The sequence below is a fragment of the Antarctobacter aquimaris genome (genome assembly GCF_900184945.1).
GTDB classification, from domain to species: Bacteria; Pseudomonadota; Alphaproteobacteria; order Rhodobacterales; family Rhodobacteraceae; genus Maliponia; species Maliponia aquimaris.
On the sequence record NZ_FXYF01000008.1, the window covers coordinates 167,403 to 224,811 of the forward strand.

Annotated in this window: 47 protein-coding genes and 2 tRNA genes (2 of these 49 only partly in view); 22 read left to right on the plus strand and 27 right to left on the minus strand. The window is 67.8% G+C overall.

Going from position 1 to position 57,409, the window contains the following annotated elements:
• A protein-coding gene (locus tag MAA8898_RS15515; protein WP_094021940.1) for a M10 family metallopeptidase C-terminal domain-containing protein crosses the window boundary here: on the plus strand, positions 1-890 show its final stretch. Its footprint begins 1,276 nt before the window's first position; only the last 890 of its 2,166 coding nucleotides appear in the window; its start codon lies beyond the left edge, outside the window; it ends in the stop codon at positions 888-890.
• A 13-nt stretch (positions 891-903) separates the two neighbouring features.
• Here the strand turns inward: MAA8898_RS15515 and MAA8898_RS15520 are convergent, their stop codons facing one another.
• From MAA8898_RS15520 to MAA8898_RS15540, 5 genes are all read right to left on the minus strand, one after another.
• Positions 904-1,806: a transglutaminase family protein gene (locus MAA8898_RS15520; RefSeq protein ID WP_094021941.1), complete on the minus strand. Its 903-nt coding sequence runs from the start codon at positions 1,804-1,806 to the stop codon at positions 904-906.
• A 4-nt stretch (positions 1,807-1,810) separates the two neighbouring features.
• Positions 1,811-4,210 carry a circularly permuted type 2 ATP-grasp protein gene (locus MAA8898_RS15525; protein ID WP_094021942.1) on the minus strand — a complete coding sequence of 800 codons (2,400 nt, stop codon included), beginning with the start codon at positions 4,208-4,210 and terminating at the stop codon, positions 1,811-1,813.
• A 2-nt stretch (positions 4,211-4,212) separates the two neighbouring features.
• On the minus strand, positions 4,213-7,614 hold the full coding sequence (locus MAA8898_RS15530; RefSeq protein ID WP_094021943.1) for a transglutaminase family protein: 3,402 nt from the start codon (positions 7,612-7,614) through the stop codon (positions 4,213-4,215).
• Positions 7,615-7,842: 228 nt separating this feature from the next.
• Complete coding sequence (locus MAA8898_RS15535; protein ID WP_094021944.1) at positions 7,843-9,597, minus strand: methyl-accepting chemotaxis protein; 1,755 nt, start codon at positions 9,595-9,597, stop codon at positions 7,843-7,845.
• A gap of 45 nt (positions 9,598-9,642) precedes the next feature.
• Positions 9,643-10,215 carry a cache domain-containing protein gene (locus MAA8898_RS15540; protein WP_094021945.1) on the minus strand — a complete coding sequence of 191 codons (573 nt, stop codon included), beginning with the start codon at positions 10,213-10,215 and terminating at the stop codon, positions 9,643-9,645.
• A 302-nt stretch (positions 10,216-10,517) separates the two neighbouring features.
• On the opposite strand from MAA8898_RS15540, the gene MAA8898_RS15545 reads away from it, so the two are divergent.
• Together MAA8898_RS15545 and MAA8898_RS15550 are read left to right on the plus strand one after the other, a co-directional pair.
• Positions 10,518-12,056, plus strand: a complete 1,539-nt coding sequence (locus MAA8898_RS15545) for a trimethylamine methyltransferase family protein (RefSeq protein ID WP_094021946.1) — start codon at positions 10,518-10,520, stop codon at positions 12,054-12,056.
• A 200-nt stretch (positions 12,057-12,256) separates the two neighbouring features.
• Positions 12,257-12,586, plus strand: coding sequence for an SMR family transporter (locus MAA8898_RS15550; protein ID WP_094021947.1), 330 nt, complete (start codon positions 12,257-12,259; stop codon positions 12,584-12,586).
• 61 nt (positions 12,587-12,647) lie between these two features.
• On the opposite strand, the gene MAA8898_RS15555 is transcribed toward MAA8898_RS15550, so the two are convergent.
• Positions 12,648-13,232, minus strand: a complete 585-nt coding sequence (locus MAA8898_RS15555) for an outer membrane protein (protein ID WP_094021948.1) — start codon at positions 13,230-13,232, stop codon at positions 12,648-12,650.
• A 314-nt stretch (positions 13,233-13,546) separates the two neighbouring features.
• Between MAA8898_RS15555 and typA the strand changes: the two genes are divergently transcribed.
• Positions 13,547-15,367 carry a translational GTPase TypA gene (gene typA / locus MAA8898_RS15560; RefSeq protein WP_094021949.1) on the plus strand — a complete coding sequence of 607 codons (1,821 nt, stop codon included), beginning with the start codon at positions 13,547-13,549 and terminating at the stop codon, positions 15,365-15,367.
• 7 nt (positions 15,368-15,374) lie between these two features.
• Positions 15,375-16,064: a DUF6639 family protein gene (locus MAA8898_RS15565; protein ID WP_094021950.1), complete on the plus strand. Its 690-nt coding sequence runs from the start codon at positions 15,375-15,377 to the stop codon at positions 16,062-16,064.
• Positions 16,065-16,143: 79 nt separating this feature from the next.
• Here the strand turns inward: MAA8898_RS15565 and MAA8898_RS15570 are convergent, their stop codons facing one another.
• The 5 genes from MAA8898_RS15570 to recA form a co-directional block, all read right to left on the minus strand.
• Complete coding sequence (locus tag MAA8898_RS15570; RefSeq protein WP_094021951.1) at positions 16,144-16,413, minus strand: hypothetical protein; 270 nt, start codon at positions 16,411-16,413, stop codon at positions 16,144-16,146.
• A gap of 349 nt (positions 16,414-16,762) precedes the next feature.
• Positions 16,763-17,224: an MOSC domain-containing protein gene (locus tag MAA8898_RS15575; protein WP_094022000.1), complete on the minus strand. Its 462-nt coding sequence runs from the start codon at positions 17,222-17,224 to the stop codon at positions 16,763-16,765.
• A gap of 5 nt (positions 17,225-17,229) precedes the next feature.
• A complete protein-coding gene (locus tag MAA8898_RS15580) occupies positions 17,230-17,517 on the minus strand; it encodes a DUF1330 domain-containing protein (protein ID WP_094021952.1) in 288 nt (95 codons plus the stop codon).
• A gap of 1 nt (position 17,518) precedes the next feature.
• Positions 17,519-20,197, minus strand: coding sequence for an alanine--tRNA ligase (gene alaS, locus MAA8898_RS15585; RefSeq protein ID WP_094021953.1), 2,679 nt, complete (start codon positions 20,195-20,197; stop codon positions 17,519-17,521).
• 172 nt (positions 20,198-20,369) lie between these two features.
• Positions 20,370-21,443: a recombinase RecA gene (recA, locus tag MAA8898_RS15590; RefSeq protein WP_094021954.1), complete on the minus strand. Its 1,074-nt coding sequence runs from the start codon at positions 21,441-21,443 to the stop codon at positions 20,370-20,372.
• A 169-nt stretch (positions 21,444-21,612) separates the two neighbouring features.
• On the opposite strand from recA, the gene MAA8898_RS15595 reads away from it, so the two are divergent.
• On the plus strand, positions 21,613-22,203 hold the full coding sequence (locus MAA8898_RS15595; RefSeq protein WP_094021955.1) for a gamma-glutamyl kinase: 591 nt from the start codon (positions 21,613-21,615) through the stop codon (positions 22,201-22,203).
• 1 nt (position 22,204) lies between these two features.
• Here the strand turns inward: MAA8898_RS15595 and MAA8898_RS15600 are convergent, their stop codons facing one another.
• Together MAA8898_RS15600 and MAA8898_RS15605 are read right to left on the minus strand one after the other, a co-directional pair.
• On the minus strand, positions 22,205-24,457 hold the full coding sequence (locus MAA8898_RS15600; RefSeq protein ID WP_094021956.1) for an ATP-binding protein: 2,253 nt from the start codon (positions 24,455-24,457) through the stop codon (positions 22,205-22,207).
• Between the two features lie 163 nt (positions 24,458-24,620).
• Entirely contained in the window at positions 24,621-25,772 is a 1,152-nt protein-coding gene (locus tag MAA8898_RS15605) for an RsmB/NOP family class I SAM-dependent RNA methyltransferase (protein WP_094021957.1), read from the minus strand.
• A gap of 143 nt (positions 25,773-25,915) precedes the next feature.
• Here MAA8898_RS15605 and MAA8898_RS15610 point away from each other — a divergent pair, with 143 nt between their 5' ends.
• The gene (locus MAA8898_RS15610) at positions 25,916-26,806 is read left to right on the plus strand and encodes an SMP-30/gluconolactonase/LRE family protein (protein WP_094021958.1); all 891 of its coding nucleotides are present in this window, start codon (positions 25,916-25,918) and stop codon (positions 26,804-26,806) included.
• A 358-nt stretch (positions 26,807-27,164) separates the two neighbouring features.
• On the opposite strand, the gene guaB is transcribed toward MAA8898_RS15610, so the two are convergent.
• Positions 27,165-28,613, minus strand: a complete 1,449-nt coding sequence (gene guaB / locus MAA8898_RS15615) for an IMP dehydrogenase (protein WP_094021959.1) — start codon at positions 28,611-28,613, stop codon at positions 27,165-27,167.
• 399 nt (positions 28,614-29,012) lie between these two features.
• On the opposite strand from guaB, the gene MAA8898_RS15620 reads away from it, so the two are divergent.
• Positions 29,013-29,837 carry a class I SAM-dependent methyltransferase gene (locus MAA8898_RS15620; protein ID WP_094021960.1) on the plus strand — a complete coding sequence of 275 codons (825 nt, stop codon included), beginning with the start codon at positions 29,013-29,015 and terminating at the stop codon, positions 29,835-29,837.
• A gap of 68 nt (positions 29,838-29,905) precedes the next feature.
• Here MAA8898_RS15620 and MAA8898_RS15625 read toward each other — a convergent pair whose 3' ends face one another.
• Complete coding sequence (locus MAA8898_RS15625; RefSeq protein WP_094021961.1) at positions 29,906-31,390, minus strand: hypothetical protein; 1,485 nt, start codon at positions 31,388-31,390, stop codon at positions 29,906-29,908.
• A 173-nt stretch (positions 31,391-31,563) separates the two neighbouring features.
• Between MAA8898_RS15625 and speB the strand changes: the two genes are divergently transcribed.
• From speB to MAA8898_RS15640, 3 genes are all read left to right on the plus strand, one after another.
• Positions 31,564-32,520: an agmatinase gene (gene speB / locus MAA8898_RS15630; RefSeq protein ID WP_094021962.1), complete on the plus strand. Its 957-nt coding sequence runs from the start codon at positions 31,564-31,566 to the stop codon at positions 32,518-32,520.
• A gap of 161 nt (positions 32,521-32,681) precedes the next feature.
• Positions 32,682-33,830, plus strand: coding sequence for a CaiB/BaiF CoA transferase family protein (locus MAA8898_RS15635; protein ID WP_094021963.1), 1,149 nt, complete (start codon positions 32,682-32,684; stop codon positions 33,828-33,830).
• 195 nt (positions 33,831-34,025) lie between these two features.
• Positions 34,026-36,062, plus strand: a complete 2,037-nt coding sequence (locus MAA8898_RS15640; RefSeq protein WP_094021964.1) for an ASKHA domain-containing protein — start codon at positions 34,026-34,028, stop codon at positions 36,060-36,062.
• Positions 36,063-36,182: 120 nt separating this feature from the next.
• Here the strand turns inward: MAA8898_RS15640 and MAA8898_RS15645 are convergent, their stop codons facing one another.
• Positions 36,183-37,331: a fumarylacetoacetate hydrolase family protein gene (locus MAA8898_RS15645; protein ID WP_094021965.1), complete on the minus strand. Its 1,149-nt coding sequence runs from the start codon at positions 37,329-37,331 to the stop codon at positions 36,183-36,185.
• Positions 37,332-37,460: 129 nt separating this feature from the next.
• Between MAA8898_RS15645 and MAA8898_RS15650 the strand changes: the two genes are divergently transcribed.
• Positions 37,461-37,534, plus strand: a tRNA-Gly gene (locus tag MAA8898_RS15650).
• 12 nt (positions 37,535-37,546) lie between these two features.
• On the opposite strand, the gene MAA8898_RS15655 is transcribed toward MAA8898_RS15650, so the two are convergent.
• Positions 37,547-38,659 carry an acetoin utilization protein AcuC gene (locus MAA8898_RS15655; protein ID WP_094021966.1) on the minus strand — a complete coding sequence of 371 codons (1,113 nt, stop codon included), beginning with the start codon at positions 38,657-38,659 and terminating at the stop codon, positions 37,547-37,549.
• A gap of 82 nt (positions 38,660-38,741) precedes the next feature.
• Here MAA8898_RS15655 and MAA8898_RS15660 point away from each other — a divergent pair, with 82 nt between their 5' ends.
• Complete coding sequence (locus MAA8898_RS15660) at positions 38,742-39,821, plus strand: AbrB family transcriptional regulator (RefSeq protein ID WP_094021967.1); 1,080 nt, start codon at positions 38,742-38,744, stop codon at positions 39,819-39,821.
• Here the strand turns inward: MAA8898_RS15660 and MAA8898_RS15665 are convergent.
• The 3 genes from MAA8898_RS15665 to MAA8898_RS15675 all read right to left on the minus strand — a co-directional run bounded on the left by MAA8898_RS15665 (position 39,818) and on the right by MAA8898_RS15675 (position 43,050).
• Positions 39,818-41,638: an ABC-F family ATP-binding cassette domain-containing protein gene (locus tag MAA8898_RS15665; RefSeq protein ID WP_094021968.1), complete on the minus strand. Its 1,821-nt coding sequence runs from the start codon at positions 41,636-41,638 to the stop codon at positions 39,818-39,820. The two genes, MAA8898_RS15660 and MAA8898_RS15665, sit on opposite strands and share 4 nt — an antisense overlap.
• A gap of 103 nt (positions 41,639-41,741) precedes the next feature.
• On the minus strand, positions 41,742-42,479 hold the full coding sequence (locus MAA8898_RS15670; protein WP_094021969.1) for a GNAT family N-acetyltransferase: 738 nt from the start codon (positions 42,477-42,479) through the stop codon (positions 41,742-41,744).
• 112 nt (positions 42,480-42,591) lie between these two features.
• The gene (locus MAA8898_RS15675) at positions 42,592-43,050 is read right to left on the minus strand and encodes an outer membrane protein assembly factor BamE (protein ID WP_245853434.1); all 459 of its coding nucleotides are present in this window, start codon (positions 43,048-43,050) and stop codon (positions 42,592-42,594) included.
• An 89-nt stretch (positions 43,051-43,139) separates the two neighbouring features.
• Between MAA8898_RS15675 and MAA8898_RS15680 the strand changes: the two genes are divergently transcribed.
• The 9 genes from MAA8898_RS15680 (at position 43,140) to MAA8898_RS15720 (ending at position 50,200) form a co-directional block, all read left to right on the plus strand.
• Positions 43,140-43,718 (plus strand): YceD family protein, encoded by a 579-nt coding sequence (locus MAA8898_RS15680; protein ID WP_094021970.1) that lies wholly within the window; start codon positions 43,140-43,142, stop codon positions 43,716-43,718.
• A 150-nt stretch (positions 43,719-43,868) separates the two neighbouring features.
• A complete protein-coding gene (gene rpmF, locus MAA8898_RS15685; protein WP_094021971.1) occupies positions 43,869-44,075 on the plus strand; it encodes a 50S ribosomal protein L32 in 207 nt (68 codons plus the stop codon).
• A 23-nt stretch (positions 44,076-44,098) separates the two neighbouring features.
• Complete coding sequence (plsX, locus tag MAA8898_RS15690; RefSeq protein ID WP_094021972.1) at positions 44,099-45,199, plus strand: phosphate acyltransferase PlsX; 1,101 nt, start codon at positions 44,099-44,101, stop codon at positions 45,197-45,199.
• Complete coding sequence (locus MAA8898_RS15695) at positions 45,196-46,167, plus strand: beta-ketoacyl-ACP synthase III (protein WP_094021973.1); 972 nt, start codon at positions 45,196-45,198, stop codon at positions 46,165-46,167. The genes plsX and MAA8898_RS15695 overlap by 4 nt, the downstream gene beginning before the upstream one ends.
• A gap of 151 nt (positions 46,168-46,318) precedes the next feature.
• The gene (gene ihfA / locus MAA8898_RS15700; RefSeq protein WP_094021974.1) at positions 46,319-46,621 is read left to right on the plus strand and encodes an integration host factor subunit alpha; all 303 of its coding nucleotides are present in this window, start codon (positions 46,319-46,321) and stop codon (positions 46,619-46,621) included.
• A 10-nt stretch (positions 46,622-46,631) separates the two neighbouring features.
• Positions 46,632-47,771 carry a MerR family transcriptional regulator gene (locus MAA8898_RS25840; RefSeq protein WP_141194872.1) on the plus strand — a complete coding sequence of 380 codons (1,140 nt, stop codon included), beginning with the start codon at positions 46,632-46,634 and terminating at the stop codon, positions 47,769-47,771.
• 66 nt (positions 47,772-47,837) lie between these two features.
• A tRNA-Pro gene (locus tag MAA8898_RS15710) sits at positions 47,838-47,914 on the plus strand.
• A gap of 323 nt (positions 47,915-48,237) precedes the next feature.
• Positions 48,238-48,552: a hypothetical protein gene (locus MAA8898_RS15715; protein WP_141194873.1), complete on the plus strand. Its 315-nt coding sequence runs from the start codon at positions 48,238-48,240 to the stop codon at positions 48,550-48,552.
• Between the two features lie 568 nt (positions 48,553-49,120).
• A complete protein-coding gene (locus MAA8898_RS15720; protein WP_094021976.1) occupies positions 49,121-50,200 on the plus strand; it encodes a 2'-deoxycytidine 5'-triphosphate deaminase in 1,080 nt (359 codons plus the stop codon).
• 150 nt (positions 50,201-50,350) lie between these two features.
• Here the strand turns inward: MAA8898_RS15720 and MAA8898_RS26295 are convergent, their stop codons facing one another.
• From MAA8898_RS26295 to MAA8898_RS15750, 7 genes are all read right to left on the minus strand, one after another.
• The gene (locus MAA8898_RS26295; protein ID WP_176445186.1) at positions 50,351-50,524 is read right to left on the minus strand and encodes a hypothetical protein; all 174 of its coding nucleotides are present in this window, start codon (positions 50,522-50,524) and stop codon (positions 50,351-50,353) included.
• Positions 50,525-50,587: 63 nt separating this feature from the next.
• On the minus strand, positions 50,588-51,277 hold the full coding sequence (scpB, locus tag MAA8898_RS15725; RefSeq protein WP_094021977.1) for an SMC-Scp complex subunit ScpB: 690 nt from the start codon (positions 51,275-51,277) through the stop codon (positions 50,588-50,590).
• Positions 51,270-52,043: a segregation and condensation protein A gene (locus tag MAA8898_RS15730; RefSeq protein WP_094022002.1), complete on the minus strand. Its 774-nt coding sequence runs from the start codon at positions 52,041-52,043 to the stop codon at positions 51,270-51,272. The genes scpB and MAA8898_RS15730 overlap by 8 nt, the downstream gene beginning before the upstream one ends.
• Positions 52,044-52,063: 20 nt before the next feature.
• Positions 52,064-53,074, minus strand: coding sequence for a glycoside hydrolase family 3 N-terminal domain-containing protein (locus MAA8898_RS15735; RefSeq protein WP_094021978.1), 1,011 nt, complete (start codon positions 53,072-53,074; stop codon positions 52,064-52,066).
• The gene (locus MAA8898_RS15740; protein ID WP_094021979.1) at positions 53,071-54,072 is read right to left on the minus strand and encodes an SPOR domain-containing protein; all 1,002 of its coding nucleotides are present in this window, start codon (positions 54,070-54,072) and stop codon (positions 53,071-53,073) included. The genes MAA8898_RS15735 and MAA8898_RS15740 overlap by 4 nt, the downstream gene beginning before the upstream one ends.
• Positions 54,073-54,155: 83 nt before the next feature.
• Positions 54,156-55,898 carry an arginine--tRNA ligase gene (gene argS, locus MAA8898_RS15745; RefSeq protein WP_094021980.1) on the minus strand — a complete coding sequence of 581 codons (1,743 nt, stop codon included), beginning with the start codon at positions 55,896-55,898 and terminating at the stop codon, positions 54,156-54,158.
• A 75-nt stretch (positions 55,899-55,973) separates the two neighbouring features.
• Positions 55,974-57,409 carry the 3' portion of a cation:proton antiporter gene (locus MAA8898_RS15750; RefSeq protein ID WP_094021981.1) on the minus strand. The gene runs 412 nt beyond the window's last position, so the window shows 1,436 of its 1,848 coding nt (coding positions 413-1,848); its start codon lies beyond the right edge, outside the window; the stop codon is at positions 55,974-55,976.

The following is a 57,409-nucleotide window of genomic DNA, read 5'->3' on the forward strand; positions in this document are numbered from 1 at the left end:
CCAGCTACCTGATCCAGATGGACGTGCTGAACAGCTACGACTGGACCACGATCGAACGCACCTTCGAAAGCGGCCGCTGGGACACGCAGACCAACGTCTATGACAACGGCCGCATTCTGGAGATCGATTTCACCGCCGGGGTGCGCACCTCGGCCACGATGACCGACGGCGCCGACATCTACGCCTGGGAGCACTACACCGACCGCTACGACATGAGCGGCGCGCGGCTGAGCAACGCCACCACCTGGGACGGCGGCAGGACCGTCGAGACCTTCTACACCGATGGCCTGCGCTCCAGCACCCTGGTCACCGACGGTGGCAACGTCTACGCCTGGCACAGCATCGAACGGGTCTACGACACCTCGGGCGTCCTGACCCGGCAGGTCAACCTCTACGACACCGGCACGGTGCAGGAAATCGGCTACACAAACGGCCAGCGCAGCACGATGACCATGTCCGACCTCGGCAACACCGCTACCTGGACCAGCTGCACCGACAGTTTCGACAGCACCGGCGCCCGCACGGGGCGCGAGATGGTCTACGACGACGGGCGCGAGGTGCAGACCACCTACAGCGGCGGACGCATGGTCACCAGCATCCTGATCGACGGCGCGGACGAATTCGTCTGGCACGCGACCACGCGGGGTTGGGACTCCAGCGGCAGGCTGGACTACCAGACCACCTCCTACGACGACGGGCGGCTGCACGAGATCGATTTCGTGAACGGCGTGCGCAATTCCTCGGTGCTGACCGACACTGCCGACGCCTACCTCTGGCAAAGCACGACCGAAACCCACAACAGCGCCGGCACGCTGGTGGAGCGGGTCACGGTCTGGGACAACGGCCATGAAACCGTGGCCACCTTTGCCGGGGACGCCCCGATGATGTGAGGCCTGGACCCGGTCAGCCCTCTTGCGGGCGGCCGGCCGTCTCATCGACGGGGATCATGTCGACGCTGTGAAAGGTGCTGTGCAGCCCCGAGGTGCGCAGCGTGCCCTTGACCGGGGCGACGTCGGAATAGTCCCGCCCCATGGCCACGTCGATGTGATCCGCGCCGACGCGCATGTCGTTGGTGGGGTCGATCTCGATCCAGCCGATCTCCTGCCCGCACCAGGCCCTCACCCAGGCGTGCATGGCGTCGGCCCCGGCCAGCCGCTCCTCTCCCTCGGGCGGTTCGGTGCGCAAAAAGCCCGAGACATAGCCCGCAGGCACGCCGATCCCGCGCAGCGCGGCGATCATGATGTGGCTGATGTCCTGGCAGACCCCGCGGCGGTTCTCGAAGGCGACCGCCGGGTCGGTGGTGACATCGGTCGCCGTGGGATCAAAGGCGATCTCGGCGTGCAGCGCCGCCGACAGCGCCTCAACCGCGGCCAGCACCGGCATGTCGGGGCGGGTCAGGTCCCGCGCAAAACCGGTGATCGCCGGCATCGGCGACACCCGGTCCGACACGCCCAGGAAATGGTGCGGCATGTCCGGGGCAAGCGACATGAGCTCGTTCAACTCGCGCGGCAGTTCGGACAGGGCGCAGGACAGGTCCAGCCCTCGAGGCACCTCCAGCGGCTGGATGCGCCCGGTAAAGCGGAACGCCACCGCGTCGAGCGGGGCCGTATAGGCGATCTCGGACAGCGCGTTGCCGAAGAAATCCAGCCGGTCGCGGCGCAGGTCCGGCACGGGATCGGCCTCCAGCAGGCCCGAGATCAGCCGCTGCGCCGGGTTCGACCCGGGCATCATCCGCAGGTTCATGCGGGCGGCCCCGGCCGGCTGGTCGTAGGCGTAGCGCACCGCGAGGGTCACGTCGTACAGCATCGCCCTACCCCATGTATTCGTCGTGGATGGCATCCGAGACCGACAGCAGGTCCGCCGCGATTTCGGTCAGACCGGCGCTGCCCAGGTCTTCGGGTGTGACCACCGACAGCCGCGTGTTCAGCCGCAGGATGCGCCGTTCCAGCGGGTTCAGCTGGGTCGACCGCCAGCGCCGCGGCAGGGCGGCTGTCTGGTCGCGCAGCATGGCAGCCTGGTAGATCACCGAGCGCGGGTTCTCCGGATCCAGCGCCAGCAGGTCGACCACCGTGTTGCGGTTGGTCTCGACCGAGTAGCGGCGGCGGTGGGTCATCACGCTGTCGCCGATCTCCAGCGCGGCATCCAGGCTGCCGGGTGGTGCTGTGCGGTCGGCCATCTCGGCCAGCAGCTCCGAGATCTGCACGCCGCGTTCCAGCGCCCGCCCGACCGTCAGGAACCGCCAGCCGGAAAAGCGGAACATGTTGTCGTTCACCAGGCCCGCAAACCCGGCCAGTTTGCGCAACAGCTGGCTGAGCGCCCGGGCCGAGGTGTCGCCCGGTTGCAGCGAGGGGGATACCGCGCGGGCAGACTTCTCGAGCTCCTCAAGCGCGTACCAGCCATCGTCGGAAAACCGGTCACGCACCTTGGCGGCGCAGGCGCGCGCGCGCACAAGCAGGTCGATGAAGGGATCGGGCATCGGCTCCGCCAGGTTGAACCCGCGTCCTTCGAGAAAGCCGCGCAGCTTGCCGAAGACCGGAACCGGCGTGACGCCGTGATCCTCCAGCCGCAGGTGGTAGGCGCGCAGCGTGCGGGCGGTGAAATCCGCGCGCTCGACATAGCGGCCCAGCCAGAACAGGTTGTCCGCCGCGCGCGCCGGCAGCCGCCCCGGCATCCGGCGGATGAAGGGGCCATCCTGCGGGCCGCTCAGCGTGTCGGTTTCGACCGGCGTGTCGCTGACCACCCAGACGTCCGCGACCGACCCGCCGTCCTGCATCGCCAGCGCGGTCGGGTCCTCGGTCCGCCCGATGCGGGCATAGCCGCCGGGCATCACGGTCCAGCCGTCGGCGGTGCGCACCGCAAAGACCCGCACCACCATGGGACGTGGCACCAGCCGCCCCTCGAACATCGCCGGGGTGGTCGACAGCGTCACCGCCTCCTGCCCCACCAGCTGCCCACCATTGCGCTGCAACCAGTCCAGCACGGGCGCCTTGGCATTGTCGCGGAACCGGCCCCCCAGCGCGGTGGAACTGTCGATGTCGAACGGCAGATCGGTGGACAGCGCCGGGCCGATCATCATGCGCTCCAGGTTGTCGCCGACATAGGCGCGTTCGCTTTCCTGCCCGCACCACCAGGTGGCGATGTTGGGCAGCTTCAGCGGCTCGCCCAGCAGCGCGTCGGCGATGCGCGGCATGAAGGCCATCAGCGCGCGCGCCTCCAGCACCCCCGAGCCGAGGCAGTTCAGCATCGTCACCGCGCCAGAGCGCAGCGTGCTGACCATGCCCGGCGTGCCGATGGCGGATCTTTCATCCAGTTCCAGCGGGTCGGCAAAGCGCGAATCCAGCCTGCGCCACAGCACGCTGACCGGCTCCAGCCCGCTGATGGTGCGCACCATCAGCTTGCCGTCGACGGCCACCAGATCCTCGGCCTCGAGCAGGAGAAACCCGAGATAACGCGCAATATAGGCGTGTTCGAAATAGGTGTCGGTGTTCTGCCCCGGGGTCAGGATCGCCACCTGCCCTTTTTCCGGCCCGCGCAACTGTGTCAACCGGTCCCGGAAGGTGCGAAAGAAGCCGGCCAGGCGGTGCACGTTGGCATCGGGATAAAGCTCGCTGAACACCCGCAGCGTGGCCATCCGGTTTTCCAGCGCAAAGCCGGATCCCGAGGGCGCCTGCGCCCGATCCCCCAGCACCAGCCAGCTGCCATCCGGCGACCGCCCGATCTCGAAGGCCAGAACATGCAGGAAGTTGCCCGACCGGGGCTTGATGCCGACAATGGGGCGCAGCCACTCGGCATTGCGCGCAATCAATTGCGGCGGCAACAGACCGCGTTTCACGAGGTCGGCCGGACCATAAAGATCGGCCATGACCTTTTCCAGCAGTTCCGCCCTCTGGGTGATGCCCTCGGCCAGGTCCTTCCACTCGGATTCGGCGATCAACACCGGAATATGGCTGAGCGGCCAGTCCCGCATGGTGGATTCGTCACCGGTGTAGTGGCGGTAATAAACCCCCGCGTCCTGCAGGTAGAGGTCGCCGCGTGCAAAATCCTGCGCGGTCTGTTCCGGGCTGCGGGCCGACAGATGGTCGATCAGCGGTTTCCAGACCGGCCGCAGCGTGCCGTCAGGGCGCAGCAGTTCGTCCGCCACGCCCTCGGGCGGTGCGTAGTCCTGCAGCGGTGACGGCCGCGCGGCGGCGTCCGGGTCCGTTTCGGCCATGCTCAGATCCAGGGCGCCCTGCGCAGGTCCAGCGTCATCGGAAACTCCGGGTGCGGGTGTTCGGGGGTGGGCCAGTAGGTGCCCGGAGTATGTCCCCAATTCTCGAACCGCGCCAGCCGCCGGGCATCCGCCTCATTGGTGTTGACGGGGAAGGTGTCGTAGCTGCGCCCGCCCGGGTGCGCCACGTGGTAGGTGCAGCCCCCCAGCGCCCGGCCCGACCAGGTGTCGAAGATGTCGAACACCAGCGGCGCATTGACCGGCAGGACCGGGTGCAGCGCCTCGGCGGGCTGCCAGGCCTTGAAACGCACGCCGCCCACCCGACGGCCGCTGGTGCCGGTGTCGGTCAGCGGCACCGCGCGCTGGTTGCAGCAGACGATGTAGCGCGACGGGTCCGTGGCGGTCAGCTGCACCTGCATCCGTTCGACCGAACTGTCGGTGTAGCGCACCGTGCCGCCGATGGCGCCGCGTTCGCCCATGACGTGCCAGGGCTCCAGCGCCTGCCGGACCTCCAGGCGCACGTCCCCGCAGGTGACCTCTCCGGCAAAGGGAAAGCGGAATTCGCGCTGCGCCTCGTACCAGTCGGGGTTGAGGTCGAACCCATGTTCGCGCAGGTCGCGCAGCACGTCGAGGAAGTCCGCCCAGACGAATTCGGGCAGCATGAAACGGTCGTGCAGCGTGGTGCCCCAGCGCACCGGCTTGCCCTTGACCGGGGCTTTCCACAGCCGCACCAGCAGCGCCCGCAGCAGCACCTGCTGCGCGAGACTCATGCGCGGGTCCGGCGGCATCTCGAAGCCGCGGAACTCCACCAGGCCCAGCCGGCCGGTGGGGCCGTCCGGGGAATAGAGTTTGTCGATGCAGATCTCGGCGCGGTGGGTGTTGCCGGTCACGTCAATCATGATGTTGCGCAGCAGGCGGTCCACCAGCCAGGGCGGCGGGGCAAGCCCCTCATCCGGGTCGGGGATCTGGCTCAGCGCGATTTCCAGCTCGTAGAGCGTGTCGTGCCGCGCCTCGTCGATGCGCGGCGCCTGGCTGGTCGGGCCGATGAACAGGCCCGAGAACAGGTAGCTGAGCGAGGGGTGGCGCTGCATGTAGAGGATGAGCGAGCGCAGCAGGTCCGGCCGCCGCAGGAAGGGCGAATCCAGCGTGGTCGCGCCGCCGACGACGACGTGGTTGCCGCCGCCGGTGCCGGTGTGCTTGCCGTCGATCATGAACTTGTCGGCGCCCAGGCGGCATTGGCGGGCCTCGTCGTAGACGCCGGTGGTGATCGCGACGCAGTCCTCCCAGCTGTGCGCGGGATGCACGTTGACCTCGATCACGCCCGGGTCGGGGGCGACCTTGATCTCGTTCAGGCGCGGGTCACGCGGGGGGGTGTAACCTTCGATATGCAGCGGCAGTCCCAGCGCCGCCGCGGTCTGCTCGGCGGTGGCGATCAGCTCCAAGTAATCCTCCAGCGCCTCGACCGGCGGCATGAAGAGGCACAGCTTGCCATCGCGCGGCTCGATCGCGATGGCGGTGCGCACCTCGCCGCCCTCTGGGGTGACGGTCTGTTCGCGCTGCGTCGCGGCCGCCTCGCCCAGGCGCAGGGCCGACACAGGTTGGTCCCGTCCGGGAGTGACGCCAGGCAGCGTGTCGCGCTCTTCGCGGGCGATGCGGCGCAATTCCTCGTAGAGGGCGCGGCGCGCCTCGTCGATCTCGTTGAAATCGGGCAGATCCTCGACCGGGACGGTGGGATCGGCGGGATAGGTGTACGGGTAGTCCGCCGGCCGCACGTAGGGCAGCGTGCCCAGCGGCAGGCGAAAGCCCACCGGGCTGTCGCCGGGGATCAGGAAGATGTGGCCGCGCCGGGTCTGCCATTTCTCCGACCGCCAGCCGCGGCCAAAGGCCTTCGACTGCCAGCGCTGGATCGGCAGGACAAAGCCCGCCGCCTTGTCCAGCCCGCGTTCGAAAACCCGCGCGATCCGCGCCCGCGCCTCCGGGTCCTTGAGACGCGAATCCTGCGGCGTGACGTTTTCCGGCAGCTCCGCCTCCTTCAGCACCCAAACCGCCGGGTCCTCGAAGGCGGGCAGCACGAATTCGGTGCCGATGTCCAGCGCCTTGGCAAAGCCGGTAAGAAAGCGTTCGGCATCCGCCTCGGTCGCATCCTTCGCGGTCTCACGCGCGACCAGGTCGGGGTTCTGCCAGATCGGCTTGCCGTCACGGCGCCAATACAGCGAGAAGGTCCAGCGCGGCAGAGTCTCGCCGGGGTACCACTTGCCCTGGCCGTAGTGCAGGAAACCGCCGGGCGCGAACCGGTCGCGCAGGCGGCGGATCAGCGTATCGGCCAGCGCGCGTTTCTGCGGGCCGACGGCGGCGGTGTTCCACTCATCGCTTTCGAAGTCGTCGATCGAGACAAAGGTCGGCTCGCCGCCCATGGTCAGGCGCATGTCCTGCGCCGCGATCTCGGCATCGACCTTGCGGCCGAGCGCGTCCAGCGCCTGCCAGGCCTCCTCGGAGAACGGCTTGGTGATGCGCGGATGCTCGGCGATCCGGTGCACCGTCATCTCGAACTCGAACTCGGTCCTGGTGTCCTTGTGCCCGTTGAAGCCGCCGACGATGGGGGCGGCATTGGAGAAATGCGGCGTGGCGGCCAGCGGGATGTGGCTTTCGCCGGTCAGCAGGCCGCTGGTCGGATCGAGGCCGATCCATCCCGCGCCGGGCAGGTAGACCTCGCACCAGGCGTGCAGGTCGGTGAAGTCGTGGTCGGTGCCGGAGGGGCCGTCGAGCGCCTCGAGGTCCGGCTTCAGCTGGATCAGGTAGCCCGAGACAAAACGCGCCGCAAAGCCGAGGTGGCGCAGGATGTTGACCAGCAGCCAGCTGCTGTCGCGGCACGAGCCAGAGCGTTTTTCCAGCGTCTCTTCCGGGCCCTGCACCCCGGGTTCCAGGCGGATCAGGTATTCGGTTTCCTGCTCCAGCCGGCGGTTGAGTTCGACCAGCATGTCCACCGTGACCTCGGCCTTTTTCGGCGCGCTGTCGACCCAGGTCTTGAGCAGCGGGGTCAGCGGCCCGGTCTTGCGGTAGACCTTGAGGTCCTCGGCGATCTCTGCGGGGTAGTCGAAGGGGTAGGCACGCGCGGACTCGTCCACGAAGAAGTCGAAGGGGTTGTAAACCGTCATGTCGGCGACAAGGTCGACATCGATCCGGAATTCGGTCACCGGTTCGGGAAAGACGAAACGCGCCAGCCAGTTGCCGTAGATGTCCTGCTGGTGGTTCACGAAATGCCCGCCCGGGCTGACCTTCAGCGAATGGCTAATGACCCTGGTTCGGCTGTGCGGTGCCGGGCGCAGGCGCACGATCTGCGGTGAAAGCATGACCGGGCGGTCGTACTTGTAGTGCGTGAGATGCCGAATGCTTGCGGTGATCGCCATGACTGTCCCGGATGTCGCCTGTTCCCCCTCACAGAACCCCCGCCGCCGGGCGATGTAAACCCGGCGGCGCTGGCAGAGGGCAATCGGAATCACAATGCCGCTTCGCGGTGACAGCTTTTCGGCAGATCAGCCTGTTTCGGCATCGCTCGGAGCGCGATCCCCTGTCCAGGGGCGCAGGCAGCGGTGTGCGTTGCGCCCCTGGGCATGGATTGCGTCGCTGGACACGGATCAGGCGGCGCGCGCCTTTTTCTGCGGTTTGCCGTCGCCGGCTTTCGCGCTTTCCGCCGCCGGCGTGGTGACAAAGCGCCCGACCGTCTGCGAGAGGGTTCCGGCATGGTTGCGCATCAGGTGGGCGGAGGCGGTCGCCTCTTCGACCATCGCCGCGTTCTGCTGTGTCACGCGGTCGAGGTTGGAGATGCCGACGTTGATCTCCTGCAGGCCCTGTGCCTGTTCACCGGCGCTGTTGGCAATGCCGGACACGGCGTCCGAGACATCCGCGACCTTGGCCAGCACTTCCTGCAGGGCGCCCCCGGCTTCCTCGACCAGCTTCACGCCGGACTGCACCTGTTCGCCCGCGCCGATGATCAGGTCCTTGATCTGCTGGGCGGCGGCGGCGCTGCGCTGTGCCAGACCGCGCACCTCGGTGGCGACCACGGCAAATCCCTTGCCCGACTCCCCGGCGCGCGCGGCCTCGACCCCGGCGTTCAGCGCCAGAAGGTTGGTCTGGAAGGCGATGTCGTCGATGACGCTGGTGATCTCGCTGATCTGTTCCGAGGATTTCTCGATCGCGCCCATGGCTTCGATCGCGGATTTCATCACCTCGCCGTTGCGCCGGGCGATGTCGCGCGTGTCCCGCACCTGCGCATCGGCACGCTGAGCGTTCTCGGCGGCAGCGCTGACGCTGCCCAGCAGTTCCTCCAGCGCGGCGGCGGATTGCTCCAGCGTGGCGGCCTGGGTCTCGGTCCGGCGCGACAGGTCATCCGACGCGGCGGCGATCTGGTTGGCGTTGTCGAGCAGGCTTCCGGCGCTGTCGGCGACCTCGTCGATCACCCGTCGCAGGTGGCTGACGGCCCGGTTGTAGTTGTCGCGCAACGCCTTGTATTCCGGTGGGAACTCGGCCTGGATCTCGCGGTTGAGCACGCCGTCGGCGAGCGTGTCGAGCGCCGCGCCAAGATGCCGGACCATTTCCGCCTGTTGCTGCATGGCCTCGGCGCGGGCTGCTTCGGCGGCGCGGGCCTGGCGCAGCGCGTCGGTCAGCAGGTCCATGTGCCGCCCGATGGTGCCGAATTCGTCCAGGCGCCCCTGCATCCCGTGATCGCTGTCATAGTCCCCCTGCGAGATGACGCGGATCGCCGATGTCACCTGCGCAAGCGGCCGGCCAAGACTGCGTTGCAGCAGCCAGAGGGTCAGCCCGACCATCACCGCGAAGACCAGCGCCGCCGTCAGCACCATGCGCCGCTTGTCCGCCGCGACCCCGGCAAGGGCCGTTTCGGCGCTGAAGCCCATGGCAACCGCGCCGATCACCGGCCCGTCGACACTGGCGAGCACGGGTTCGGCCACCAGCAACCCCTGGCGGGCCACCTGCCTTGCCTGTGCCTGCACCGCGTCGCGGGCCAGGGTTCCGATTTCCTCGATCAGTTCGGGATCATCGCCGAGGCTGGCCAACAGCACACCATCGCCGTCGAGGACCACCATGGCGCGCCCGTTATCACCGGCGGCGGCCATGGCCCCCGCCAGTTCCTCTTCGACCTTGGGCAAGGCCTTGAAGCGGATCGGCTTGACCATGGCATCGGCCGACAGCACCGCGGACTTGGTCGCAAGCTCCACGACCCCCGACACCGCGAGGCTGTCGATCACCCGGCTTGCCTGCACCGACAGAAGGCCGGCCACCACCACCGTGGTGACCGCCATGATCGCGGCGCATCGGACAAACACCGAATGCAGACCTGACCGCCGTCCTGGATTGCCGTCTTTTCTTGCCATCTGCCCGCTCCTTGACCGTTGCTGTGCTGTTTCGAGGCCGCGCCCTTACATCAGGGTTTCGGCATCGATGCCGACGGTCATCGCGCCGATCGGCGCGCCGCTGGCCGGATCGGTGATGGTGACGGAAATCTGCGCCTGGTAGGTCTGGCTCGACTCGTCGAACTCGATCTCGCCGAAGTGCACGGCGCCCGCTCCCTTGGGATAGGTTTCCTGGAACTTGGCCTCGTCGCCCTGCCAGTAATCCGAGGTCGCGCCCGAGGCGGCAACGTTGAGGCCATGCGCGTCCATGATGAAGACCTCGGTGATCATGCCGTCGCTGGCCTCGATCCGGCTGCGCAGGAAATCGGCGGCGGCGTTGATCAGAACGGCGTCGATCATGGCCGAAGACCCGGTTCCGACCTCGGCGCGCCAGGTCAGGTCCAGCGCGTCGATCTGCGCGGCGTCATAGCCCGCGGTCCGCACGTTCTGGGCCCTGATCGCATCGACGATCACGGCGTCCTGCGCCCAGGTCAGGATTTCGCTGTTCACGTAGGCTTGCATCGCGGCATGCGGTTCGACCGCCATGGCATGGGGGGCTGCGGCGATCAGGGCCGCCGAGAGCAGGAAGGCGCGGTTCATCAGATGTCTCCGGTGTTGGAAAAGGATCGCCAGACCCTACGCACGGCGGATTTACACGCGCTTAACAGCCTGTAAAATTGACCCTATTCTTGCCCTGGCGGCAAATGCGACATGGCGTCGTTTTCGGCGCAGACTCGGGGCCCGGGCTGCAACACTGTGCCGCGCATGATCCCGGACCATGTAGCCATCTGCTTGATTCTACACGTCATCGGGGCACGCAGGGGGCGTGCCGCGCGCGGGCGGCCGTAGGCTGCGCAAACGCCGTCCCCTCCCTGATCGACATCCGTACTGGAGCCCACCTCATGACCGCCCCCCTATCCCGCCGCAGTGGCGGCCGCGCTGCCCGTGTCGCCTCGCGCGCGGCCGCCCTCTCCGATGATGTCCGCCCGGTCCGTGCCGGCCTGAGCGGCGGCACCTACCGGCCGCTGTCGGACGCCGACGTGCTGCGCATCCACGAAACCGCCCTGCGCGCGCTGGAGGAGATCGGCCTCGCCGGAGCGCCCGCTTCGGGCGTCGAGATCCTGACCGGCGCCGGAGCGCTGCTGGGCGACGACGGGCGCATCCGCTTTCCCCGCGCGTTGGTCGAGGACATGCTGGCCAAGGCCGCGCGCGACATCACCCTGTTCGGCCGCGATCCGCGCCACGACCTGCACCTGTCCGGCCAGCGCGTGCATTTCGGCACCGCCGGCGCGGCGGTCAACATGGTGGACGTGGACGGGCGCAATTACCGCGACAGCCTGCTACAGGACCTGCACGACGCCGCGCGGATCGCGCATGTGCTGGACAACATCCACTTTCTGCAACGCCCCATGGTGGCGCGCGATGTCACCAACAACCTGGAGATGGACCTCAACACCATCTACGCCTGCTGCGCCGGCACGTCGAAACACGTGGGCACCTCGTTCTCGGACCCCTCGCATGTGGCCGAAGGCTTTGAACTCCTGCACATGATCGCGGGTGGCGAAGACGGCTGGCGTGCACGGCCCTTCGTGTCGAATTCGAACTGCTTTGTTGTGCCGCCGATGCGCTTTGCCACCGAAAGCTGCGAGACGATGGAGTCCTGCATCCGCGCCGGGATGCCGGTCCTGCTGCTGAGCGCCGGCATGGCCGGGGCGACCGCGCCGTCGACCGTGGCGGGCGCCATCGTGCAGGCGGTGGCCGAGTGCCTGGCCGGGATCGTCTACGTCAACGCCATGGTGCCGGGGCATCCGGCGATCTTCGGCACCTGGCCCTTCGGCCTCGACCTGCGCAGCGGGGCGATGACCGTGGGCTCGGGCGAACAGGCGCTGCTCACGGCGGGCTGCGCGCAGATGCACGCCTTTTACGGCCTGCCCGGCGGCGCGGCGGCGGGCGCCTGCGATTCCAAGCTGCCGGACATGCAGGCCGGGTGGGAGCAGATGTGTTCCAACGTCATGGCCGGGCTGTCGGGGCTGAACATGGTCTACGAGGCGGCGGGAATGCATGCCTCGTTGCTCGGCTTCTGCCACGAAAGCCTGATCCTTGGTGACGACCTGATCGGCCAGGCACTGCGCTGCGTGCGCGGCATCGAGGTGGACGACGAGACGATGGCCCTGGAACAGATGCGCGAGGTCTGCCTCGGCGGACCCGGGCATTACCTGGGCACCGACGTCACCCTGGGCCGGATGCAGCGCGACCACGTCTACCCCGCGCTGGGCGACCGTAGTTCGCCCAAGGAATGGGAAGAAAAAGGCAAGCCGGACCTGTTGAAAAAGGCCACCGCGCGCAAGGAGGCGATCCTTGCGACCCGCAGCGCGGCCCGCTTCGACCCGGTGACCGACGCGGCAATCCGCAAGCGGTTCCGCATCCACCTGCCCGCCTAGACCGGTACGGCGCCGCCCCGCCGGTGACCGGCGGGGCCTCCGTCATATCCACGCTTGGCCCCTTCGGGTGCCTGGCGGGACGCCACCACGGGCGCCCAAGCCGCTTCCAAGCGGCTTTTTCCCGCCCGCGCCGCCCTCACGGGCTTGCCGCGCCGCCGCAACCCGCCTACCCCACGTGTCGACCCCGACCGGAGTGCGCCATGCCCTACCTGATCCTTGCCCTGGCCGTGCTGGCCGAAACCATCGGCACCACGGCGCTCCAGGCCAGCCAGCAGTTCACCCGCGCCCTGCCCACGACGATCACGGTCGTCGCCTATGCCGCCGCCTTCTACCTGCTGGGCATCGCGCTGAAGTATTTCCCCGTCGGCATCGCCTATGCCATCTGGTCCGGCCTTGGCATCGTGCTGATCGCCGTGATCGGCCTCACTGTCTTCGGCCAGAGGCTGGACATGCCCGCGGTGCTGGGCATGGCGATGATCCTGGCGGGCATCCTGGTGATCCACCTCTTTTCCAACGCCACGCCGCACTGAACAAAAGAACCCCCGGGAGTGCTCTCCCGAGGGTCCATGCCGTGTTCACGTCAGCCGCAGGTCAGAAGCGGAAGGTCGCCCGCAGCGAATAGGTCTGCGCATCCGCGTCGACGCCCGTGCCGCCGATGTCGTCAAAGCTGTGCGCGAGCGCCTCGCCACCAATCGTGAAGCGGTCGTTGACCTTGTATTCCATGCCGACGCCGCCGACCGGGCCGGTCGCATCGCCCAGCGAGGTGTCGATCCGCGCCGCGCCGGCGGTGCCGTAGATCAGCGTGCGGCCCGCGTCATAGCCCGCGCGCAGCTTCAGCCGGGTCACGTTGTCCACGTCGACGCCGCCGATCGTGAAGTCGTTGCCGGCCTGGTATTCGAGTTCGCCACCCACCACGAGGCGGCCAAAGTCGTAGTCATAGCCGCCGTAGAGGCCATAGACGCCACCGCTTTGCACGGCGTTGCCCGCCTGGGCGTTCAGGTTGCCAAAGCTGAGACCGACATAGGGGCCGGTCCAGTCGCCGGTGACGGGCTGCGCGACCGGCACCACCGGCGCCATCGGAGCCGGCTCGACCGGTGTCGCTTCGTAGTTGCCGGCAAAGGCGGGTGCGGCGCCGAGGCCCGCGATGGCGATCAGGGAAAGAATGCTCGTTTTCATGACTGTCTCCTTGTCGTGACGGTCCCGCGCGCCGATTGGCGTCGCGGTTCTGAGCCGCATGTGGCGACCCGTGACAGGGTTTCAACGGGCCAGCACGCCGCAGGTTCCCCCTGCCCGCCCCTTCCGCAACGGCAGCGGCCAAAGCCTGCTGATCGTCCCTGCCCGACCGGCCATAAGCCGCCGGTTCCCGCCGCACCTCGCTTTGTCGTGATGCGTCCCGGCCTTGCAACGATGGCCGATGCGGTACATTTGCGCTGGTCTTTTGAGCCGGTCCCGGCTAGGTCCGCGCCAACTCCGATCAAAGGAAACATTCCATGGATTTGCGCAACGTCGCGATCATCGCTCACGTTGACCACGGCAAGACGACGCTGGTGGACGAACTGCTGAAACAATCCGGTGCCTTCCGCGCCAACCAGGCCGTGGCGGAACGCGCCATGGACTCCAACGACCTCGAGCGCGAACGCGGGATCACCATCCTGGCCAAGTGTACCTCGGTCGAATGGAAGGGCACGCGGATCAACATCGTCGACACCCCCGGCCACGCCGATTTCGGCGCCGAGGTGGAGCGCATCCTGTCGATGGTCGACGGGGTCGTGCTGCTGGTGGACGCCGCCGAAGGACCGATGCCACAGACCAAATTCGTGACCTCTAAGGCGCTGGCGCTGGGCCTGCGCCCGATCGTCGTGCTGAACAAGGTCGACAAGCCCGACGCCGAGCCGGACCGCGCCCTGAACGAGGTCTTTGACCTGTTCTCGGCACTCGAGGCGGACGACGACCAGCTGGATTTTCCGCATCTCTACGCCTCCGGCCGCTCGGGCTGGTGCGACGCCGAGCTGGACGGCCCGCGCAAGAACCTCGACGCACTGTTCAAGCTGATCATCAACCACGTCCCGCGCCCGAAGCAGATCAAGCACATCAACGAGGATTTCCGGATGCTGGCGACGACGCTGGGCGCCGATCCCTTTGTCGGGCGCATCCTGACCGGCCGGGTGGAATCCGGCCACGTCAAGGTGGGCCAGACGGTGCAGGCGATCAGCCGCATCGGCCAGAAGATCGAACAATTCCGCCTGACCAAGATCACCGCCTTCCGCGGGCTGGCGCCCCAGGACATCGAAGAGGCGCAGGCCGGCGACATCGTCAGCCTGGCCGGCATGTCCAAGGCGACCGTGGCCGACACCATCTGCGCGCTGGCCGTCGACACCCCGATCGAGGCGCAGCCGATCGACCCGCCGACCATCACCGTCACCTTCGGCATCAACGACAGCCCGCTGGCGGGCCGCGACGGAAAGAAGGTCCAGAGCCGGGTGATCCGCGACCGCCTGTACAAGGAGGCCGAAAGCAACGTCGCCATCCGCATCAAGGACACCCCCGGCGGCGATGCCTTCGAGGTCTCCGGCCGCGGCGAACTGCAGATGGGCGTGCTGATCGAGAACATGCGCCGCGAGGGGTTCGAGCTGTCGATCTCGCGCCCGCAGGTGATCATGAAGGAAGACGAGAACGGCAAGATGCTGGAGCCCATCGAGGAAGCCACCATCGACGTCGACGACGATTATTCCGGCGCGGTCATCGAAAAGCTGACCGGCGTGCGCAAGGGCGAGCTGGTGGACATGCGCCCCTCGGGCGCGGGCAAGACGCGGATCATCGCGCATGTGCCGTCGCGCGGGCTGATCGGCTACCACGGCGAATTCCTGACCGACACCCGTGGCACCGGCGTGCTGAACCGCGTGTTCCACGGCTGGGCGCCGCACAAGGGGCCGATCCCGGGCCGCCGTGCCGGCGTGCTGATCTCGATGGAGGACGGCGAAGCGGTGGCCTACGCGTTGTGGAACCTCGAAGAGCGTGGCAAGATGTTCGTCGAACCGCAGGAAAAGGTCTACCAGGGCATGATCATCGGCGAGCATTCGCGCGACAATGACCTTGAAGTGAACCCGCTCAAGGGCAAGAAGCTGACCAACGTACGCGCCTCCGGCACGGACGAGGCGGTGCGCCTGACGCCGATCTCGCGCATGACGCTGGAACAGGCCATCGCCTACATCAACGACGACGAACTGGTCGAGGTCACGCCCAACGCGATCCGGCTGCGCAAGCGCTATCTCGACCCGCACGAGCGCAAGCGCATGTCGCGCGCGGGCTGAGCCCGGCTTGGCGCGGCGTCCGGGCCTCACGGGGGTGACGGCGGGGCTGGTTCTCGCCGCCCTGTGGTGGGGGCCGGGCACCGCGCAACACCCCTGCGACAACGGCCTGGTCACCGTCCGCAGTGAATATCCCAACCTGGTCGGACAGGTCTGCGACGCCGCCGACCGCGCGTTCGACATCTTCGCCGACTGTGGCGCGGGTCTGCCGGACACCGTGGTGGTTCGGACGGAACAAGAGATCCTGGGCAATTGCCTGGGCCTGTTTCACTGTGGCAAGGTGATCGTCGAAGTGCTGACGCCCGAGGCGATCCGCGACACGGTGGAACCTGACGGGCTCTATGGGCACATCGCGCCGGACGAGATGTTCGAAAGCATCGTGATCCACGAACTCACCCACGCGCTATATGACGGCACCCCCTGCACCGCCGAGTTCACCGAGTGTTTCGTGACCAGCGAGTATCTCGCTTACGCGCTTCAGTTCGAGGCGCTTTCCCAGGAGGCCCGGGCGCCCTGGCTGGAACAGTTCGACCCGCAGGTCCCCGTCAGCCGCGACGCGATCTCCCTGGGAATGCTGATGCTCAGGAACGACGATTTCGCCCTCAGTGCCTGGGCCCATCTGACCCAGCGCGAGGACCGCTGCGACTGGATCAATGGCATTCTCGACGGCGATATCGTCTTTACCCGTCCGCAATACTGACAGTGCAAAGCCGGACCGGCGACAATGAAAAAGGCGCGGGGTGGCAGTCCCCGCGCCTTTCTGGTTCTTGGTCAGCAGATCAGTGCTTGCAGGCGGCCTTGCGGGCGACGTAGTAGCCCTCCTTGTCGAGGTGCTTGTCCTCCTTGTAGACGGCCGGGTAGTAGACCTTGACCATCTGGCCATTCTTCCATTCCCACTCGGTATGGGCGGCCATGATCAGCGTCTGCGAGTACTTGTACTTGGCAGGGACCCAAACCTTGTCGTAGCAGGCCACCACTTGGCTTTCCCACGCAAATGCGGGTGCCGCGATGGCGGTTGCAAGGATTGCGCCAGCAAGAATCTTTTTCATGATTTTCTCCCAAGAAATTGAAGGTACTTGAACTTTAGCCAACAAAGTCCGGGCGGCGCGACAGGAATTCCTGACTTGTTGGGGCAAATTTCGGCTAACTCCCCATTTTCCTGCTGGATTCGCAGATTCTGTGGTGGAGGTGCCATAGTTTTGCAACGGTCCAGCACGAAGATGAACCGACCGTATTTTCGTATTCGGAAACTATTCCTGACAACGGAAATTCTGACTGCAAAGTTCGAGATCGCACGCAACTTCGCACGAATCAGTCTGCGGAAAAAGACGGCCTTTCCGGTCCGGCAGGAGCTTGCCCAAACGTCCGGAATGGCGGGCGAAAAGATGCCGAAGGTGATCAGCTTTCCGGCCGAACCGCATCGCCCGGCGAAATCCCGCCGCCGTCAACCACGGTGCAACACCAGCCGCCATGACCGCGCATCGCGGTATAGCCGCCCGGTCCCATCAGCGTCTCCATCCGCGAACAGGGCGCGCAGGGGCCGGTGATGCGCAGCCGCACCTCGCCGATCCGCAGGTCGACCTCGCGCAGCGCCGCCAGGTTGATGCCGGAAATGACAAGGTTGCGGCGCAGGTCCGCGGCGGTGATCCAGTCCGCGCCGGACAGCGCGGCGATCACCGGCAGGTGTTCGGCCTGGATCAGCGTCACGGCCCGCTTGCCGCTGCGGCCATGATCGCCGGTCAGACCCTCGGCCGTGATCTCGGCCCGGTCGACCGACACCAACGGCGCCAGGCGCGCTGGCCGCAGACCGATCCAGTCGAGCCGCCCCGGCCCCGCAAAGGACCGCAGCAGCTCGGCCATCGGGATCACTCGGTGATCTCGACCACCAGCAGTTCGCGCTCGGAGGCGCCGCGCGCATGGCTCAGTGCCGCCTGGTAGGCGTCCGAATTGTAACACTCCACCGCCGCCTCGACCGAGGGAAAGCGCGCGACCACGTTGCGCGGCCGTTCCTTGCCTTCGAGCTGCACGAAGCGCCCGCCGCGGGCGATGAAGGTGCCGCCATGCGCGGCGATGGCCGGGCCGGCCAATTGAGCATACTTGCCATAGGCCTCGGCGTCGGTGACGGTGACGTGGGCGATCCAGAGTGCGGGCATGTCAGTGTCCTCCAATGACGGCTTCGGCGGCCTTGATGGCGGCTTCTGCATTGTCGACAGACGCGCCGCCGCCCTGCGCCATGTCGGGACGGCCACCGCCACCCTTGCCCCCCAGTTCGGCGACCGCGGCCTTGACCAGGTCCACCGCCGACAGCGTGTCTTTCAGATCGTCGGTCACGCCGGCAGCTACCGCCGCCTTGCCGCCCGCATCCGCGATCAGCAGTACCGCGCCCGAGCCGATCCGCCCCTTGTGGTCGTCGATCAGCGGCGGCAGATCCTTGCCGGTCACGCCGGTCAGCACCTGGGCCAGGAACTTCACGCCGTTGATCTCGCGCGTGTCGGCACCGCCGCCCTTGCCCGCGCCGCCGGCCATGGCCAGCTCGCGGCGCAGCTGCGCGACCTCGGATTCCAGCCGCTTGCGCTCGTCCAGCAGTGCGCGCACCCGGGCGGACACGTCCTGCACCCCGGTCTTGAGCACGCCGGCCACTTCGGACAGCCGCTGATCCTGAAGGCTCAGGTGCTCCAGCGCCGCCGCGCCGGTCAGCGCCTCGATCCGGCGCACGCCCGCGCTGGATGCGCTGTCGCCCAGCATGACAAACAGCCCGATGTCGCCGGTCTGGCTGACATGGGTGCCGCCGCACAGCTCGATCGACCAGGTCTGGCCGTCGGTCCCCTTGCCCGAGCCATGCTTGATCCCCATCGAGACCACGCGCACCTCGTCGCCGTATTTCTCACCGAACAGGGCCTGGGCGCCGATGGCGCGGGCGTCGTCCGGCGTCATGATCCGCGTGCTCACCGGCGCGTTCTGGCGGATGAAGGCGTTCACCTCGCGCTCGACCCGCGTCAACTCATCGGACGACAGCGCGTGGCCGTGGCTGAAGTCGAACCGCAGCCGGTCCGGCGCATTGAGCGAACCGCGCTGCGCCACATGATCGCCAAGCGCCTCGCGCAGCGCCTCGTGCAGCAGGTGGGTGGCCGAGTGATTGGCCCGGATCGCCGACCGGCGCCCGTGATCCACCTCCAGTTGCAGCGCGTCCCCCTTGCGCAGGGTGCCGCGGTCCACCTTGACGTTGTGCGCATAGACCCTGCCGCCGGCCATCTTCTGCGTGTCGGTGACGGTGGCGCTCTCGTCCTCGTTCTCGAGACGGCGCAGCCAGCCGGTGTCGCCCACCTGGCCGCCGGCCTCGGCGTAGAACGGCGTCTGGTTCAGCACGACCCAGCCGGTCTGGCCCGCGGCCAGGCTGTCGACCAGCGCGCCAACGGCGACCAGCGCCAACACCTGGCCTTCGGCGGTCTCGGTGTCATAGCCCAGGAAATCGGTTGCGCCATGCTTGTCGGCGATGTCGAACCAGACGGTCGCATCCGCCGCCTCGCCCGACCCGGACCAGGCGGCGCGCGCCCGCGCCTTCTGCTCCGCCATGGCGGCGTTGAAGCCGTCCACGTCCACCGCGCGGCTCTTTTCGCGCAACGCGTCCTGCGTCAGGTCCAGCGGGAAACCAAAGGTGTCATACAGCTTGAAGGCTGCCGCGCCCGGCAGCGGCGCATCCTCGGGCAGGCCGGCCAGTTCCTCGTCCAGCAGCTTCAGCCCGCGGTCCAGCGTCGCCTTGAAACGCGTCTCTTCCGAGCGCAGCGTCTCCTCGATCAGCGCCTTGGCGCGGCTGAGTTCCGGGTAGGCCTGCCCCATCTGGCGCACCAGCGCGGGCACCAGCCGGTGCATCAGCGGATCCTGCGCGCCCAGCAGGTGGGCATGGCGCATGGCGCGGCGCATGATCCGGCGCAACACGTAGCCGCGCCCGTCATTGGAGGGCATGACGCCATCGGCGATCAGGAAGGAGGTCGACCGCAGGTGGTCCGCGATCACCCGGTGGTGCATCTTGCCCGGACCGTCCGGGTCGACGCTGGTGGCGTCGGCGCTGGCCTCGATCAGGCTGCGCATCAGGTCGGTGTCGTAGTTGTCATGTTTGCCCTGCAACAGCGCGCCGATCCGCTCCAGCCCCATGCCAGTGTCGATCGACTGCATGTCGAGCGCCTTCATCGAGCCGTCCTCGAACTGCTCGTTCTGCATGAAGACGACGTTCCAGATCTCGATGAACCGGTCGCCATCTTCCTCGGGCGATCCGGGCGGACCGCCCCAGATGTGGTCGCCGTGGTCGTAGAAGATCTCGGTGCAGGGACCGCAGGGGCCGGTCGGGCCCATCTGCCAGAAGTTGTCCGAGGTGGCGATGCGGATGATCCGGTCCTCCGGCACGCCGACCTTCTTCCAGATCTCGAAGGCCTCGTCGTCGGTGTGGTAGATCGTCGTCATCAGCCTCTTGGGGTCGATTCCGAATTCCCTGGTCACCAGTTCCCAGGCAAAGGGGATCGCTTCTTTCTTGAAATAGTCGCCAAAGGAGAAATTCCCCAGCATTTCAAAGAAGGTGTGGTGGCGCGCGGTATAGCCGACGTTGTCGAGGTCGTTGTGCTTGCCGCCCGCGCGGACGCATTTCTGCGAGGTCGTCGCTCGCACGTAATCGCGCCGTTCGACCCCGGTGAACAGGTTCTTGAACTGCACCATCCCCGAGTTGACGAACATCAGCGTCGGGTCGTTGCGCGGCACCAGCGGCGAGGAGGCCACCACCTGGTGTCCCTGCTTTTCGAAATAGGTGAGAAAGGTCGAGCGGATGTCGTTCAGGCTTGCCATGTCGGGCCTCTTCGCGGGCGAATGATCGGGGCAGATGTATCCGCGCCGCCCGCCGGTGTCCACAGGTCCGCACCATCGCAAGGGCCAGAAGGCACGGCAATTTCCGCCGCCCGGCCCCGGATGCAGAAAGGGCGCCCGTGGGGCGCCCCGTGTCCGTGCCGTGAGGCGCGGCTCAGTCTTCGCTGACGACCGGGTCGTTCTCGTCGTAGGGCATGTCGAATTCCAGCCCGTGGGCGGCGCGGATCTTGTCCTCGATCTCGAGCGCGACGCGGGTGTTCTCGCGCAGGTAGGTCTTGGCGTTCTCGCGCCCCTGGCCGATCCGCTCGTCGCCGTAGCTGAACCAGGCGCCGGACTTGTCGACCACACCGGCCTTGACGCCCAGGTCGAGCAGTTCGCCCATCTTGGAAATGCCCTCGCCGTACATGATGTCGAATTCGACCTGCTTGAATGGCGGCGCCACCTTGTTCTTGACCACCTTGACGCGGGTGGCGTTTCCGACCACCTCGTCGCGGTCCTTGATCGCGCCGATGCGGCGGATGTCGAGCCGGACAGAGCTGTAGAATTTCAGCGCGTTGCCGCCTGTCGTCGTCTCGGGCGAGCCGAACATGACGCCGATCTTCATCCGGATCTGGTTGATGAAGATCACCATGCAATTGGATCGGCTGATCGAGCCGGTCAGCTTGCGCATGGCCTGACTCATCAGGCGGGCATGCACGCCGACGCTGCTGTCGCCCATGTCGCCCTCGAGTTCCGACTTGGGGGTCAGCGCGGCCACGGAGTCCACGACCACCATGCTGACCGCACCGGAGCGCACCAGCGTGTCGGTGATTTCGAGCGCCTGTTCACCGGTGTCGGGCTGCGAGATCAGCAGTTCGTCGAGATTGACGCCCAGTTTGCGCGCGTATTGCGGGTCCAGCGCGTGTTCGGCGTCGACAAAGGCGCAGACGCCGCCCTTTTTCTGCTCTTCGGCGATGCAGTGCAGGGTCAGCGTGGTCTTGCCCGACGATTCGGGCCCGTAGATCTCGATGATCCGCCCTTTCGGCAGACCGCCGATCCCCAGTGCGATGTCGAGGCCCAGAGAGCCGGTCGAGGTTGACTCGATGTCCTTGATCGGGTTGTCACCGCCAAGCTTCATGATCGAGCCCTTGCCGAACTGCCGTTCGATCTGGGCCAGCGCGCTGTCGAGCGCCTTTTGTTTCTCGGCCTTGCGCTTGTCGTCCATGCTCAGAAGGTCTGCCGTTGCCATGCGTTCGTGTCCTTATTCCATATGCCGGGGGGCGCGGCAATCGCTGCTTTTGTTCACCTCTTGTTCCGAACTGTATCGGATCAAACCGTGAACAATTCAAGTCAAATCTTTCCCTTCCCACTCTGCCGAAGGATGGTTAAGGCAAGGTTACCAAAACCGGGGGCAAGGAATGTTGGTGTTCTGGAAAGCGCGGCTGGTCATGCTCGCGGTGCCCAAGACGGGCACCTCGGCCTATGCGCGGGCGCTGGCGCCCTTCGCTTCGATGGTGGTGTCCGATCCGCCGGAACTGAAACACGCGCCGGTCTACCGCTACAACCGTTTCTTTCGCCCGATGTTCGACAAGATGGGCGGCGAGATGGAGTTGCTGGCGGTGATCCGGGAACCCGTCGACTGGCTGGGATCCTGGTATCGCTACCGCCAGCGCGATTTCCTGGACGGCAAGCCCACATCGACCCGCGATATGAGCTTCGACGATTTCTGCATGGCCTATGCGCAGGAGGACCGGCCGCCCTTTGCCAATGTCGGCAGCCAGGCGAAATTCGTCGAGCCGCGGCCGAACGGGACCGCAGTGAGCCATCTGTTCCGTTACGAGAACCAGTCCGGGCTGATCGGCTTTCTCGAAGACCGGCTCCAGGTGCGCATCGACCTGCCGCGCGAAAACGTCTCGCCCAGTGCGCAGACCACCCTGTCCGCCTCCACGCTGGCGCGGCTGCACGAGACCTGCGCCGAGGATTTCGAGGTCTGGGAGCGCGCGCGCTGAGTCAGGTCAGCTGGCGGTGCACGGTTTCGGTCAGGTCCGAGAGCGAGAACGGCTTGGGCAGGAAGACCGAGTTCGGGATCACTTCGCTGCCCTCGCCAAAGGCATCCTCGGCATAGCCCGAGACAAAGACGACGCGGGTGTCGGGGCGGGTTTCGCGTGCCTTGCGCACCCAGGTCGGACCGTCCATGCCGGGCATCACCACGTCCGTGACGAAGACATCCACCGCCAGGTCCTCGTCCTCGAGCGTGCGCAACGCGTCCTCGGCGGTCTCTGCCTCGATCACGGTGTAGCCGCGCAGACGCAGTGCGCGGGCGGCAAAGGCTCGCACGGGGGCTTCGTCCTCGACCAGCAGGACCACGCCGGAGCCCTGTTCGGGCAGTTTCTGCTCGACCGGCTTCGGCGCGGGCCGGGCTTCGACCTGCACCGTCTCGTAGGCCGGGAACAGCAGCGTGAAACAGGTGCCCTGCCCCACGACGCTGTCGACAAAGATGTAGCCGCCGGTCTGCTTGACGATGCCGTAGACGGTGGACAGGCCAAGCCCGGTGCCTTCGCCCGTGCGCTTGGTGGTGAAGAACGGCTCGAAGACCTTTTGCAGCTTGTCCTGCGGGATGCCGATGCCCTCGTCGGTGACCCGAACCGAAACATAAGTTCCCGGCGCCACGACCGCGCGGTCGCGCGACATCGGTTCGGCAAGAACGCGGCGCTCGGTCTCGACGACGATCTCGCCGCCTTCGGGCATGGCGTCGCGGGCGTTCACCACCAGGTTCATCATCACCTGTTCCAGTTGCCGGCGATCGCCCCGCACGGGCGGCAACTGCGGATCGTGGCGCAGGGTCAGCCGGACCTTTTCCCCCACGAGCCGGTTCAGCAGGTGGGCGAGGTCCGACAGGGTGTCGCGCAAATCCATGATCTCGGGCTGCATGGTCTGCTTGCGCGAGAAGGCCAGCAACTGGCCGACCAGCGCCGCCGCGCGGTTGGCGTTCTGGTTGATCTGCACCAGGTCGCCATAGTCCGGGTCGCCCTGGTCGTGTCGCAGGAGCAGAAGGTCACAGTGCCCGGAAATGGCGGTCAACAGGTTGTTGAAGTCATGCGCGACGCCGCCAGCCAGCTGGCCGATGGCCTGCATCTTCTGGCTCTGGACGAACTGCGCCTCGAGCGTCTTGAGCTCGGTCGCATCGTTCAGCACGGCGATCAGAGCGGTCTCGCCCTCGTCGATCACCCGGTTCAGCGTGACCTGGACAAAGACCTCGCGGTCGGCGCGGGTGAGCCGCAGAAACTCCGAGCGATGCAGGCCGCGCCCGTCCGCCGCCTCTTGCAGCCAGTCGCGGATCGCGCGCCCGAGGCCTTCCATGTGCTCGGCGATGTGGCCCGGGTCGCCCTGGCCGAGATTCAGCAAGCGCCGCGCCTCGGGGTTGGCGCGCTGCACCTGCCCGTCGGGCGCGACCTTGAGCAGCGGCACCGGCAGGCCGTCGAAGCTGCCCATGATGTCGCGCCGGCCGCTGTCCTCGGCGATCGGGGACAGGACCAGTTCCAGCCGCCCGCCGCCGATGTCGGCGCTGTTCACCAGAACACTCTGCCCGGCGTGCGCGCCTTTCAGGTAATGCACGCCGCCTGGTCGCAACGGCAGGTCGGCAAAGATGTCGTCCAGCCGCTTGACCCGTTGGCCGACCAGGTCGCGCGCCACCGGGTTCATGTAGAGCACCGCGCCGTTCCGCCCCAGCGAGATCACCGCGAGATCGGCGCGCGAGCGCCCGCCCGCACGCTGGGATTCGTTCTCCAGCCGCCAGAGCATCAGGTCGGACCGGAAGCTGCGCACGTAGATCCGGTAGCCCTCGGAATGGCTTGTGACGTCCTCGACGGCGGCACCGTCACGCAGCGCCTTTTGCTGAAGCCGGTACACGATGCCTTCGGAACTGGCGAAGACTTCACGCAGTAGGGCGGGAAGCTGCGGTTCGGTGGCGGATGGGAAACGGTCACGCGCGGCGCCGTTTTCGCGCAGGACCTGCCCTTCGCCATCGGTCAGGAAGCAATACGCAGGCTCGCTCTCGATGAAATCCGCCAGCTGTTCGATCCGCCGCCTGTGCCGCCCGCCGGTCACCCGGTCCAGCACCAGCCAGAGCAGAGCGAGACAGCCAAAGGCGCCGGTCGCCGCCAGCGCAACCACCTCGACAGAACGGATATCGGACAGTTGCGCGATCAGCAGGGACAGGGTGGCCAGCACGAACAGCGCCGCCGCACCGTAAACCGGTGTCATGGCATGGGCGCGCCTGTTCGCACTGTTGACAGTTGCCTGCACTCAGTCCCCCGGCTGTTCGATTCGCATCCCGACATAATGGCCGCCCAGGGTGTTAAAACTGCGTTAACCGTTTGGGACTTCCGAAAGAGCCATGCCAAATCATTGCACGCCAAGAGCGAATTCAACAACCCATAATTGCAGCGAAAAACCCGTCGCCCCCTTCGGCGGGCAGGAATTGACGTTGCGACAGGACCCGCCATTGCGGCCGACGCCTGACAAAACCCGCGATCTGCGCGGCGTTCTCTCCTTGCAGAACGGAACAGGTGGCGTAGGCCAGCGTGCCGCCCGGCGCCACGAGGGCCGCGGCGTCGTCGAGGATCCGCGCCTGGAGCGCCTGCACCTCGGCGAGGCGCGCCTCGGTCAGCCGCCATTTGCCCTCCGGGGCGCGCCGCCAGGCCCCGCTGCCCGAACAGGGCACGTCACACAGGACGAGCTCATAGGGACCGCGTGGGGAAGACAGCGTGCGGATCGCGGCCCCGGCCCGCGCCGCGCGTGCCGTCAGATCCGCCATTCGTTTGGGCGCGGCGTCATGCGCATCGACCCGGCCCGTTCCCATCCGCGCCGCCATGGCAAGCGCCTTGCCGCCGCCGCCGGCGCAATAGTCGAGCACGCGCAGCCCGGACGACAGCGGCAGCATGTCCACCACGGCCTGGCTGGCGGCGTCCTGCAAGTCCACCAGCCCCTCCGCGTAGGCCGCGCTGCGCGCGATGGCGCGGGCACCGCCGGTCACCCGCAGCGCGGTCGGCGACAGCGGGTGCGGCTCGGTCTCGATGCCCTCGTCGGCCAGCCGCGCTCGCGCCTCGGCCAGCGTCGCCTTCAGCGTGTTGACCCGCAGGAACACGTCCGCGCGTGCACGCAGCGCCAGCGCGGTGGCTTCGGCCGCCGGACCCAGGCTGTCGCGGAACTGCGCCGCCAGCCAGTCCGGCAGGTCCCAGGCCTCGGCGCCCTCGGAGGCATGGCCGGCCGCCTGCTCGGCCTCGGTCAGCGAGGCCGGGCCGTGCCCCTCGCCCGAGAACAGCGCCGCGGTGTCCTGGCCCTGCAACCGGAGCAGGCCCAGCATCCGCGCCCGCCCGCTCTCTCCGCCACCCATGGCCGCCGCGCTGCGCCAGCATCGCAGCGCATCGAACACGTGATCGCGGACCGCGGCGCGGTCCTTGGACCCGGCATAGCGGGCGGTCCTGCCCCAGGTCGTCAGCAGCTGTTCGGCCGGATGCCCCGCGGCGATGCCGTCGAGGATCCGGATGGCGGCCTCTACGCGGGCGGCTGGGGTCATGGGTGTCACTCCGGTCTGAAGGCTTGTCCTGCGGTCGGCTCTGACTAGCGCAGGCGGGCGACCTTGGCGAGGCCCGCACAGGGCATGGCAGAGCGGCACGGTTGCGGCTAGTCTGGCGCCGGACATCAAGGGAGGAGCCCCGCATGGGCATCGAGATCGACTGCATTCTGGACAGCCGCAGCGTCGTCGGCGAAGGGATCGTCTGGGACGTGGAGACGCAGCGGCTGTGGTGGGTCGATATTCCGCCCGGCCTTGTCCATTGCACCGATCCCGCGACCGGGCTGACCCAGACGCGCGGGATGGGCGAACCCGTGGGCTGCCTGGCGCTGCGCGCGGGGGGCGGACTGGTGCTGGCGACGAAGTCGGGCTTCAAGCTGCTGGATTGGGAAAGCGGCGCGGTGACCCCGATCACGGACCCGGAAGCGCACCTGCCGCACAACCGCTTCAACGACGGCAACACCGATCCCGCGGGGCGGTTCTGGGCCGGCTCCATGCGCGACCCGCGCGACCTGACGCAGCCGCCGACGGGCACCTTCTACCGGCTGGATCCCGACCATTCGGTCACACCCGGGCCAACCGAGCTCTACACTGCCAACGGGCTGGCCTTCTCGCCCGACGGAAGCCGCATGTATTACTCGGACAGCGCGCCGAACGTGCGCACGATCTGGGTCTGCGACTACGACCTGGAAACCGGGACGCCCGGCGCGCCGCGGGTCCTCTTCGACACCCGCGCGGTGACGGGTCGGCCGGATGGCGGCACGGTGGATGCCGACGGGTGCTACTGGATGGCCGGGGTCTCGGGCTGGCAGCTCTATCGGATCACGCCGGAGGGCAAGCTCGACCGGACGATCGACCTGCCGATCGAGAAACCCTCGCGCCCGATGTTCGGCGGTCCGAACCTGGACGTGCTCTACCTGACCAGCATCGGCGGCGAGGACATCGCCGAGCCGAAACGCCAGCCACGGGCGGGTGGCCTGTTCGCGCTCACGGGCCTTGGGGTGCAGGGCGTTCCGCAGGCACGGTTCAAGGGTTAATGGCCAAATGACTCGGCGGGGCGCTCTCCGCTCTTGCCGGAGGGGCCACACCGGGGCGGCCGCCACAGGCGGCGCGGTGGAACGCCCGAAGGTCCTGTCAGGACCGTCGGTATGGGAGCAAAGCGGCTTCGAAGCCACTTTTCTGCGCATTCGTCAGGGTTGAGCACACACGCCCGGCGGCGCGCAGACGCATGCGGTGCCGGCCCGGCGGCATGAAGACCACATCGGCCAAGAGCGCCAAAGCGGCTTCGAAGCCGCTTTTACCGCCCCTGCCGCCGCATCGCGCGGTCTTCGCGCCGCGCCAGTCCACCGCCTCGCAGACAGATACCACACGCGGCCGACCGGCGGACCATCCCCGTCACCCGATCCGGTAGTTCGGGCTTTCGCGGGTGATCTGCACGTCGTGCACGTGGCTTTCCTTGAGCCCCGCGCCGGTGATCTTCACGAATTGGCAGTTGCGCCGCATCTCTTCGACCGTGGCGTTGCCGGTATAGCCCATCGCCGCGCGCAATCCGCCCACCAGCTGGTGGATCACCGCGCCCGCCGACCCCTTGTAGGGCACCTGCCCCTCGATGCCTTCCGGCACCAGCTTGTCACTGGCGGCGTCCTTCTGAAAATAGCGGTCGGCCGAGCCGCGCGCCATGGCGCCGATCGAGCCCATGCCGCGGTAGGCCTTGAAGCTGCGGCCCTGGTACAGGATCACCTCGCCCGGGCTTTCGTCGGTCCCGGCAATCATGCTGCCCACCATCGCGCAGGAAGCGCCGGCCGCGATCGCCTTGGCGAAATCGCCCGAGAACTTGATGCCGCCATCGGCGATCACCGGCACGTCACCGGCGGCCTGCGCGCAATCCATGATCGCGGTCAGCTGCGGCACGCCGACGCCCGCCACCATCCGCGTCGTGCAGATCGAGCCCGGCCCGATCCCCACCTTGACCGCGTCGGCACCGGCATCGATCAGCGCGCGCGTCGCCTCGGCGGTGGCAACGTTGCCGGCGATCACCTGCACCTCGTTCGACAGCAGCTTGGCCTGCTCGACAGCCTTCAGCACCCCGGCGGAATGGCCATGCGCGGTGTCGATCACCAGGATGTCGACCTGCGCGTCCACCAGCGCCTCGGACCGCTCGCGCCCGGCATCACCCACGCCGGTCGCCGCGGCTACGCGCAGGCGGCCCAGCCCGTCCTTGCAGGCGGTCGGGTTCAGCACGGCCTGCTCGGTGTCCTTCAGCGTCAGGAGACCGGTCAGCTTGCCCTTGCTGTCGGTCACCAGCAGCTTTTCGATGCGCCGTTTCTTCATCAGGTCGATCGCTTCGTCGCGGTCGGCCGGTTCGGTCAGGATGGCCAGGTTGTCGCGGGTCATCATGGCGTGGACGGGCGTCGCGTCGTGCTGGGCAAAGCGCATGTCGCGGTTGGTCACGATGCCCACCACGCGGTGCTGTTCGTCGACCACCGGAAAGCCGGTGAACCCATACCGCTCGGTCAGCATCCGCGCGTCGCCCAGGGTCTGGTCGGGGCGCAGGGTGACCGGGTTGTAGACGATGCCGGATTCGAACCGCTTCACCCGCCGCACCTCGCGCGCCTGCTCATCGACGGTCAGGTTCTTGTGAATCACGCCTATCCCGCCGGCCTGGGCCATGGTGATGGCCATGCGGCTCTCGGTCACCGTGTCCATGGCGCTGGACAGAAGCGGGATGTTCAGGGCGATGGACCGTGTCACCCAGGTCCGCGTGTCCACCGTAGACGGCAGCACACTGGAGGCCGCGGGAACGAGCAGGACGTCATCGAAGGTCAGAGCCTCGCGAATCTCCATGAGGGGTACTCCTTTGGAGGGGATCGGTTGGCGGCTCCCTATTGCACGGTCGGCTGGGAAAGGAAAGGGCGGGTGGACAGTCGAAGGCGGCGCAGGCGCGCCATGCGAAGTGCATTGCCAGACTCGCAGGCCGGGCGCATGGTTGGCCGGACTGCCTGTCCGGCGCGCCGCGCCGCCGCAGCGGCCGATGTCCTTGATGGAGTTGAAGGCCGTGCAAACGGATCGTCTTTGCGTGATCCCGGGGCGTGTGTGGCGGACCTGCACGAAGCATTCCGGCGTCTCTCTTGGGATCTCCTCCGGGCGACAGGGTGCCAAAGCGCCTGCGCCTGGCAACCCGCTGACAGCCTGGGTCTTGCTTTCACACTACGTGACACCTGCCCAGCCACTGGCGGCACAGTTATGAGCACCGCGGTGCAGGAGCATTATGGCTCGGCCGACATCGTCGCGCGCATCCTGTCCGCGATCCCCTGGGCTCCGGAAACGGGCAATCCGCTCACACCGGACATGCTGTACCGTTTTGATCAGCTTCACGGCCGCGAACTGCACGCGACGCGGGACCATGCTGCCCGCCTGTCACCCAAACCCGGCGCGCATGTCCTGGACATCGGGTCCGGCATCGGCGGTCCGGCGCGCTACCTCGCAGCCACATGCGGCTGCCGGGTAATGGGGATCGACCTGACCCTCGCCTTTGTCGACACCGCGCGTGACTTGACCGCGCTCTGCGGGTTGGGCGCTATGGTCGACTTTGTGCAGGGCGATGCGGCGCACCTGCCGATGGCCGATGCCGGTTTTGACCATGCCCTGTGCTTCTATGTCGGCATGAACCTGCCCGACTCGTCCGCCGTGCTGGCCGAGTGCCTGCGCGTGCTGAAACCGGGCGGGCGGCTGGTCTGGACCGAGGTCACCACGGGAACCGGCGCGCCGCATTACCCGCTGCCCTGGGCCCGCACGGCCGAGGCCAGCTTTCTGGACAGCCACGCGGTCCTGCTCGACCGCTTTGCCCGCGCCGGTTTCGACGTCGTCGATGCCGTGGACGAAACGCAGGCGCACCTCGACCTGGCGCGGCAGCTCGGCGCCTCGGGACAGGTGCCGGACCCCGCGCAGACACAGTGCAACGCGGTGGTACTGGGTGCCGACTTCATGGAACGGCGTGCGAACTACACGCGCAGCCTGTCCGAAGGACGCATCGCAAGCACCTGTATCGAGGCGAGAAAACCGCTCTGACCGACCCACCTCAGACACGCGAAAGGCCCCCGAACCAGGGGCCTTTCCCGGCGCAGATCGCCCTGCGCCTACTTCTTGTCGGCTTTCTGCACCGACTCGCCGATCGACTGCACCGACCAGGCAAAATCCACGTCCAGCGCGGTGTCGAACACCCAGTGGTCGCGCGGCACGTAGAAGTTGGCCGCGTAGCCCGACCCGCGTCCGCCCCAGGCAGCGAGGCCATGGCAGGTCATGCAGTTGGTCTGAATGCCGAGGTCCGTGGTTGTGGTGGTCCAGCCGCCCTTGCCGTCCGGCGTCTGCACCGTCTCCTGGAAGGAAAAGACCCCGGTGCCGAACCCCGACTCGAGGTAGGGGTTGAAGGCGGTGACCAGCGCGCCGACGTTCTTTCCGCCCACCAGCGGCTGCGCCGGAACGAGCATGGAATAGGCCGGCGCCATGGCGTAATGCATGGCCTGCGGTGTCAGCGTGTCGGGCCGCGCGGCGGCAATGTCGGCGCTGGACGGCGTGTTGGGCCGCGCCGCGTCCGCCTGCCACCAGAAGGTCTGCCAGGTCCATTGCGTGATCTCGCGCGAGGTGACGTGCATCGCCACCAGCAGCGCCAGCGCGGGACCGTCCCCGCCCAGCGTGGTCTCATCCCCCGTCGTGGTGTTGACGAAGGTCGCGTTGGCGGCCTTCAGATCGACGGCGATGAAATCGTCCACCGAATAGATGCTGTCCGCCGAAGGGCTGGCGCAGTTCACGTCCGCCCCGGTCGAGGTGGTCGGCCCCTTGAGGTCGAGGTCGACATAGACGCATTGCTGCCAGAGATCCTCGGGGTAGCCGCCCTGCTTCATGTCAGGCGTCCAGTTGGTGGTGTCCGGGATCCCCGGCCAGGCGGTGAAGGCGTAGAGCCTGCGCTTGGTCCCGTCGGCATCGGTCCAGTTGGTGATGCGGTCGTCGGTCACCAGCTTGTAGACCGGTTTCACATTCACCGAATTGTCGGGAAAGCGCACCTTGTCGCCCTTGGCCAGCAGCTCGTCCAGCACCTCGGGGCGGCCGATGCCGTTGTCCAGCAGGTACTGCGCCGAAGCCGGGCTGTAGGCGACGTTTTCCAGCACGTCGGTATTGACGATGATCCCGGCGGCGTTGGCGACAGGTTCCGTTCCGTCCTTCTTTTCGGCGGCCTGGTTGGCCAGGAATCCGTCCACCAGCCCGTGCTTGAACATCTGGTTGGACTCGCCCAGTTGCAGGTTTTCCCCAGGCTCCTTGCCGGTGAAGACGGCGATGACGTCCGCCTTGGTCAGCCAGGTCTGGTAGGTCAGCCGGGCATAGGGGCCGGAGCCGTCGACGGGATGGGTCAACCCGGCCCATATCCCCCAGCCATGCGCATGGATCGCGGCGCTGTCCTGTGGTTCGGCATAGATCCAGGCGTCGATCTCGGTCTCCGAGGTCGGGAACCGCACCCCCGGGGCGGGTTCGGCCGGCATGTCCGTGCCGTAATCCTGCGCCACCGCCGCCAGGGGCAGCCCTCCCGCAAGGCAGACGCCGACAATCCAGTTCCAGTGTTCGCGCATGACATGGTCCTCCCAACAACCACTAGCTGAATCAATTGACTTTACGTTAGTCATGAATTACGCGAGCCCAAAGGCATTAGTTCAACCCTGACGATAAAATCGTGCTTGACAGCGCCTGCCCCTTGTTGCCGCCGCGCACCCGGTTAGGCTGTCGCTCACGCAAGGAGAGCCCGATGAGTCACAGCTACACGACCGGACGCCTGAACCTGCCCTTCACCGGCATCTGCACCTTTGCCAAGGCCCCGCATCAACCCGACTGGTCGGTCCTCGAGGCCGACGCCGCCATCCTCGGCGCGCCGTTCGACGCCGGCACGCAATGGCGGGCGGGCGCGCGGTTCGGGCCGCGCGGGGTGCGCGAGGCCTCGACCCTGTTCAGCTTTGGCCACGCCGGGGCCTATGACCACGAGGACGACGCCATCTACCTCGAAGGCGTACGGCTGGTGGACATGGGCGATGCCGACATCGTGCATACCGACACGATCCAGAGCCACGCCAACATCCGCGCGGGTGTCGAGGCGGCCCTGGCGGCGGGCGCCCTGCCCGTCACCATCGGCGGCGACCATTCGATCAACATCCCCTGCATCGAGGCCTACGAGGGCCGCGCGCCCTTCCACATCCTTCAGATCGACGCCCATCTCGACTTTGTCGACGAACGCCACGGCGTGACGCGCGGCCACGGCAACCCGATGCGCCGCGCCGCCGAAAAGCCCTGGGTCACCGGGCTGACCCAGGTCGGCATCCGCAACGTGTCCTCGACCGCACGCGAAGGTTACGAGGACGCCCGCGCCCGCGGCTCGGACATCCTGTCGGTCCGCCAGATGCGCAAACTGGGGGCAGAGGCCACCGCCGCCCGCCTGCCCGCGGGCGCGCCGGTTTACATCACCATCGACATCGACGCCTTCTGCCCCTCCATCGCACCCGGAACCGGCACACCCAGCCACGGCGGCTTTCTCTACTACGAGGTCCTTGAACTGCTCCAGCAGGTCGTCCGCGACCATCCGGTGGTGGGCATCGACCTGGTCGAGGTGGCGCCCGACTACGACCCGTCGGGCAGCACGTCGATTCTTGCCGCGCAGTTGCTGATGAACCTGCTGGGCTTCATCTTTCACGCGCGAGGCGCCCATTCCTGAGGCACCCGGAAAGGCAAGCGACGCCGCCTGAGCCGATTTCCGCGCCTCGGGCGGCGCCTTGGCCTGTGCTCTTGCGCCGAGGCCTGATACATGGCTTGCCGTCCCCGCACCGTCACGCTTCTGTGGTCGGGAGCACACGAGACCGAAGACAGGACCCACCCATGACCGCCCCCCTTGCCGGATATGTGATCCTCGACCTGACCCATGTCCTTGCCGGGCCGTTCTGCACGCTCACGCTGGCGGACATGGGGGCGCAGGTGATCAAGGTCGAACAACCCAGGACCGGCGACGATACCCGCACCTTTCCGCCCTTCAAGGACGGCAAGTCGGCCTATTTCGCCGCCATCAACCACGGCAAGAAGAGCATCGCGCTGAACCTCAAGGCCGACGCCGACCGGGCGATCTTTGAACGGTTGCTGGCCCGCGCCGACGTGGTTGTCGAGAACTACCGCCCCGGGGTGATGGAACGGCTGGGCTACGGCTGGGACGATCTGCATGCCGCCTTTCCGCGCCTGGTTTACGGCGCGGTCTCGGGCTTTGGCCATACCGGACCGGACGCCAAGCGCCCGGCCTACGACATGGTGGTGCAGGCGCGCGGCGGCGTGATGTCGATCACCGGCGAAAAGGACCGCGACCCGGTGCGCGTCGGCGCGTCGATCGGCGACATCGTGGCCGGCATGTACCTGACACAGGGCATCCTCGCGGCGCTGCTGGACCGCGATCGGTCCGGCGTGGGACGCAAGATCGACGTCGCGATGCTCGATTCGCAACTCGCCATCCTCGAACACGCCGTCGCGCTGACCACGGTGACCGGCAAGGCGCCGGGCCCCTCGGGCGCGCGGCACCCGTCGATCACCCCGTTCGAGACCTTCCACGCCTCGGACGGGCTGTTCGTGATCGCCGCCGGCAACGACCGGCTGTTCGAAAAGCTCTGCATCGCGCTGAACCTGCCGATCTCGGACGACCCGCGCTTCACGACCAACCCCGAACGCTGCAAGCACGCGCGCCTGCTGAAACGGCTGATCGAGGCAGTGACGCTGGAAAACACCCGCGCCTACTGGATTTCGCGGCTGACCGCGGCCGGCATCCCCACCGGTCCGATTCAGGACGTGGCGCAGGTGCTGAAGGATCCGCAGATTCTGGCGCGCAACATGGTTGTTGACGTTCTCGACAAGAACGGGCGGCAGGCGTTCAAGGCGGCGGGCAACCCGATCAAGATGACCGACGCCCCCGACCCCACCACCCGCGGCCCGGCGCCCGATCTGGATGGCAACCGGGGCGAGATCCTGCGTTGGCTCGACGGCCGCTGACCCGGACCGAGCGACGCGCGACGCAAATTCCACACATGGAATTTGCAAAAGTTTTCCGAAAAACTTTTGCCCGCGCGGGGGCCAGGGCGGCAGTCCCGGAAATGCCGCCTTCGCACCCGGTCATGTCGCTGGAAAAGCTTTCCCTCGCCAGTTCCGGCGCTATGGTCCGCGGCACGGCAGACAAAGGCGGACCCAATGGCGCAAGACCCCCTCGTGATCTTCACTCCCTCCGGCAAGCGGGGCCGCTTTCCCGTCGGGACCCCGGTGCTGACCGCCGCCCGGCAGCTGGGCGTCGATCTCGATTCCGTCTGCGGCGGGCGCGGCATCTGCTCCAAGTGTCAGATCACGCCCGCCTACGGTGATTTCCCCAAGCATGGCGTCAGCGTCGCCGAGGATGCCCTGTCCGACTGGAACGACGTCGAGGCCCGCTATGACCGTGTGCGCGGCCTGAAGTCGGGTCGCCGCCTGGGATGCCAGGCGAGCGTGTTGCGCGACGTGGTGATCGACGTGCCGGCGGAAAGCCAGGTGCACCGCCAGGTGGTGCGCAAGGCCGCCACCGCCCGGGTCATCGAGATGGATCCCGCCACCCGCCTCTACTACATCGAAGTCGAAGAGCCGGACATGCACGAGCCGACCGGCGACCTCGAACGGGTCAAGCGCGCGCTGAAGGCGCAATGGGATATCCCGGAGATATCCACAGAGTTCTCCACACTCGCCGGATTGCAGCCGGTTCTGCGCAAGGGCGGCTGGAAGATCACCGTTGCCCTGCACAAATCCGATCATGCGGCAGTGCCGCGCCTGATCTCCGCCTGGCCCGGCCTGCACGAGGGCGGTCTCTTTGGCCTGGCCATCGACCTCGGCTCGACCACCATCGCGGCGCATCTGACCAACCTCGAGACCGGCGAGGTCAAGGCCTCTTCCGGCATCATGAACCCGCAGATACGCTTCGGCGAGGACCTGATGAGCCGGGTGTCCTACGCCATGATGAACCCGGGCGGCGACGTCGAGATGACGCGCGTGGTGCGCGAGGCGATCGACACGCTGGCCTCCGAACTGGCGAAGGAGGCCGGGATCGCGCCCTCGCTGATCCTCGAGACGGTGTTTGTCTGCAACCCGGTCATGCACCACCTGCTGCTGGGCATCGACCCGGTGGAACTGGGCCAGGCGCCCTTTGCGCTGGCCACCTCGAACGCGCTGTCGCTGACGGCGCGTGACCTCGACCTGACGACCCTGCCCGCCTCGGCGCAGATCTACGTCCTGCCCTGCATCGCGGGCCACGTCGGCGCCGACGCTGCCGCCGTCGCCCTGTCCGAAGAACCGGGCAAATCCAATGACCTGGTGCTCATTGTTGATGTAGGAACCAACGCCGAGATCCTGCTGGGTGACAAGACCCGCGTGCTGGCCTGCTCCTCGCCCACCGGGCCGGCCTTTGAAGGCGCGCAGATCAGTTCCGGCCAGCGCGCCGCCCCCGGCGCCATCGACGCAATCCGCATCGACCCCGAGACCAAGGAGCCGCGCTTTCGCGTCATCGGCTGCGACAAGTGGTCGGATGAGGACGGCTTCTGGGAGGAAACTGCGGCCACCGGGATCACCGGCATCTGCGGCTCGGGCATCATCGAGGCGGTGGCGGAACTGCGCACCGCGGGCCTGCTGGATCCCTCGGGCTTGATCGGCGGCCCGGCACAGACTGGGACCGAACGCTGTTTCCCCGAGGGGCGCACGCACAGCTACCTGATCCACGACGCCACCGAAGACGGCGGCCCGCGAATCACCGTGACCCAGGGTGACATACGGGCCATTCAGCTGGCCAAGTCGGCGCTCTACGCCGGCGCGCGGCTGCTGATGGACACGCGCGGCGTGGACACGGTGGACCGCGTGGTGCTGGCGGGGGCTTTCGGCGCGCATATCTCGCCGAAACACGCCATGGTGCTGGGGATGATTCCGGACGTGCCGCTGGACAAGGTGACCTCGGCCGGCAACGCGGCGGGCACCGGCGCGCGGATCGCGCTGTGCAACCTGGCCGCACGGCGCGAGATCGAGCGCGTGGTCAAGGAGATCACCAAGGTCGAGACCGCGATCGAGCCGAGGTTCCAGGAGCACTTTGTCAACGCCAACGCGATCCCGCACGCCACGGACCCGTTCCCGGAGTTGAAGAAGATCGTGACGCTGCCGAACGTGAGCTTCAACACCAGCGGCGATGATCGCGGGGGACGGCGGCGCCGGCGAAGCTGACCCGGTTTCGCCGCGCCCTGCGCGGCGACCGGCCGGGGGCGCTGCCCCCGGACCCCCGGGATATTTCACGACCAAAGATGCAGGGGTGGCGGCCCGGATCGCGGCAGGTCTGCCTGAGGGTCAGAGCAGGCCGCGCCGCGCGAGGTTGGCCATCAGCGCGCTGGTGCCAAAGGTCCAGGGCGGGCATTCGGTGGACAGGCGCACGATGTTGCGCAAGGCCCCCAGCGCGGGTTCGGAGATGGTCACCACATCCCCCAACTTGTGCGTGAAGCCACCCCCGGGCGTGTCGCGGTCCTGCGTGGGGGCGAACAGCGTGCCCAGCATCAGGAAGAACCCATCCGGGTACTGGTGGTGCGCGCCGCAGGTCTGGGCCACCAGGTCTTCGGGGTCGCGGCTGATCTGGGACATGCTGCTGCGGCCGGTCAGGACATAGCCGTCCTCGCCCGTCACCGTCAGTGTCAGTTCGGCCTGCCGCACGTCGTCAAGGCTGTAGCTGTCGTCGAACAGCCGCAGCATGGGGCCGACGGCGCAGGAGGCGTTGTTGTCCTTGGCCTTGCCCAGCAGCAGGGCCGAGCGCCCTTCGACGTCGCGCAGGTTCACGTCGTTGCCCAGGGTCGCGCCGCGGATGCGGCCGTGGCTGTCGCAGGCCAGCACGATCTCGGGCTCGGGGTTGTTCCAGGTGGAGATCGGGTGCAGGCCGACCGCCGCGCCGAAGCCCACCGCTGCCATCGGCTGCGCCTTGGAAAACACCTCGGCATAGGGGCCGATGCCCACCTCGAGGTACTGCGACCAGACGCCATCGGCGATCAGCACCTCCTTGAGCGCCAGCGCCTTGTCCGATCCCGGCTGGACCGCGCGCAGGCTGTCGCCGAGGATCTCGGTGCAGCGCTGGCGGATGCCCTCGGCCTTGGCCGGATCGCCCTTGGCCTGTTCCTCGATCACCCGCTCCAGCATGGAGGACACGAAGGTTACGCCGCAGGCCTTGACCGGTTGCAGGTCGCAGGGGGCCAGCAGGCGGGTGCCCTGTGCGGCTTCGGTGGAGGCCGCGGCCAGCGCCTCGAGCGGCCCCAGGCTTTCGCCCGGCGCCTCGCGGGCGTAGGCGGCGGGGTCGTCGAGGTCCAGCAGCGCCTGCATCGTGGGCACGCGGCTGCCGGTGATGTCCACCGCCTCGGCGCCGCGCCGGACGATCACCGAAGGGCCGTCCCGGTCAGCGCGCCAGGCGCGGCCGACAAAGGTGCCCGTTTCGGGCAGATCGAGTGTCAAGGTCAGGTCCTCCCCCCTGTGGTTCCCGCCCGAGCCTTAGCGCAAGGCCGCGACCCTGGGAAGGCATCGGGACGGGGGCGGTCCGCGCAATCATCTTGACGGCGCGCCGGGCCTCGGCTACCGATGCGGTCTGCCGCGGGTATGATGTAGTGGCAGCCTGTCAGCTTCCCAAGCTGAACGTGCGGGTTCGATTCCCGCTACCCGCTCCAGAGTTTTCCCTCTCAGACCGTCGTCCCGAGGCGCGCCTTCAGGTGCGCAACATTGGACCTGAGGTCTGCCGATACCGCCCCCTCTCGCGGAGCGTCCAGCAGCGTGGTCAACATCGTCTTTTGCGGGTGACCCTTTCGGTGCCAGGACAGGCCGCGCAACACCGCCTCTGCCTCGGGCGGCAGGTCGTCCGGCGCGTCCTGCCCGGCGATCGCGCCCCAGACGGCGGTCCAGCAGCGCGCCACGCTCCACGGGTTGTAGCCGCCGCCGCCCGCGACGATCATCCGGGGCGCCAGCGGGCGCAGGGCGCGGACCGCCGCGACATGGCAACGGTTCGACAGCGACAGCCGCGCCAGCGGGTCCTCCAGCAGCGCATCGGCGCCGCATTGCAGGTAGATCGCATCTGGGCGAAAGCCCGCCACGGCGGGCAGGATCACCTCGTTCAGTACCAAGGCAAACTCGGTATCGTTGAAGCCGCGCGCAACCGGCAGGTTGAAGGCCGCGCCGCCCGCGTCGTCCTCCAGCGCGCCGGTGAACGGCCAGCGCCGCGCCTCGTGGACAGAGACCAGGCGCACCCGTTCGCTGCCTTGGAAGGCCAGCTCGACCCCGTCACCGTGGTGCGCGTCGATGTCGACATAGGCGACCCGGCTTAGCCCCATCTCCAGCAGGCGGCGGATCGTCAGCACCGGCTCGTTCAGGTAGCAGAAACCGGCGGCACGATCCGCCAGCCCGTGGTGCTGGCCGCCGCCGGGGTTGTGCACCACGCCGCCCCGCGCCACCAGCTCCGCCGCCAGCAGGCCGCCCCCGGCCGCCGTGGCGGGACGGCGGTACATCTCGGCGAAGACCGGGTTCGACAAGGTGCCCAGGCCGTGGCGCGCACGTACCTCGCCCGGTACCGTTTGCGCCGCCTCCGCCGCCTGCAACGCGGCGATGTAGTCCGGCGTGTGAAAGCCCGTCAGCGCCCCCGGCTTGGCCCGCGGCGAACTGCGGTAGCGGGTGGGCGGCAGCCATCCCAGGGCGCGGGCAAGGTCGATCACCGCCGGGACCCGCTGGATCGACAAGGGGTGGCGGGCGCCGTAGACCGAACCGCGATAGATGGGGGAGCCGATGAAAAGAGGGCTGGACATGCGCCCAGAGGTAGAGCCTTTTGCAAGGGAAGGTAAACAATTCCGGGGCGTGCGCCGTGACGCGCGCCAGATCTGACCCCGCATGATGCCCCTGCCCCCGTTCCGCCAGGTCTGGCAGACCGCCCTGATGCTGGTCTTTGGCGCGCTTGGCGGCCTGGCCGCCAGTTACCTGCACCTGCCGATGCCCTGGATGCTGGGCGGACTGGTTTCTTCGGCGGTGATGGTGCTGGGCTGGACGCCGCCGTTCCTGCGCGACTACGGATTTCCGATGCCCTTCCGCACCGCCTTTGTCGCGCTGATCGGCGTGATGATCGGCACGCAGGTCACCGCCGAACTGCTGTCGCTGGCGGGAGATCTGGTCTGGACCATGGCCGGACTGATGGTCTTCATCGTGCTCGCCCATGCCGGCAACGTGCTGATCTTTCGCCGCATCGGCGGCTATGACCGCGCCACCGCCTTCTATTCCGGCACGCCGGGCGGGCTGATGGAAAGCATCGTGATGGGCGAAGGCGCCGGCGCCGACGCCCGCATCCTGACCGCGCAGCAGTTTCTGCGGATCATCGTGGTGATCACCCTGCTGCCGCTGGGCCTGTCATTGTGGCTGGGCGAGCCGGTGGGCAGTGCGGCGGGGCTGAGTGCTGCCTCGGACAAGGGGCCGGTGACGCCGCTGACGCTGGTGCTGATCTGCGTGGCGGCGGGGCTGGGGCTGTGGGGCGGGCGGATCGGGCGGCTGCCGGCGGCGCAGCTGAGCGGGCCGATGATCCTGGCCGCGCTGGCCACCGTCACCGGCGTTCTGGACCTGCACCTGCCGGTCTGGCTGATCGCCGCGGCGCAACTGGTGATCGGGGTCAGCCTGGGGATGCGCTTCAAGGGCGCGAACCTGGCGCTGCTGCGGCGCTGCCTGTCGCTGTCGCTGATCTCGGTCGGCTACATGCTGGTGCTGGGGGCGGCGATGTCGCTGGCGCTGCACCAGATCACCGGCATCCAGTGGCTGCACCTCTTCATCAGCTTCGCCCCCGGCGGCGTGGCCGAGATGTCGGTGGTGGCGCTGAGCCTCGCGGCGAACCCGGCGCTGGTCAGCCTGCACCACGTGGCGCGCATCCTGATGACGGTGTTGGAGCTGGGCGTGGCGGCGCGGCTGATGGGGCTGCGGCGGTCCTAGGCGTCTTCGGCCTTTTCCATCAGCAGCAGCCATTCCTCTTCGGCCGCGGACAGCGCGGACTGGCGTTCGACCAGCGCCTCGGTCGCCTTGCGGAACTTCAGCGGCTCCTTGGTGAACAGATCCGGCGCGGAGAGGTACTCTTCCAGCTTGGCGATCTCGGCGGTCAGCCGGTCGATCTGCCCGGGCAGTTCCTCGAGCCGGTACCTTTCGGTGAAACTGAGGCGCGGGGCGGATTTGGCGGCGGGTGTGGCGGTGGCCTGGGCGGTGGACGCGGGTTTGGCCTTCTTCTCCGGCTGTACGCCTTCGGCCTCGCGCTTTTGCGCCTGCGTATCGGACCAGCCCCCGGCATAGACCACCGCCCGGCCGCCACCCGGCATGTCGACGGTTGTGGTGGCGACGCGGTCGAGAAAGTCGCGGTCGTGCGAGATCAGCAGAACGGTGCCGTCGTAATCGTCGAGGATTTCCTGCAACAGGTCCAGCGTCTCGACGTCGAGATCGTTGGTCGGTTCGTCCAGCACCAGAAGGTTCGATTCGCGCGCCATCAGCCGCGCCAGCAGCAGCCGCGCCTTTTCCCCACCTGACAGGGACCGCACGGGTGCACGCGCCTGCCTTTCGTCAAACAGGAAATCCTTGAGGTAGCCGACGACGTGGCGCGGGGCGCCGCGCACCATGACCTGGTCGGACTGGCCGGACACCCGCATGTCGCTGTCGCTGGTCAGGCTGTCCCAGAGCGTGGCATCGGGGTCCAGTTGCGCGCGGGTCTGGTCGAACACCGCCGGGACAAGGTTGGTGCCCAGTTTCACGCTGCCGCTGTCAGGCGCGATCTCGCCCATCAGGATGCGGATCAGCGTCGTCTTGCCCACGCCATTCGGGCCGACAAAGGCCACGCGCTCGCCGCGCTGCACGGTCAGGCTGAAATTGCTCACGATGGGCTTGTCGCCAAAGGCATGGGTCATGCCCTGCGCCTCGATCACCTTCTTGCCGGACTTCGGACCGGAGGCGAGGTCCATGGCGGCAGTGCCCTGGCGGCGGATCTGCGCGGCGCGGTCCTTGCGCATGTCCTGCAGCGCGCGCAGGCGTCCCTGGTTGCGCTTGCGCCGGGCGCTGATGCCCTCGACGGCCCAGCGGCCCTCGGACTTGATACGGCGGTCCAGCTTGTGGCGCTGCATGTCCTCGTCGTCCCAGGTCTTGTCGCGCCAGGCCTCGAACGCCGTAAAGCCCTGTTCCAGGCGGCGCACCTCGCCCCGGTCGATCCAGAGCGTGGCGCGCGACAGTTCGGTGAGAAAACGGCGGTCGTGCGAGATCAGGACAAAGGCCTTGCGGGTGGTGCGCAATTCCTCCTCCAGCCAGCCGATGGCCTCGATGTCGAGGTGGTTGGTCGGTTCGTCCAGCAGCATGAGGTCGGGCGCCTCGGCCATCAGCTTGGCCAGCGCCGCGCGGCGCCGCTCGCCGCCGGAGGCGGTGGCCACCGGGCGCGCCGGGTCAAACTTCAGCCCTTCGGAGGCGCGCTCTACCAGGTACATCTCGGCGTCACTCAGCCCGGAGGTGGCGAAGTCGCCCAGCGTGGCAAAGCCCGCCAGGTCCGGCTCCTGCTCCATGTAACCGACCGAGATGCCGGTGGGCACCACGCGGTCGCCCCGGTCCGGCTCGACCAGGCCGGCCATGACCTTCATCAGCGTCGACTTGCCCGAGCCGTTGCGGCCCACCAGCGCCACGCGGTCGCCCGGCTGGACGGTCAGCGACAGGGCGTCGAACACGGGGTTTCCGCCGAAGGTCAGCGAAATGTCGGTCAGTTGGAGAAGGGGTGCAGCAGCCATGCCCGCCAGCTATGGGAGCGCGCGGGCGCCGTCAAGCGCGGGCAAATTTCACCCCTGAAATTTGCAAATTCCGTGAGCGGAATTTGCCCGCCAGGCGCGGCCGCTACACCTGGCCTGCCACGGCGCGCAGCAGTTTCTTGCGCGCCGGGGGAATCGCCGCGATCTCGACCCCGGTGAACACGTGCATCGTGTTCATCTGCCGGTCCACCACCGCGTGGTCGCTGACCCAACCGCCCATCATCAGGTAGGTCCGCAGCAGCGGCGGCATCCGGCGCATCGCCTCGCGCGCGTCCGGCGTGCGCCGCAGCCGCTGGGCATAGCGGAACACGTTGGGCGCCTTGACCCGGGGCAGCCAGCGGTGCGGCGCGATGTGGCGCGCCTTGAGGATGGCGAAGGCATCGTAGTAGGCCCGCGCATCGGTGCCGGCAAAGCTGGCGCAGCCGAACAGAAGTTCGACCCCCTGCGCGTCCACGTAGGCCGTCATCGCCCCCCAGGCGACGCGCAGCACATCGGGGTCGGCGAGGTCGGGATCGATGCAGAAGCGGCCCAGTTCGACCATCGGCCCTTCGAACGCCTCCAAGGCGGTCAGCTCGTAGTACTGCGCCGAATAGCTGCGGCCGATCTCGCAACCGCTGGCCAGCGGCAGAAAGCGGAAACAGCACACCAGCGCGCCCGAGCGGACATCCTCCACCAGCACGTGATCGCAGATCGCGTCAAAGGCATCCACGTCCGCCACCTGCCGCCCCTGGAAGGCCCGCCCGCGCAGGTGTTGCGCGGCGGCGATGTCCCGCGCCCCCTCGGCCAGGCGCGCGCGGTAGCGCCCGCGGCTCAACTGGATCATCCCGCGTCCTCCTGCCCCCGCCGCGACTCACCCCGCGCGCCTGCGCGGGGCTTGTTCGCCCGGCGTGACGGTCTCATGACGCGCGCCCCGGGCAAAGGTGCCGGACCGGGCGTCAGTTGCCGATCAGCTGCGAGGCGTTGATCCCGCCGATGTTGCCAAAGAGCTTGCGGATGAAGCCGATGTCGCCATCCGAGGTCTGGGTCACGCGGCGGTTCAGCGTGATGACCCTTCCGTCCTGCAACCCGTAGGTGGCGACGTTGTCGACCACGCCCGCCTGATCGAAGGTGATGGCGACGACGGTCCGGTCGATCACCTTGGGCCGCTGGTAGGCAAAGCTGCGCACCTCGGATTCGATGTAGTAGAACCCCGAGTCGTTCAGCACCCCCGAGGCCGCCGGCACACCGATCAGGTCCTCGACCGAGGCCTTGGTGTCGACGCCGGGAACGATCTGCTGCAGGTCCGACTCGGACGGCATGTAACCATGCACCCGGTACTGCGCCGTACAGGCACCCAGCACCGCGAGCATCAGCCCGAGGGCCATCGCCCTTACCAAACCCGAAAACCTGATCATGTCATGCCCCTCTTGCCATGGGCCGGTCCGCCACCTATCCCGCTTACAGAACCATAGCACCCCGTTCAAGCACAGGAAAAGCCGATCCGATGTCCACACCGCCCGCCGAAGGCCCTCTGACCGCTTCCCGCCTGCGCTGGTCCAGCCTGCGCCAGGGCGGCCCCACGCGGTTCCGGCTGGAGCCTGACGCGGCCGGACGGGCGGCGCTGGCGCGCGAGCTGGGCGCCGAAAGCCTGCGCAAGCTGCGATTCGACGGCGTGCTGCTGCCGCGCGGCAAGGCCGGCTGGCGGCTGGAGGCCAGGCTGGGCGCGACGGCCGTGCAGGCCTGTATCGTCACGCTGGAACCGGTCACCACCCGGATCGACACCGAGGTCGTGCGCGAATTCGTGCCGAGCGACCGGATGGAGCCGCCCGAGCCCGGCTCGGAAATCGAGATGCCGGAAAACGACACCGTCGACCCGATGGGCGACGAGGTGGACCTGGCCGAGGTCATGGCCGAGGCGCTGGCGCTGGAGCTGCCGGCCTATCCGCGCAAGGACGGGGCCGAACTGGGATCGGCGCAGTTTGCCGAGGACGGCACCGCCCCGATCACCGATGAAGAGGTCAAGCCGTTTGCGGGGCTTGCGGCGCTGAAACAAAAAATGCAGGACGGGGGCGAGGACGACTGAGAATCCGCTTGCCAAACCCACGGCCATGCGTATTTTCGCGCCCTCATGAGTATGACAGGCGAAGGTCGGTCCCGCCCAGCGGCGGATCCGGTGCGCGCCTTCCGAAACACGGGCAGCATCCCTGCCCCACAGGCAAGATGAGGTTGTGACATGGCTGTCCAACAGAACAAGGTTTCCAAGTCGCGTCGCAACAACCGTCGTGCGCACGACGCCCTGGTTGCTGCGAACCCGAACGAATGCGACAACTGCGGCGAACTCAAGCGCCCGCACCATGTCTGCCCGTCCTGCGGCCACTACGCGGAGCGTGAAATCGTCGCGATGACCGACGACGTGGATCTGGACGAAGACGCCGCCTGATAACCCTGCCGGGACGTCCTCCCATGGCTTCTCTCAAGGAAACCCCCGGCGCAGGCACGTCCCGCATCGTGATTTCGGTCGACGCCATGGGCGGCGACAGGGGGCCGGCGACGGTTGTCGCCGGCATCTGGTATTCCGCGCGCAAGAATCCCGAACTCGACTTCATCCTGCACGGCCCTCAAGACGAACTGGAAAAGCTCGTTTCCCGGCGCAAGGGCCTGTCGGACCGCTGCACGATCCGCGATGCCCAGGGCGTCGTGACCATGAACGACAAGCCCAGCCAGGTCATGCGCCACGGCAAGGGCACCTCGATGTGGTCGGCGCTCGAATCGGTGCGCGAGGGTGAGGCCACGGTGGCCGTCAGCTGCGGCAACACCGGCGCGCTGATGGCGCTGTCGATGATCCGCCTGCGCCGCCTGCCCGGCGTCAACCGTCCCGCCATCGCCATCCTGTGGCCCTCGCGCAACCCGCAGGGGTTCAACGTCATGCTCGACGTGGGCGCGGACATCAAGGCCGATGCCCAGGACCTGCTGCAATACGCCCTGATGGGCGCCGCCTATGCCCGCAACGGGCTGGCGCTGGAGCGCCCCCGTGTCGGCCTGCTGAACGTCGGCACCGAAGAGCACAAGGGACGCGCCGAGCTCAAGGAAGCGCACGACCTGATCGCCAGCCGGGAAGTGGCCGGCAAGTACCAGTTCGTCGGCTTCGTCGAAGGCGGCGACATCCCCGGTGACACCTGCGACGTGATCGTCACCGACGGCTTTACCGGCAACGTCGCGCTCAAGACCGGCGAAGGCACCGCCAAGCTGATCGGCGACCTGCTGCGCGAGGCCTTTGCCTATTCGCCACTGTCGCGCATCGCCTCGCTGCTGGCGCTGACCTCGCTGAGCCGCCTGAAAAAACGCATCGACCCGCGCCGCGTGAATGGCGGCGTGTTCCTCGGACTGAACGGCACGGTGGTCAAATCGCACGGCTCTGCCGACGCCACGGGTGTCTCGGCCGCCGTCAAGCTGGCCTTCGAACTGGCGCGGTCCGGCTTTGGCGACCGGCTGGCGGCACGGGTTGCCTCTGCCGCCGAGGGGGCGCAGGATGGCGCCGCACAAAAGGACCTCAATCAGCCATGACCACACGCGCCGCCGTGATCGGTGTCGGGCATTACCTGCCCGAACGCATCGTCGAAAACGCCGAATTCGAAAAGACGCTGGACACGACGGACGAGTGGATCAAGTCGCGCTCGGGCATCGAACGGCGGCATTTCGCGGCCGAGGGGCAGACCACCTCCGACCTGGCCACCCGCGCCGCCCGTGCCGCGCTGTCGGATGCGGGACTGGCGGTCGATGACCTCGACGCGATCATCGTTGCCACCTCGACCGCGGACCTGACCTTTCCTTCCGCCGCGACGATGGTGCAGGCGGAACTGGGCATGATGCACGGCTTTGCCTTCGACGTGCAGGCGGTCTGCGCCGGGTTCATCTATGCTCTGACCACCGCCAACGCGCTGATCACGGCCGGGCAGGCCCGCCGCGTCATGGTGATCGGCGCAGAGACCTTTTCGCGCATCATGGATTGGACGGACCGGGGCACCTGCGTGCTGTTCGGCGACGGCGCCGGCGCGCTGATCCTCGGCGCGCAGGAGGGTGACGGCACCAATGCCGACCGCGGCATCCTGGCCACCGATCTCAACAGCGACGGGCGCTACCGCGACATCCTCTACGTCGACGGCGGCATCAGCACCCAGACCACCGGGTTCCTGCGCATGCAGGGCAAGGAGGTCTTTCGCCACGCCGTGGAAAAGCTGGCCGCCACCGCCACCACCGCGCTGGAAAAGGCCGGCATGACACCCGAACAGATCGACTGGGTGGTGCCGCACCAGGCCAACATCCGCATCATCGCAGGCACCGCGAAAAAGCTGGGCCTGCCGATGGAACGCGTCATCGTGACCGTCCAGGACCACGGCAACACCTCGGCGGCGTCGATTCCCCTGGCGCTGTCGGTCGGCAAGGCGCGCGGCCAGATCAAGCCGGGCGATGTCATCGTCACCGAGGCGATCGGCGGCGGCCTGGCCTGGGGCGCGGTGGTCCTGCGCTGGTAAACGGGCCGACTGTGGCGGGAAATCCCCGTCACTGTCGGCCTGTTGCACAAACAGCCTTTGACGATCTGCAAAATGCGGCCTGCAAGTCATTGATATTGACTTGTGATTTTTCCTCGCGATAATCCCACCAAATTCAGCGGGAGGGACGACCATGGGGGACAAGACCCTGACGCGGATGGACTTGAGCGAAGCGGTGTTTCGCGAAGTGGGTCTGTCGCGCAACGAGAGCGCCGATCTGGTCGAGGCGGTGCTGCAGCACATGTCCGATGCGCTGGTCTCGGGGGAGCAGGTCAAGATCTCGTCCTTCGGCACTTTCTCGGTCCGGGAAAAGGCCGCGCGCGTCGGGCGCAACCCCAAGACGGGGCAGGAAGTCCCGATCCAGCCGCGCCGCGTCCTGACCTTCCGCCCCTCGCACCTGATGAAGGACCGCGTGGCCGCGGGCAACAAGCGCTGAGGCGCCGCAGATGCCCAAGTCCCGCGACGCGTTCCGCACCATCTCGGAGGTGGCAGAGTGGCTTGATACCCCGGCGCATGTGCTGCGCTTCTGGGAAAGCAAGTTTACACAGGTAAAGCCCGTCAAGCGCGCTGGCGGACGCCGCTACTATCGTCCGGCAGACATGGAATTACTGGCCGGAATCAAGAAGTTGCTGCACGAAGACGGGATGACCATCAAGGGCGTCCAAAAGGTCTTGCGCGAACAGGGCGTGCGCCATGTCTCGACCCTCTCGGGCATGTCGGCGGACGCCGATGGCGACGCGGGCGAGTTGATCGAGGATGCCCCCTACACCGAGGTTGCCGTCGAGGAGGCCACGGATACGCTGATCCAGTTCCCGCAGCAGGCCGTGGCACAACGCTCCGAGCCGGAACTCGAACCGGAGCCGGAACCGGAGGCGGCAGAGCCGGTGATGGCCGAGGCGGCGATGCAGGACGATCCCGAAGACGTCGCGCAGATGGCGCCGGCCGAAGAGGCGGCCGAGGCCATGGACCAGCCCCCGGAGGACGATGCGCCCGCGCCACAGGAAGACGAGCCCGAGGCGGTCGAACCGCCAATGGTAGAGGCTGTACCTGCCGAGGCTGTGGCCGACTCGCCTGAAGACCCGGCCGTGCCCGACGCGCCCCAGGTCGAGACCGCGCCGGAGGAAGACGCCCCCCTTGCCGCTGCAGACCTGCCCGAGCCGCCCCCCGAGTCGCCGGAAGCCGAGCCCGTGACAGCGGAACCCGAGCCGGAGGCGCCCGCGCCCGATATCGCCGCCGAAACGCCGGCGGAAACCACCCCTGTCGATGCATCGGAAGCGGAGGTGGAGGCCGATCCCGTCGAGGTTGCCGCCGAGCACGACACCCCGGAGCCGGCCGCTGTTCCGGTAGCCCCCGAACTGCCGCTGGGCGCGCCGCCCGCCCGGACCAGACCGATCGACCTGCCGGACTTCGATGCGCCCCGCCCGGCCGCACGGGCCGCCCCGCGTCCGCCGCAGGTTCCCGACAGCGGCGCGCTGACGCGGATCGCCGCAATCACCGCCCTGTCAGAGCCCCGGCGCACCGCGCTGGCAGCCCATCTTCCGGCGCTTGAGGCGCTGCGCGACCGGCTCTCTGCCCCCCTCGACTGAGCCTCCGAATTTTCCTGCCCGGGGGGTTGCTCTTGGCGAAAAATAGCGTAAGAACGCCGGACAAGTCGGGCTATGGCGCAGCCTGGTAGCGCGTCCGTCTGGGGGACGGAAGGTCGCAGGTTCGAGTCCTGCTAGCCCGACCAAATCAAAACACCCCAATAAATACCCCTGAATACATCGACTTGTGCGACCACCCGCCAGAGGTGCAGTCGACCAGATCGCCTATCTTGATCTATGCTGGCACCGCCCGCAGACGCATCTTGCGCGCGCCTCTCCTCCCTGCCCTTTTGACGGCCTCCAGGACCTGCCTATGCGCAACGGGTCTCCGGTGCGGCGCCTGCAGCAGTCTCGGTTCGCCGCGCCCGTCACCTGTTGCGTGTTGCCCGGTCCACGAGACTGCCTGCCCAACTTCGCCGATTGGCCAAACCCGCTGCCCCGATGGGGATTCGCCGGGGCGCAGGCGCAGATGACGCTGATCCCGATCGCCAGGGTTCTCTCCGACCTGATGACCGGGGCGCTGTCCGCGCTGCCGGCCGAGGTCTTCTACGTCGACACCGCCCCGCATGGCACCGACACGACCTGTTTGCTTGCCGCCATAATCACTTGCCAGGCGATCTACGGCGTGTTGGTCCACCCGCTCCCGCCGTTGCACCTGCCGGACGATCACGGAGATCAAGACGCACGCTGCTTCGTGGTCGATCCCGAAATCACCAGCCTCGACCGGTGTATTTCGGCGCGCTGCCCGACGCCGTGGCCAGAAAGGTCACGCCCGATTTCCTGAACGATTCCGGTCCGGTCTGACCCGGCGGACCTGACGATGCTTTCGCCATCCGCTCCGACCGCTCCATCGACGCGCCCGGTGGCGGCATCTACGCCCTGCGCCTGACATCGGACCTGTCGTCGCGGGTCCATGTCGATGGCGCGCTGGTGCTGGACACCCAAGGCGGCGTGCCCGAAGAGACGCGGGTGGCCGACGTCGCGCTGACCCCGGGACAGCACCTGTTGGACGTGCTGTATCGCGTCGTGGCCGGGAGGCCTCGATGCAGGTCGACTGGCTCCACATCGCCCCCTTGCCCACCATAACGTTACCCTCACAACCGCCCGAAGCCACCGTTGCGCGGGACCGCGGTCCTGAGAGCGCCCTCGCCGAGACGGAAATCGAGGCCCTGCTGGAGATGCTCCTGCCTCACCGCCACCGGCACGCACCAGAGCACACCGCCGAGGACGCCGTCCTGGACCTGCCGCACGTCCGGCAACACCTCGACGACCAGTTCATAGCGCCGGGCCGTGCGTTTTACTCTCCCCTTGGCGGCATGTGCTTGCTAAGACGGGCAAAACGGGGGAACGCGATGACCGGGGTGCTTGCCAGCCAACAGATCGACGCGCTGATCGCCAGCGGCGCCATCCGCGCCGACCTGCCCTTTGTCGAGGGCCAGGTACAGCCGGCCAGCCTTGACCTGCGCTTGGGTCCGGTGGCCTACCGCGTGCGGGCCTCGTTCCTGGCCGGACAGGGGCGCCGCGTCGCCGACCGCATCGCCGACTTCGAGATGCACCGCATCGACCTTGCCCAGGGCGCGGTGCTGGAAAAGGGCTGCGTCTACCTCGTGCCACTGATGGAATCCATCGCCCTGCCCGACGACATCCAGGCCATCGCCAACGCCAAGAGCTCGACCGGGCGGCTGGACCTGTTGACCCGCGTCATCTGCGACGGCGGGGTCGAGTTCGACCGCATCGCGCCGGGCTACGACGGGCCGCTCTACGCCGAGATCTGCCCGCGCTCCTTCTCGGTGCTGGTGCGCCCGGGGATGCGGCTCAACCAGATCCGCTTTCGCAAGGGCCGCTCGGTCCTGACTGACACCGAACTGACCGCCCTGCACGCGACTGACACGCTGGTCGGCGGCGGCCCGGCGGTGATCGACGAGGGGTTGGGCTTTTCGGTCGACCTGATGCCCGGTGCGGGCGGCCTTGTCGGCTACCGCGCCCGTCCGCACACCGGGGTGATCGACCTCGACCGCATCGGCGCCTACGACCCGCGAGACTACTGGGACGAGCTGCGCGCGGACAATGGCCAGCTGATCCTCGACCCGGGCGCCTTCTACATCCTCGTCAGCCGCGAGGCGGTGCACATCCCGCCCGGCTATGCCGCCGAAATGGCGCCCTACCTGGCCATGGTGGGCGAATTCCGGGTGCATTACGCGGGGTTCTTCGATCCGGGATTCGGCCACGCGGCGGCGGGCGGCGCGGGCGCGCGCGGCGTGCTGGAGGTGCGCTGCCACGAAGCGCCCTTTGTCCTGGAACACGGCCAGATCGTCGGCCGGCTGGTCTACGAGCGGATGTCCGAGGTGCCCCGCCAGCTTTATGGCGCGGGCATCGCGTCCAACTACCAGGGCCAGGGGCTGAAGCTCAGCAAGCATTTCCGCAGTGCCTGACCGGCAGCGCGGCGCTCACGGAACCTGTCGGCCAAAAGAAGGGCAGGTCACCGTCGAAGTAACACCCGCCCCCGTGGCTTCTTCTTGGTCCAAATACCTCCGGGGGTGAATGGACCGCAGGTCCAGAGGGGGCAGCGCCCCCTGGCCCGGTCAGAAACGCCTTGCCTGCCTCGCGGCGCGGCGGGCCTTTTGCATGGCATCGCCTGCCTGTTTGCCCTGCGCGCCACGGCCAAAGGTCCGGGACATGCCGGCGTCGATGCCCTTGTTGACCAGCCGCCGCAGCACGGTGCGGAGGATCATGTTGAAGATCTGTTGCGCGTTCATGTCCGTCTCCTGTCGTGTTTCCACGAAGGATACCTTGCGAATGTGCCGGATTTCGGGCGGATTTCAGTCCTCGAACAGCTCGCTCTGCCCTTCGTCCGCGCCTTCCTCGGCATCGAGATCGCCCTCGCCCGGTTGCGGCACGCCCAGCGGTGAGGGGCGGCTTTCCAGCAGTCCGGCAGCGCGCAGGTCCGCGAGGCCGGGCAGGTCGCGCGCCGATTCCAGGCCGAAGTGATCCAGAAAGCTCTGCGTCACCACGAAGGTCACCGGGCGGCCCGGCGTCATCCGCCGGCGGCCAAAGCGGATCCACTCCATCTCGAGCAGCTGGTCCACCGTTCCGCGTGACACCGACACGCCGCGAATCTCCTCGATCTCGGCCCGGGTCACCGGCTGGTGGTAGGCGATGATCGCCAGCGTCTCGATCGCGGCGCGCGACAGCTTGCGCGTCTCCACCGTCTCGCGCTGCATCAGAAAGCCGAGGTCGGGCGCGGTGCGGATCGCCCAGGCATCGCCCACGCGCACCACCTGCACGCCGCGCCCCTCGTAGCGTTTGCGCAGGTAGACCAGCGCCTCGGCCGCATCGCAGCCGTGCGGCATCCGGTCGTTGAGGTCCTTGACCGTCACCGGCTCGGTCGAGGCAAACAGGATCGCCTCGACCATGCGCTCCTGCTCACCCATGACCGGGGCCTCGAACAGGCTGTCGCGCGGGGTGGTCTCGACCTCGTCGCCTTCGGGCGTGTCGGGCGCGTCAGTCATCGCGTTTCTCCTTGCGCCGCATCAGGATCGGCGCGAACGTCCCGGACTGTTTCAATTCCGCCTTGCCCTCTTTCACCAGTTCCAGCGAGGCGGCAAAGGTCGCCGCCGTGGCCGAGCGCCACATCACCGGGTCCTCGCCCCAGCCGTCCGGCAGGTAGCTCTGGATATCCGTCCACTGGCCGGCAAAGCCCAACATGCCGCGCATCCGTTCCAGCGCCTGTTCCATCGTGAACACCCGGTCGCGGTCCAGCACGAAGGGGCGGAATTCGTCGCGGGTGCGGATGCGCGCGTAGCCCTGCATCAGGTCCAGCAAGGTCGCGGTGTATTTCACCCGGCGCACCTGTTCCATGGCTTCCGGCAGGCCGCGGGCAAAGAAATCCCGCCCCAGCTGGTCACGTCCCATCAGCCGGGCCGCAGCATCGCGCATCGCCTGAAGGCGCTCCAGCTGGAACGCCAGGTGCGCGGCCAGGTCCTCGCCCGAGGGACCGTCCTCGGACGGGTCGGGCGGCAGCAGCAGGCGCGATTTCAGGTAGGCCAGCCAGGCCGCCATCACCAGGTAATCGGCCGCCAGCTCGATGCGCAGCGCCTTGGCCTGCTCGACGAACTTCAGGTACTGCTGCGCCAGGTGCAGGATCGAGATCTTGCGCAGGTCCACCTTCTGCGTGCGCGCCATGTTCAGCAGCAGGTCCAGCGGCCCTTCGAATCCGTCCACGTCCACCACCAGCGCCTCGGCGGCGAGACGGTCGGTGACGGAGAGGGTCATCATGTCTGGGCTGTCGGGGTCGTTCATGCGCGCTCGGGCGGCGTGTCCGGAAGGGTCAGGCCCGCAGCCTCAGCCGCAAGCGCCGCGATGTCAACCGGCGCAGGCGTACGGCGGGCGGCCAGGGCATTATCGGCCCGGCGCTGGCCCTCGGCGTCCATCGGGCCCACGGCCCGGGCGATGGCGCGCATCTCGGCGAGGTCGCCGTTGCAGTGCAACACCACGTCACATCCCGCGGCGCGCGCCGCCGCTGCCCGTTCGGCAACCGTGCCGGACAGCGCCTGCATCGAGATGTCGTCAGTCATCAACAGCCCGCCAAAGCCGATCTGGCGGCGGAGGATGTCAACCATCACCGGCGAGACGGTGGCCGGGCGCGGGTCGATCGCCTCGAACACCAGGTGGGCGGACATGCCCAGCGGCAGGTCGGCAAAGCGTGCGAAGACGGCGAAATCCTGTGTGTCGAGCAGGTCACGCGGGGCGTTCACCCGGGGCAGGTCAAGATGGCTGTCCAGCGTGCCCAGCCCGTGCCCGGGCATGTGTTTCATCACCGGCAGCACACCGCCATCCAGGCAGCCCTGCACCACGGCGCGGCCATGGCGCACCACGGTGTCGACGTCGCTGCCGTAGCAGCGGTTGCGCAGCACGGCGTGGGTGTCCGGGCGGGCGATGTCCAGCGTCGGGATGCAGTTGCCGTCGATACCCAGCGCGCGCAGTTCATGGGCGATGATCCGGGCGCGCAGGTAAAAGGCGCGCTCCGCCCCCGGACCGGTCGCATCCTCCAGCGGCGGGCGCCAGCTGCGCGCCAGCGGCGGGCGCAGGCGCTGGACGCGGCCGCCCTCCTGGTCGATGAAGATCGGCGCGTCGTGCCCGGCCGCCGCGCGCAGATCGGCGCATAGGGCGCGGATCTGGTCGGCGTCCTGCAGGTTGCGGTTGAACAGGATGAAGCCGAACGGCTTGCTCTCGGCATAGAGAGTTCTTTCCGACTCCGAGAGGGCGGTGCCGGCGCAGCCGAAGATGACCGCGCCGAAGCGGCTCACCGCGTCACCACCGGGATGCAGTCCACGTTCTGCGCGACAAAGGCGGCGCAGAAACGGCGCGCGTCGGACAGGTCACCAAAGCCGTGCGCGCGGAGGCGGTAGAACACGCGTCCGCCCGAGGTCGCGCGCTGGATCACCCGGTCCTTGCCTTCGAGGTATTCGCCAAAGCGCTGCTCCAGCCGGACCCATTCGGCGCGGGCGGCATCGGGGCTGTCAAAGGCGCCGATCTGCACCAGCCGCGTGCCGGTGGGCAGCGTCTCGGGTTCGATCTCGGTCACTTGGGTCGCCGGGGCGACATCGCGGGCCGAGGCGCGCGGCCCGTCGGACAAGCCCGCCGGCCGCATCTTGGGGCGCAGCGACTGCGCGAGACCCGGCCCGCTGTAGCGCACCGGCTCCGGCTCTGCCAGCGGCTCTTCTCCCGCATCGTCGGCCAGCACGGAGGCCAGCGCGGCGGTGATCTCGTCCTCGGCCTCGGGCAGCAGCGGGGTCAGCGGCTTGGACGCTGCGGCGATCTCGTCGGCAAGTGCCGCAAAAGCACCTTCGAGCGCGGGTTCGGCCGATTCCGGCACCGGATCGCCCTCCGGCACAAGTGCTGCGACCTCGGCGTTTTCCGCCAGGGACGCATCGAAGGCTGCGGGCTGCATCATTTTCAGCGCGCTCAGCGCCACGTCGTCCGCCTGAAGACCCGCGGGCACCGGCGCCAGCACCAGCCGCTCCGCCGGATCGGCCGCAGCCCCCTGCCCGGCCACGGCGTTGACCGCCAGGCCCTGGTGATCGGCCAGCGTGCCGCCCGGATCCTCGGGCGCGACGCGCATCGGGCCGGACACCGCCTGCACGACGGGAATGCCGCTGACATCGCGCGAAATGATGCCGTAGCTCCAGACACCGATCCCGGCGACCAACGCCAGCGACAGGACCGCCCCGGTCCAGTTCGCAACCGTGGCCATCCTGACCGGAGACGGGGCCTGACCGGCCCCTTCGTAGGTGAAATCCGCCATCTCTGCCTCATGTCCCCTGACGGTACGTTGCCGTCAAAGTGCGTTGCTGCTCGTATTCGAGAACCCGGCGGCGGCGCCTGTGATCAGCGCATTTCTTCCACCGGGGTCACCCCCAGGATACCAAGACCTGCGGAAATCACAACCGCGCTGGCGCGCGCCAGCGCGATTTTCGCTTGTGTTGCGGCAGGAGTCCCCTGCAGGAAGCGCAATTCCGGCTGATCGTTGCCGCGATTCCACAGTCCGTGCAGGTCGGCGGCCACTTCGGAGAGATAGGTGGCGATGCGGTGCGGTTCGTGCGTGCGGGCGGCGATCTCGACCAGACGCGGCCATTCTGCCAGCTTGGTCGCCAGCGCCAGCTCGGACGGGTGGCTCATCGACGACAGATCCGCCGCGGCCAGCGCCGCGTCGCTGACGTCGACGCCCTCCTCGGCCGCCTTGCGCAGCACCGAGCAGATCCGCGCGTGCGCATATTGCACGTAGAACACCGGGTTCTCCTTGGACTGCTCGACCACCTTGTCAAAGTCGAAGTCCAGCGCCGCGTCGCTCTTGCGGGTCAGCATGTGAAAGCGCGCCACGTCCGGCCCCACCAGGTCCACAAGGTCGCGCAGGGTGACGAAGGTGCCCGCCCGCTTGGACATCTTGAAGGGTTCGCCGTTCTTGAACAGCTTGACCATCTGGATCAGCTTGATGTCCAGCGGCACGCGGCCATCGGACAGCGCGGAAACCGCCGCCTTCATCCGCTTGACATAACCGCCGTGGTCAGCGCCAAAGATGTCGATCAAGAGGTCATAGCCGCGCTGCACCTTGTCATAGTGATAGGCGATGTCGGGCGCGAAATAGGTCCAGCTGCCGTCCGACTTCATGATCGGGCGGTCGACGTCGTCGCCGTGGGCAGTGGATTTGAACAGCGTCTGCTCGCGCGGCTCCCAGTCCTCGGGGGTCTTGCCCTTGGGCGGCTCCAGCACGCCGCGATAGATCAGCCCCTTGTCGCGCAGCGACTCGATGGCCGCCTCGATCCTGCCGGTGCCATACAGCGACTTCTCGGAAAAGAAGTGGTCCATCCGGACGCCCAGCGAGGCGAGGTCGTCGCGGATCATGTCCATCATCTGCGCGATGGCGAATTCGCGCACCGGCTCCAGCCACTCGGACTCGTCGGCCTCCAGCCAGATGTCACCGACCTTGTCCTTCAGCGCGTCACCCACCGGCTCCAGGTATTCGCCGGGATAGGACTGCTCGGGCCAGTCGACGGTCAGGTCATGCGCCTCGAGGTAGCGGTTGTAGACCGACCGGGCCAGCACATCGACCTGCGCGCCGCCGTCGTTGATGTAGTATTCGCGCGTGACGTCATAGCCCGCGTAGCCCAGCAGGCTGGCCATGGCGTCGCCCACGATGGCGCCGCGCGCGTGGCCGACGTGCATGGGCCCGGTCGGGTTGGCCGAGACGTATTCGACGTTGACCTTCTGCCCCTTGCCCAGGTCCGACCGGCCATAGGCCGCGCCCGCCGTCAGGATCGTCTTCGGCAACCCCTGCCAGACCGATGCCGAAAGCCGCAGGTTCAGGAATCCCGGCCCCGCCGGTTCGGCGCTGGCGATGCGCGGATCGGCGCGCAGCTTGCCGGCCAGCGCCTCGGCGATGTCGCGCGGCTTGGCCCCGGCGGGCTTGGCCAGCACCATGGCGGCATTGGTCGCCATGTCGCCGTGCAGCGGGTCGCGCGGCGGTTCGGTGGTGACGGGATCGGTGTTCAGGTCCGCGGGCAGCGTGCCTTCGGCCTGCAAGGCGGCGATGCTCTCCAGGACGAGCGTGCGGATATCGGAAAACAGGTTCATGTCAGGGCTCCAGACTTGGCTGGTCTGTACCACTTTGACCCGCAGGGTCAAATGCCCTGCGGCCCGGCCCCTGGGTCAGGCCGGCGCGTCGCCCTCCGCCGGCGGTCCGCCGGCCTGCCGTTCCGCCCGCTGCGGCATTCGCGCCAAGAGCCGCGCGCCCGGCTTGCCGCCCGGAGCATCCTTGGGACCCAGCAGGCGCAGCGTGCCGTTGGGGCCAAGCTCGGCCATGACCACCGCATCGGGCTGCGCCGCGCGCCAGTCTTCCAGGGTGAATTCCTCGGTCAGCCGGGTGACGCGGAATTCGCAACCGCCGGACAACGCGGCATTGGCCTCGAAAAACGTCTCGTCCGGGCCAAAGGCACGCCCGCCCAGCGTGGCCGGCAGGGCATGACGGCTGGAGGCATCGCGCACGCGCTTGAGCTGAAAGATGTTCTCGCGGCCGAATTCCGGCGCGAGGTCGGTCGCGGCCAGGGTGTTGTAGGCGTCGTTGTCGCTGGCGCAGATCAGCTTTTCATAGGCCACGAACTCCACCCGTTCCTCGGCCACCTCGGACAGGATGTCGCCGTAGAAGGTGGTCAGCCCGGCCTCGCGCGCGCTGCGCAGGTGCGAGTTGTTGGGGTCGGCGATGATGACAGGCACCTCCATCTTCTTGAAGGCCGCGCCCAGGTCCACCGCCCATTTCGACCCGCCCATGATGATCACCCCCGGCAGCCGCGAGGCGGTCAGCCCCAGCAGCCGCGCCATCGGCGCCAGGGTAAAGCCGTGCAGCACCACCGTCGCCGCCACCAGCGCAAAGGCCAGCGGCGCGACACGGTCCGCGTCCGCAATCCCCAGCGCCACCAGCCGCTCGCCGAACAGCCCCGCCACCGCCACCAGCACCACGCCGCGCGGCCCGGTAAAGGCCACCAGCAGCCGTTCGCGCCATTCGACGTTGGTAAAGGCCAGCGCGGCCAGCACCGGCAGGGGCCGCGCCACCAGGATCACCGCCAGGACAAACGCCCCGGCGCGCCAGTCCAACACCGCCAGCCGCTCGAAACTCATGCCGGCCGCCAGCAGGATGAACACGCCCGACACCAGCAGCACCGTGGCGTGTTCCTTGAAACGGTAGATCTCGGCAAAGCTGGGCAGCCGCGCATTGGCGATCCACAGCCCCATGATGGTCACCGCCAGCAGGCCGGATTCGTGCAGCACGTGGTCGGCCACCGCAAAGACGCCCAGCAGGACCACGAACAGCACCGGCACCTTCATGTATTCCGGCACCCAGGCCTCGCGGAACGCCTTGACCACGCTCCAGCCCGCCGCCAGGCCCAGCGCGCTGGCCACCGTGATGCCCAGCGCCAGGTCGGCCACCGCCTCGCCCGCGCCGGTCGCGGTCTGCAACACCAGCACCACCTCGAAGGCCAGCACCGCCGCCAGCGCGCCTACGGGATCGTTGACGATCGCCTCCCAGTGCAGCAGGGCGGCGGGACGGCGGCGCAACCGCGCCTGCCGCAGCAGCGGCGCGATCACTG

Coding starts and splice junctions, on each gene's coding strand:
- MAA8898_RS15520 (WP_094021941.1), bottom strand. CDS start 1,806: ATGCTGTACGACGTGACCCTCGCGGTGCGCTACGCCTACGACCAGCCG.
- MAA8898_RS15525 (WP_094021942.1), bottom strand. CDS start 4,210: ATGGCCGAAACGGACCCGGACGCCGCCGCGCGGCCGTCACCGCTGCAG.
- MAA8898_RS15530 (WP_094021943.1), bottom strand. CDS start 7,614: ATGGCGATCACCGCAAGCATTCGGCATCTCACGCACTACAAGTACGAC.
- MAA8898_RS15535 (WP_094021944.1), bottom strand. CDS start 9,597: ATGGCAAGAAAAGACGGCAATCCAGGACGGCGGTCAGGTCTGCATTCG.
- MAA8898_RS15540 (WP_094021945.1), bottom strand. CDS start 10,215: ATGAACCGCGCCTTCCTGCTCTCGGCGGCCCTGATCGCCGCAGCCCCC.
- MAA8898_RS15545 (WP_094021946.1), top strand. CDS start 10,518: ATGACCGCCCCCCTATCCCGCCGCAGTGGCGGCCGCGCTGCCCGTGTC.
- MAA8898_RS15550 (WP_094021947.1), top strand. CDS start 12,257: ATGCCCTACCTGATCCTTGCCCTGGCCGTGCTGGCCGAAACCATCGGC.
- MAA8898_RS15555 (WP_094021948.1), bottom strand. CDS start 13,232: ATGAAAACGAGCATTCTTTCCCTGATCGCCATCGCGGGCCTCGGCGCC.
- typA (WP_094021949.1), top strand. CDS start 13,547: ATGGATTTGCGCAACGTCGCGATCATCGCTCACGTTGACCACGGCAAG.
- MAA8898_RS15570 (WP_094021951.1), bottom strand. CDS start 16,413: ATGAAAAAGATTCTTGCTGGCGCAATCCTTGCAACCGCCATCGCGGCA.
- MAA8898_RS15575 (WP_094022000.1), bottom strand. CDS start 17,224: ATGGCCGAGCTGCTGCGGTCCTTTGCGGGGCCGGGGCGGCTCGACTGG.
- MAA8898_RS15580 (WP_094021952.1), bottom strand. CDS start 17,517: ATGCCCGCACTCTGGATCGCCCACGTCACCGTCACCGACGCCGAGGCC.
- alaS (WP_094021953.1), bottom strand. CDS start 20,197: ATGGCAAGCCTGAACGACATCCGCTCGACCTTTCTCACCTATTTCGAA.
- recA (WP_094021954.1), bottom strand. CDS start 21,443: ATGGCAACGGCAGACCTTCTGAGCATGGACGACAAGCGCAAGGCCGAG.
- MAA8898_RS15595 (WP_094021955.1), top strand. CDS start 21,613: ATGTTGGTGTTCTGGAAAGCGCGGCTGGTCATGCTCGCGGTGCCCAAG.
- MAA8898_RS15600 (WP_094021956.1), bottom strand. CDS start 24,457: ATGACACCGGTTTACGGTGCGGCGGCGCTGTTCGTGCTGGCCACCCTG.
- MAA8898_RS15605 (WP_094021957.1), bottom strand. CDS start 25,772: ATGACCCCAGCCGCCCGCGTAGAGGCCGCCATCCGGATCCTCGACGGC.
- MAA8898_RS15610 (WP_094021958.1), top strand. CDS start 25,916: ATGGGCATCGAGATCGACTGCATTCTGGACAGCCGCAGCGTCGTCGGC.
- guaB (WP_094021959.1), bottom strand. CDS start 28,613: ATGGAGATTCGCGAGGCTCTGACCTTCGATGACGTCCTGCTCGTTCCC.
- MAA8898_RS15620 (WP_094021960.1), top strand. CDS start 29,013: ATGAGCACCGCGGTGCAGGAGCATTATGGCTCGGCCGACATCGTCGCG.
- MAA8898_RS15625 (WP_094021961.1), bottom strand. CDS start 31,390: ATGCGCGAACACTGGAACTGGATTGTCGGCGTCTGCCTTGCGGGAGGG.
- speB (WP_094021962.1), top strand. CDS start 31,564: ATGAGTCACAGCTACACGACCGGACGCCTGAACCTGCCCTTCACCGGC.
- MAA8898_RS15635 (WP_094021963.1), top strand. CDS start 32,682: ATGACCGCCCCCCTTGCCGGATATGTGATCCTCGACCTGACCCATGTC.
- MAA8898_RS15640 (WP_094021964.1), top strand. CDS start 34,026: ATGGCGCAAGACCCCCTCGTGATCTTCACTCCCTCCGGCAAGCGGGGC.
- MAA8898_RS15655 (WP_094021966.1), bottom strand. CDS start 38,659: ATGTCCAGCCCTCTTTTCATCGGCTCCCCCATCTATCGCGGTTCGGTC.
- MAA8898_RS15660 (WP_094021967.1), top strand. CDS start 38,742: ATGATGCCCCTGCCCCCGTTCCGCCAGGTCTGGCAGACCGCCCTGATG.
- MAA8898_RS15665 (WP_094021968.1), bottom strand. CDS start 41,638: ATGGCTGCTGCACCCCTTCTCCAACTGACCGACATTTCGCTGACCTTC.
- MAA8898_RS15670 (WP_094021969.1), bottom strand. CDS start 42,479: ATGATCCAGTTGAGCCGCGGGCGCTACCGCGCGCGCCTGGCCGAGGGG.
- MAA8898_RS15675 (WP_245853434.1), bottom strand. CDS start 43,050: ATGATCAGGTTTTCGGGTTTGGTAAGGGCGATGGCCCTCGGGCTGATG.
- MAA8898_RS15680 (WP_094021970.1), top strand. CDS start 43,140: ATGTCCACACCGCCCGCCGAAGGCCCTCTGACCGCTTCCCGCCTGCGC.
- rpmF (WP_094021971.1), top strand. CDS start 43,869: ATGGCTGTCCAACAGAACAAGGTTTCCAAGTCGCGTCGCAACAACCGT.
- plsX (WP_094021972.1), top strand. CDS start 44,099: ATGGCTTCTCTCAAGGAAACCCCCGGCGCAGGCACGTCCCGCATCGTG.
- MAA8898_RS15695 (WP_094021973.1), top strand. CDS start 45,196: ATGACCACACGCGCCGCCGTGATCGGTGTCGGGCATTACCTGCCCGAA.
- ihfA (WP_094021974.1), top strand. CDS start 46,319: ATGGGGGACAAGACCCTGACGCGGATGGACTTGAGCGAAGCGGTGTTT.
- MAA8898_RS25840 (WP_141194872.1), top strand. CDS start 46,632: ATGCCCAAGTCCCGCGACGCGTTCCGCACCATCTCGGAGGTGGCAGAG.
- MAA8898_RS15715 (WP_141194873.1), top strand. CDS start 48,238: ATGACGCTGATCCCGATCGCCAGGGTTCTCTCCGACCTGATGACCGGG.
- MAA8898_RS15720 (WP_094021976.1), top strand. CDS start 49,121: ATGACCGGGGTGCTTGCCAGCCAACAGATCGACGCGCTGATCGCCAGC.
- MAA8898_RS26295 (WP_176445186.1), bottom strand. CDS start 50,524: ATGAACGCGCAACAGATCTTCAACATGATCCTCCGCACCGTGCTGCGG.
- scpB (WP_094021977.1), bottom strand. CDS start 51,277: ATGACTGACGCGCCCGACACGCCCGAAGGCGACGAGGTCGAGACCACC.
- MAA8898_RS15730 (WP_094022002.1), bottom strand. CDS start 52,043: ATGATGACCCTCTCCGTCACCGACCGTCTCGCCGCCGAGGCGCTGGTG.
- MAA8898_RS15740 (WP_094021979.1), bottom strand. CDS start 54,072: ATGGCGGATTTCACCTACGAAGGGGCCGGTCAGGCCCCGTCTCCGGTC.
- argS (WP_094021980.1), bottom strand. CDS start 55,898: ATGAACCTGTTTTCCGATATCCGCACGCTCGTCCTGGAGAGCATCGCC.